This window comes from Nonomuraea sp. NPDC051191, from assembly GCF_044455665.1.
In the GTDB taxonomy this organism is placed as follows: Bacteria; Actinomycetota; Actinomycetes; order Streptosporangiales; family Streptosporangiaceae; genus Nonomuraea.
In genome coordinates, this window is sequence record NZ_JBITEZ010000010.1 from 169,655 (window position 1) to 227,325 (window position 57,671).

Annotated in this window: 49 protein-coding genes (1 of these 49 cut by a window edge); 19 read left to right on the forward strand and 30 right to left on the reverse strand. The window is 73.6% G+C overall.

The genetic code is table 11. The features are described from left to right. A protein-coding gene (locus ACIA8R_RS28435) for a hypothetical protein (RefSeq protein ID WP_397041302.1) crosses the window boundary here: on the reverse strand, positions 1–51 show its 5' end (the start). It extends 540 nt beyond the left edge of the window; only the first 51 of its 591 coding nucleotides appear in the window; the start codon lies at positions 49–51; its stop codon lies beyond the left edge, outside the window. Positions 52–220: 169 nt separating this feature from the next. Between ACIA8R_RS28435 and ACIA8R_RS28440 the strand changes: the two genes are divergently transcribed. Next, on the forward strand, positions 221–2,470 hold the full coding sequence (locus tag ACIA8R_RS28440) for a hypothetical protein (RefSeq protein ID WP_397041304.1): 2,250 nt from the start codon (positions 221–223) through the stop codon (positions 2,468–2,470). Here the strand turns inward: ACIA8R_RS28440 and ACIA8R_RS28445 are convergent. After that, complete coding sequence (locus ACIA8R_RS28445) at positions 2,430–3,623, reverse strand: cytochrome P450 (RefSeq protein WP_364088141.1); 1,194 nt, start codon at positions 3,621–3,623, stop codon at positions 2,430–2,432. The genes ACIA8R_RS28440 and ACIA8R_RS28445 overlap by 41 nt on opposite strands. A 105-nt stretch (positions 3,624–3,728) precedes the next feature. Between ACIA8R_RS28445 and ACIA8R_RS28450 the strand changes: the two genes are divergently transcribed. From ACIA8R_RS28450 to ACIA8R_RS28460, 3 genes are all read left to right on the forward strand, one after another. Further along, positions 3,729–7,136, forward strand: coding sequence for a phosphodiester glycosidase family protein (locus tag ACIA8R_RS28450; protein WP_364088143.1), 3,408 nt, complete (start codon positions 3,729–3,731; stop codon positions 7,134–7,136). A 186-nt stretch (positions 7,137–7,322) separates the two neighbouring features. After that, positions 7,323–9,494, forward strand: a complete 2,172-nt coding sequence (locus ACIA8R_RS28455) for a glycogen debranching N-terminal domain-containing protein (RefSeq protein ID WP_397041306.1) — start codon at positions 7,323–7,325, stop codon at positions 9,492–9,494. Between the two features lie 42 nt (positions 9,495–9,536). Next, a complete protein-coding gene (locus ACIA8R_RS28460; protein ID WP_397041308.1) occupies positions 9,537–10,622 on the forward strand; it encodes a glycosyltransferase family 4 protein in 1,086 nt (361 codons plus the stop codon). 15 nt (positions 10,623–10,637) lie between these two features. On the opposite strand, the gene ACIA8R_RS28465 is transcribed toward ACIA8R_RS28460, so the two are convergent. The 5 genes from ACIA8R_RS28465 to ACIA8R_RS28485 are packed head-to-tail and all read right to left on the reverse strand — an operon-like array spanning position 10,638 to position 15,446. After that, positions 10,638–11,912 carry an ABC transporter substrate-binding protein gene (locus ACIA8R_RS28465; RefSeq protein WP_397041310.1) on the reverse strand — a complete coding sequence of 425 codons (1,275 nt, stop codon included), beginning with the start codon at positions 11,910–11,912 and terminating at the stop codon, positions 10,638–10,640. Next, a complete protein-coding gene (locus ACIA8R_RS28470; protein WP_397041311.1) occupies positions 11,902–12,996 on the reverse strand; it encodes a branched-chain amino acid ABC transporter permease in 1,095 nt (364 codons plus the stop codon). The genes ACIA8R_RS28465 and ACIA8R_RS28470 overlap by 11 nt, the downstream gene beginning before the upstream one ends. Continuing rightward, positions 12,989–13,879 (reverse strand): branched-chain amino acid ABC transporter permease, encoded by an 891-nt coding sequence (locus tag ACIA8R_RS28475; RefSeq protein ID WP_397041312.1) that lies wholly within the window; start codon positions 13,877–13,879, stop codon positions 12,989–12,991. The genes ACIA8R_RS28470 and ACIA8R_RS28475 overlap by 8 nt, the downstream gene beginning before the upstream one ends. Then, complete coding sequence (locus ACIA8R_RS28480; protein WP_397041313.1) at positions 13,876–14,646, reverse strand: ABC transporter ATP-binding protein; 771 nt, start codon at positions 14,644–14,646, stop codon at positions 13,876–13,878. The genes ACIA8R_RS28475 and ACIA8R_RS28480 overlap by 4 nt, the downstream gene beginning before the upstream one ends. Positions 14,647–14,669: 23 nt before the next feature. Beyond that, a complete protein-coding gene (locus ACIA8R_RS28485) occupies positions 14,670–15,446 on the reverse strand; it encodes an ABC transporter ATP-binding protein (RefSeq protein ID WP_364088157.1) in 777 nt (258 codons plus the stop codon). Positions 15,447–15,634: 188 nt separating this feature from the next. Here ACIA8R_RS28485 and ACIA8R_RS28490 point away from each other — a divergent pair, with 188 nt between their 5' ends. After that, entirely contained in the window at positions 15,635–16,846 is a 1,212-nt protein-coding gene (locus ACIA8R_RS28490) for a PucR family transcriptional regulator (protein ID WP_397041314.1), read from the forward strand. A gap of 327 nt (positions 16,847–17,173) precedes the next feature. Continuing rightward, positions 17,174–18,142 (forward strand): TNT domain-containing protein, encoded by a 969-nt coding sequence (locus tag ACIA8R_RS28495; protein ID WP_364088161.1) that lies wholly within the window; start codon positions 17,174–17,176, stop codon positions 18,140–18,142. Positions 18,143–18,148: 6 nt separating this feature from the next. Here ACIA8R_RS28495 and ACIA8R_RS28500 read toward each other — a convergent pair whose 3' ends face one another. From ACIA8R_RS28500 to ACIA8R_RS28520, 5 genes are all read right to left on the reverse strand, one after another. Then, positions 18,149–19,828 (reverse strand): aromatic amino acid ammonia-lyase, encoded by a 1,680-nt coding sequence (locus tag ACIA8R_RS28500; protein WP_364088163.1) that lies wholly within the window; start codon positions 19,826–19,828, stop codon positions 18,149–18,151. A 131-nt stretch (positions 19,829–19,959) separates the two neighbouring features. Continuing rightward, entirely contained in the window at positions 19,960–20,745 is a 786-nt protein-coding gene (locus ACIA8R_RS28505) for an ABC transporter ATP-binding protein (protein WP_357706460.1), read from the reverse strand. Then, positions 20,735–21,847, reverse strand: a complete 1,113-nt coding sequence (locus ACIA8R_RS28510; RefSeq protein WP_357706458.1) for an iron ABC transporter permease — start codon at positions 21,845–21,847, stop codon at positions 20,735–20,737. The genes ACIA8R_RS28505 and ACIA8R_RS28510 overlap by 11 nt, the downstream gene beginning before the upstream one ends. Beyond that, complete coding sequence (locus tag ACIA8R_RS28515) at positions 21,840–22,913, reverse strand: ABC transporter substrate-binding protein (RefSeq protein ID WP_397041315.1); 1,074 nt, start codon at positions 22,911–22,913, stop codon at positions 21,840–21,842. The genes ACIA8R_RS28510 and ACIA8R_RS28515 overlap by 8 nt, the downstream gene beginning before the upstream one ends. A 138-nt stretch (positions 22,914–23,051) precedes the next feature. Continuing rightward, the gene (locus ACIA8R_RS28520) at positions 23,052–23,675 is read right to left on the reverse strand and encodes a hypothetical protein (RefSeq protein WP_397041316.1); all 624 of its coding nucleotides are present in this window, start codon (positions 23,673–23,675) and stop codon (positions 23,052–23,054) included. A 242-nt stretch (positions 23,676–23,917) separates the two neighbouring features. Here ACIA8R_RS28520 and ACIA8R_RS28525 point away from each other — a divergent pair, with 242 nt between their 5' ends. Beyond that, positions 23,918–24,526: a hypothetical protein gene (locus ACIA8R_RS28525; RefSeq protein ID WP_357706455.1), complete on the forward strand. Its 609-nt coding sequence runs from the start codon at positions 23,918–23,920 to the stop codon at positions 24,524–24,526. Between the two features lie 10 nt (positions 24,527–24,536). On the opposite strand, the gene ACIA8R_RS28530 is transcribed toward ACIA8R_RS28525, so the two are convergent. Then, a complete protein-coding gene (locus tag ACIA8R_RS28530) occupies positions 24,537–26,261 on the reverse strand; it encodes a phosphatidylglycerol lysyltransferase domain-containing protein (RefSeq protein ID WP_397041317.1) in 1,725 nt (574 codons plus the stop codon). Between the two features lie 78 nt (positions 26,262–26,339). On the opposite strand from ACIA8R_RS28530, the gene ACIA8R_RS28535 reads away from it, so the two are divergent. The 4 genes from ACIA8R_RS28535 to ACIA8R_RS28550 all read left to right on the forward strand — a co-directional run bounded on the left by ACIA8R_RS28535 (position 26,340) and on the right by ACIA8R_RS28550 (position 32,939). Then, the gene (locus ACIA8R_RS28535) at positions 26,340–27,428 is read left to right on the forward strand and encodes an alpha/beta hydrolase-fold protein (protein WP_364088175.1); all 1,089 of its coding nucleotides are present in this window, start codon (positions 26,340–26,342) and stop codon (positions 27,426–27,428) included. A 62-nt stretch (positions 27,429–27,490) separates the two neighbouring features. Beyond that, positions 27,491–28,672, forward strand: a complete 1,182-nt coding sequence (locus tag ACIA8R_RS28540; RefSeq protein ID WP_397041318.1) for an amidohydrolase family protein — start codon at positions 27,491–27,493, stop codon at positions 28,670–28,672. Continuing rightward, complete coding sequence (locus ACIA8R_RS28545; RefSeq protein WP_397041319.1) at positions 28,669–29,931, forward strand: M20 family metallopeptidase; 1,263 nt, start codon at positions 28,669–28,671, stop codon at positions 29,929–29,931. The genes ACIA8R_RS28540 and ACIA8R_RS28545 overlap by 4 nt, the downstream gene beginning before the upstream one ends. Before the next feature lie 113 nt (positions 29,932–30,044). Further along, positions 30,045–32,939: a glycoside hydrolase family 2 TIM barrel-domain containing protein gene (locus tag ACIA8R_RS28550; protein ID WP_397041320.1), complete on the forward strand. Its 2,895-nt coding sequence runs from the start codon at positions 30,045–30,047 to the stop codon at positions 32,937–32,939. An 83-nt stretch (positions 32,940–33,022) separates the two neighbouring features. Here ACIA8R_RS28550 and tuf read toward each other — a convergent pair whose 3' ends face one another. From tuf to ACIA8R_RS28605, 11 genes are all read right to left on the reverse strand, one after another. Continuing rightward, a complete protein-coding gene (tuf, locus tag ACIA8R_RS28555) occupies positions 33,023–34,192 on the reverse strand; it encodes an elongation factor Tu (protein WP_397041321.1) in 1,170 nt (389 codons plus the stop codon). Positions 34,193–34,417: 225 nt separating this feature from the next. Next, entirely contained in the window at positions 34,418–35,518 is a 1,101-nt protein-coding gene (menC, locus tag ACIA8R_RS28560; protein ID WP_364088189.1) for an o-succinylbenzoate synthase, read from the reverse strand. 157 nt (positions 35,519–35,675) lie between these two features. Further along, positions 35,676–36,230, reverse strand: coding sequence for an acyclic terpene utilization AtuA family protein (locus tag ACIA8R_RS28565; RefSeq protein ID WP_397041322.1), 555 nt, complete (start codon positions 36,228–36,230; stop codon positions 35,676–35,678). Positions 36,231–36,300: 70 nt separating this feature from the next. Then, positions 36,301–37,878 carry a Na+/H+ antiporter gene (locus tag ACIA8R_RS28570; RefSeq protein WP_397041323.1) on the reverse strand — a complete coding sequence of 526 codons (1,578 nt, stop codon included), beginning with the start codon at positions 37,876–37,878 and terminating at the stop codon, positions 36,301–36,303. A gap of 45 nt (positions 37,879–37,923) precedes the next feature. Further along, positions 37,924–38,925, reverse strand: a complete 1,002-nt coding sequence (locus tag ACIA8R_RS28575; protein WP_397041324.1) for a M24 family metallopeptidase — start codon at positions 38,923–38,925, stop codon at positions 37,924–37,926. After that, positions 38,922–39,824 carry an ABC transporter ATP-binding protein gene (locus ACIA8R_RS28580; protein ID WP_397041325.1) on the reverse strand — a complete coding sequence of 301 codons (903 nt, stop codon included), beginning with the start codon at positions 39,822–39,824 and terminating at the stop codon, positions 38,922–38,924. Before ACIA8R_RS28580 ends, ACIA8R_RS28575 begins: the two co-directional genes overlap by 4 nt. After that, on the reverse strand, positions 39,824–40,606 hold the full coding sequence (locus tag ACIA8R_RS28585; protein WP_357704654.1) for an ABC transporter ATP-binding protein: 783 nt from the start codon (positions 40,604–40,606) through the stop codon (positions 39,824–39,826). Before ACIA8R_RS28585 ends, ACIA8R_RS28580 begins: the two co-directional genes overlap by 1 nt. Further along, positions 40,603–41,463, reverse strand: coding sequence for an ABC transporter permease (locus ACIA8R_RS28590; protein WP_352328927.1), 861 nt, complete (start codon positions 41,461–41,463; stop codon positions 40,603–40,605). Before ACIA8R_RS28590 ends, ACIA8R_RS28585 begins: the two co-directional genes overlap by 4 nt. Next, entirely contained in the window at positions 41,460–42,590 is a 1,131-nt protein-coding gene (locus ACIA8R_RS28595; RefSeq protein ID WP_397041326.1) for an ABC transporter permease, read from the reverse strand. The genes ACIA8R_RS28590 and ACIA8R_RS28595 overlap by 4 nt, the downstream gene beginning before the upstream one ends. A 12-nt stretch (positions 42,591–42,602) precedes the next feature. Continuing rightward, the gene (locus tag ACIA8R_RS28600; protein WP_364088209.1) at positions 42,603–44,183 is read right to left on the reverse strand and encodes an ABC transporter substrate-binding protein; all 1,581 of its coding nucleotides are present in this window, start codon (positions 44,181–44,183) and stop codon (positions 42,603–42,605) included. A gap of 63 nt (positions 44,184–44,246) precedes the next feature. After that, complete coding sequence (locus ACIA8R_RS28605; RefSeq protein ID WP_357704660.1) at positions 44,247–44,375, reverse strand: hypothetical protein; 129 nt, start codon at positions 44,373–44,375, stop codon at positions 44,247–44,249. On the opposite strand from ACIA8R_RS28605, the gene ACIA8R_RS28610 reads away from it, so the two are divergent. Then, on the forward strand, positions 44,376–44,927 hold the full coding sequence (locus tag ACIA8R_RS28610) for an Lrp/AsnC family transcriptional regulator (protein ID WP_357704662.1): 552 nt from the start codon (positions 44,376–44,378) through the stop codon (positions 44,925–44,927). A 23-nt stretch (positions 44,928–44,950) separates the two neighbouring features. Here ACIA8R_RS28610 and ACIA8R_RS28615 read toward each other — a convergent pair whose 3' ends face one another. Continuing rightward, positions 44,951–45,292, reverse strand: a complete 342-nt coding sequence (locus ACIA8R_RS28615) for a hypothetical protein (RefSeq protein ID WP_364088211.1) — start codon at positions 45,290–45,292, stop codon at positions 44,951–44,953. A 257-nt stretch (positions 45,293–45,549) separates the two neighbouring features. On the opposite strand from ACIA8R_RS28615, the gene ACIA8R_RS28620 reads away from it, so the two are divergent. The 4 genes from ACIA8R_RS28620 to ACIA8R_RS28635 are packed head-to-tail and all read left to right on the forward strand — an operon-like array spanning position 45,550 to position 49,014. Further along, positions 45,550–46,317: a hypothetical protein gene (locus ACIA8R_RS28620; RefSeq protein ID WP_357704666.1), complete on the forward strand. Its 768-nt coding sequence runs from the start codon at positions 45,550–45,552 to the stop codon at positions 46,315–46,317. A 2-nt stretch (positions 46,318–46,319) separates the two neighbouring features. After that, the gene (locus tag ACIA8R_RS28625) at positions 46,320–47,051 is read left to right on the forward strand and encodes a hypothetical protein (RefSeq protein WP_397041327.1); all 732 of its coding nucleotides are present in this window, start codon (positions 46,320–46,322) and stop codon (positions 47,049–47,051) included. Between the two features lie 44 nt (positions 47,052–47,095). Continuing rightward, entirely contained in the window at positions 47,096–47,890 is a 795-nt protein-coding gene (locus ACIA8R_RS28630) for a phosphotransferase enzyme family protein (protein ID WP_397041328.1), read from the forward strand. Between the two features lie 59 nt (positions 47,891–47,949). Beyond that, positions 47,950–49,014 carry an FAD-dependent oxidoreductase gene (locus tag ACIA8R_RS28635; protein WP_364088220.1) on the forward strand — a complete coding sequence of 355 codons (1,065 nt, stop codon included), beginning with the start codon at positions 47,950–47,952 and terminating at the stop codon, positions 49,012–49,014. Positions 49,015–49,098: 84 nt separating this feature from the next. Here ACIA8R_RS28635 and ACIA8R_RS28640 read toward each other — a convergent pair whose 3' ends face one another. Beyond that, on the reverse strand, positions 49,099–49,737 hold the full coding sequence (locus tag ACIA8R_RS28640) for a GNAT family N-acetyltransferase (RefSeq protein ID WP_364088222.1): 639 nt from the start codon (positions 49,735–49,737) through the stop codon (positions 49,099–49,101). 136 nt (positions 49,738–49,873) lie between these two features. Between ACIA8R_RS28640 and ACIA8R_RS28645 the strand changes: the two genes are divergently transcribed. Together ACIA8R_RS28645 and ACIA8R_RS28650 are read left to right on the forward strand one after the other, a co-directional pair. After that, positions 49,874–51,607 carry a protein kinase gene (locus ACIA8R_RS28645; RefSeq protein ID WP_397041329.1) on the forward strand — a complete coding sequence of 578 codons (1,734 nt, stop codon included), beginning with the start codon at positions 49,874–49,876 and terminating at the stop codon, positions 51,605–51,607. A 110-nt stretch (positions 51,608–51,717) separates the two neighbouring features. Next, on the forward strand, positions 51,718–52,713 hold the full coding sequence (locus ACIA8R_RS28650) for a coiled-coil domain-containing protein (protein ID WP_397041330.1): 996 nt from the start codon (positions 51,718–51,720) through the stop codon (positions 52,711–52,713). A 91-nt stretch (positions 52,714–52,804) separates the two neighbouring features. Here the strand turns inward: ACIA8R_RS28650 and ACIA8R_RS28655 are convergent, their stop codons facing one another. From ACIA8R_RS28655 to ACIA8R_RS28665, 3 genes are all read right to left on the reverse strand, one after another. Further along, entirely contained in the window at positions 52,805–53,749 is a 945-nt protein-coding gene (locus ACIA8R_RS28655; RefSeq protein WP_397041331.1) for a pirin family protein, read from the reverse strand. A gap of 46 nt (positions 53,750–53,795) precedes the next feature. Next, positions 53,796–54,917: an MBL fold metallo-hydrolase gene (locus ACIA8R_RS28660; RefSeq protein WP_357704680.1), complete on the reverse strand. Its 1,122-nt coding sequence runs from the start codon at positions 54,915–54,917 to the stop codon at positions 53,796–53,798. An 87-nt stretch (positions 54,918–55,004) separates the two neighbouring features. Beyond that, positions 55,005–55,793: an SDR family oxidoreductase gene (locus tag ACIA8R_RS28665; protein WP_357704682.1), complete on the reverse strand. Its 789-nt coding sequence runs from the start codon at positions 55,791–55,793 to the stop codon at positions 55,005–55,007. 105 nt (positions 55,794–55,898) lie between these two features. Here ACIA8R_RS28665 and ACIA8R_RS28670 point away from each other — a divergent pair, with 105 nt between their 5' ends. Then, positions 55,899–56,624 (forward strand): TetR/AcrR family transcriptional regulator, encoded by a 726-nt coding sequence (locus ACIA8R_RS28670; RefSeq protein WP_397041332.1) that lies wholly within the window; start codon positions 55,899–55,901, stop codon positions 56,622–56,624. A gap of 169 nt (positions 56,625–56,793) precedes the next feature. Here ACIA8R_RS28670 and ACIA8R_RS28675 read toward each other — a convergent pair whose 3' ends face one another. After that, positions 56,794–57,528 carry a DUF3152 domain-containing protein gene (locus ACIA8R_RS28675; protein WP_364088232.1) on the reverse strand — a complete coding sequence of 245 codons (735 nt, stop codon included), beginning with the start codon at positions 57,526–57,528 and terminating at the stop codon, positions 56,794–56,796. Between the last annotated feature and the right edge of the window lie 143 nt (positions 57,529–57,671).

Sequence of the window (57,671 nt, forward strand, 5' to 3'; positions counted from 1 at the left end):
CCCCGAAGAATTCTGCGGCGGCAGCGTCGTCGTCATCATGCCTCGCTTCACCCGCACAGAGTGCCCTGGCTTCAGATGTACGCCCGGCAAGGTGTTTTCGTGGGGAAATGCGGCTTTCCCCACTGGGCTCTGGCCGGAAAGAGAGGGCCGGAGCGGCATCCCATTCGAGTGACCATTCCATTACTTTGCGTAATCGGTGACTTTGCGTGATCCTGATCTCATGGACGGATTCCTGGACCCCACCTGCGGAGGCATTACCGAACTACGTGTGCACGGCGTCTCCGGCACCCCGCCGGCGAGCATCCTCAACCACCCCCACCCCCGCCAGATCGCCGGCGACGCCACCACCGGCTTCTACCGCCGCTGGTGGCCGGGCGGCCGGCCCGACGGCGACCAGGACGACCTGCCCGGCATCCGCCACCGCGAGGCCTACGCCTGGGGCGGCCTCACCTCGGGCGGCCGGACCATCGCCCTCTGGCTGCTCCTGCTGCCCTTCTCCCTGGCCAACCTGTCCTACTTCATGCTGCCGAGGCCGCCGGCCGGCGCCCGCCTGCGGCACGTGGCCGAGGCTGCGCAGCGGCTGTTCGCGCTGCTGCTCACCGGCACCCTCGTCGGCGCCGTCACCCGGGCGAGCGTCGATCTCATCGGCTGGCAGTGCACCGCGGCCGGCCGGGCCTGCGCCCGCGAGAGCGCGCCGGCCTGGGTCCACTGGATGAGCGAGCTGTGGGGGGCCGAGCCGTCGCGGCGGCTGGCCGTCGCCGCGCTGGCGCCGTTCGCGGTGGTCGTGCTGCTGTGGTGGCTGGTGCGGCGCACCTGGGAGCGCGACGAGCAGACCGGGGTCCCGCCCGGCGGCGGCTCGCGTTCGGGGCCGCTGCTGGCCCGGCCGCGGCTGTGGCACGGCGGCGCGCCCGTGTGGCGGCTGCGGGCCGTGCACGTCGCCTTCGCGCTGGGTTCGGTGAGCCTGGCGGTGTCGGCGCCGTTCGTGGGCGACCCGCGGGGGCTGGCGCTGACGCTGGCCAACGTCACCGTCCAGGTCGCCGCCGCCGTGCTGGCGGCGCTGCCCGGGATCGCCAGGCGGCTGGCCCCGGGGGAGGCGGTCCCGTCCTGGCTCACCGGCGCGTGCCGGGTGCTGCGGGTGGCCGGGCCACTGACCTTCGTGGCCACGATCGCCGCCGCCCTCACCGGGATGTCGCCCGCGCTGCCGGGGCGGCAGCTTCCCGGCATCGGCGTGGGAGCGTTCCAGTTCGGGCTGACGCTCGGGCTCGGGCTGTTCATCCTGGTGGCGTCGATCGTCCTGGCCCGCATGGACCGGCCGGCCGAGACCGGCGACCCGATCGAGCGGCGGGCGCTGTGCGGCGTGGCGGCCTGGTTCACGCTGATGGTGGCGGCCGGCAGCGCGAACGTGCTCGCCCTCGGCCTGCTGTTCTGGACCGCCACCTTCTTCGGCGTGCCGGCCTCCGTCGCCGAGCCCGGTCCGGTCGACCGCAGGCTCTACCTCGACGACCCGGTCTGGTGGACGGCCGCGCTCGTGCCGCTGCTGGTGATCGGGTTCGTCGCCGTGGCGGCCGAGCTGTGGATGGTCCGCGGGTCCGCCGCCGCCGCGCTCACGCCCAAGCTGACCCCCTACTACGGCGCCTATGACCGTGACGTGGCGGGCAAGTGGGCGCTGGCCTCGCTCACCGACCGCGCCGGGCTCGTGCTGGCCGTGCTCACCGGCCTCGGCGTGGCCGGGTCCGCCGCGGTGACCGTGATCTACCGGTTCCACCTGTTCGCCCCGGTGGGCGGGCTGGCCGGACTGCTGGCCTCGGTCGGGAGCTGGGCCATGACGGCGATCGTCGTGGGCCTGGTCCTGCTGGGCCGCCGCACGTACAGCGACACGCGGCTGCGGCGCACGGTCGGCATCCTCTGGGACGTCTCGACCTTCTGGCCCCGGGCCATCCACCCGCTCGCGCCGCCCTGCTACACCGAGCGGGTGATCCCCGAGCTGCTGGCCCGCGTCAAGATCCTGACCAGGACGGCCGACGACGAGGTCGTGCTGTCCGGGCACAGCCAGGGCAGCGTGCTCACCGCCGCGCTCGTGCTCCAGGTGCGGCCCGAGCTGCGGCCCCGGGTCCGGCTGCTCACCCACGGCTCGCCGCTGCGCCGCCTGTACGCCGCCTTCTTCCCCGCCTACTTCGGCACCCCCGGCCTGTCGGCGATGCGCGACGCCGTCCGCTGGCGGAACCTCTACCGGCTGAGCGATCCCATCGGCGGGCCCGTCTTCCGCCGGGTCGACCCGTTCGGCCCCCGTCCGGCGGGCGAGGGTGAGGAGACCGTCGACCGGTTCTGCTGGGACCCGCTCCAGCCGGGGCCGGGTGAGCCGCTGCCCGAGGCGCGCTGGCACTCCGACTACTGGCTCGACCCCGCCTACGAGGAGACCCTTGCCCGGCTCACCAGGTCAGATGGAGTTCCTCGGGCGCGCGGTGGATGAGCGTGGCGGCCATCACCACGTCCTCGCGGGCCAGCCGGAGGCCGGGCAGCTCCGCCACCAGCAGCTCCAGCGTCACCCGGAGCTGCTCGCGGGCCAGGAACGCGCCGGGGCAGCCGTGCACGCCGTGACCGAACGCCAGGTGACGGGCGCGCGGACGGGTGATGTCGAAGACGTCGGGCCGCTCGTACGCCGCCTCGTCGCGGCCCGCCGAGGCGAACGAGACGAACACCGTTGCGCCCTCCTCCAAAGGCGTGCCGGCCAGGGTGAGCGGCCTGGTGACACGGCGGCGGAAGCCCTGGACGGGCGCCTCGTACCGGGCGGCCTCCTCGATCGCGGCCGGGATCAGCTCGGCCGGGGCGGCGCACAGCAGCTCCCACTGGCGGCGGTCGCGCAGCAGGCGGTGCACGACCGAGCCGAGCAGCGCGGTCGTGGTGAGATGTCCGGCGAGCATGACGTTCTCGACGTTGGAGGCGATCTCGTCGCGCTGGGCGGCCGTCGGCTCCCCGGGGCCGGGCGCCAGGCCGCGCACCACCTCGCCGGTCAGGTCGGCGGCCTCGGCTGAGCGGCCGGCGTGGGCGGCCAGCAGGCGCCGCAGCGCGGCCACCTCGCGGGCGGCGGCGATCTGCCGCTCCTCGGGCATCGGGGTGAACAGCAGCTCCTCGGCCCGGAAGCCGCCCCTGATCGCGGTCGGCACATCGGCCGGGTCCAGGCCCAGCAGGTGGCCGATCACGGCGGCGGGCAGCGGCCTGGCGTAGCGGGACATCCACTCGCCTCCACCCGTCTTGACGAGCCCGGCGACCAGTTCGGCGGCCGTGGCGGTGACGAACGGCAGCGCGGCGGCCACCCGGGCGGGCGACAGGCCGCGGGTGAGCGGCCTGCGGTAACGCTGGTGCGCCTCGCCGTCCGTGCTCAGCACCACGGGCGCGCCGCCCGGCACCCCGGCCAGCTCGGCGAACGCCCGCGGGCTCGGGATCACGTCCGGCCGCAGGGCGCCCTTGGAGGAGAAGTCGTCCGGCCTGGACAGCACCTCGCGCACGTCGTCGTGCCGGGCCACCAGCCAGGCGTCCAGCTCCTCGGCGAAGGTCAGCCCGGGGGCGGCGCGGGCACGGGCGTAGAGCGGGTACGGGTCGCGGTAGAGCGCCTGTCGATCCACGCGTCCCATCGTCCGGCGTGGCCGGGGACGCGACAAGATCTGAAATTTTCTTTTAGTTCACTCTCAAGTCTTGAAACTTATATCCACGAGCGATTGAGTTCGGTCGTGCAGACCCTCCGTTTCCTGGCCGCCGCCGCGCTCGTTTTAGGGCCGGTGGCCCTGAGCGCGCCCGCGCAGGCCGACCCGACCACGCCCGCCGAGGACGCGCTGACGGCGTCCTCCTACCCGCCGCCCTCCACGCTGATCAGCCAGGCCGCCGCAGGGCAGCCCCGGCTGGAGACGGCCAAGAGGACCCGGCCGGTCGCGCCGGGCCTCTCGCTGACCTCGTTCGACACCTATGACGCGCTGGGCTGGCTGCGCGCCGACGCGCTGACCGCCGACCTCGGCGGCGGCAAGGGCGGGCCCAAGGCCGACTACGTCTTCTCCGGCGAGGTGACCAGGACCGAGCCGCTGTCCGGCCCCGCCGGGCGCTCCCGCGCGGTGGCGGCGGTCAACGGCGACTTCTTCGACATCAACAACTCCGGCGCCGCCCAGGGCATCGGCGTGCAGGACGGCACGCTGGTCCAGTCGCCGGTCGCCGGGCACGACAACGCGGTCGCCGTCACCGGCGACGGCGTCGGGCGGGTGCTCAAGATGTACTTCGAGGGCACCGCCACGCCCTCCGGCGCCGCGCCGATCGCGCTCACCCAGTTCAACCAGATGGTGCAGAACGGCGGCGTGGGCCTGTTCACGCCGCTGTGGGGCTCCTACAACCGGGCCCGCGCCGTCGAGGGCGCCGCCACGGTCGCCGAGGTCGTGCTGGTGGACGGCGTCGTCACCGAGGTGCGCGCCGCCGCCGGCAGCGGGCCCATCCCCGCCGGGACCACGATCCTGCTCGGCCGGGACGCCGGCGCCGCCGCCCTGTCGGCTCTGAAGGCCGGCGACCGGGTGGACGTGAAGTACCAGCCGAAGGCGTCGGACGGCTCCGCCGTCAAGGCGGCCGTCGGCGGCAACTACGTCCTGGTCAAGGACGGCGTCGTGCAGAACAGCACCGACCCGGCCGCGCACCCGCGCACCGCCGTGGGCTTCTCCGCCGACGGCAGGAAGATGTACCTGCTGACCGTGGACGGCCGCCAGGCCGACAGTCGCGGCGTCACGCTCAACGAGCTGGCCGCCATGATGGTGGACCTGGGGGCGGCCAACGCGCTCAACCTCGACGGCGGCGGCTCCTCCACCCTGCTGGCGCGCGAGCCCGGCTCGGCCGAGGTGCAGGTGGAGAACAGCCCCTCCGACGGCGGCGAGCGCCACGTGCCCAACGGCCTGGCGCTGTACGCGCCCGAGGGCAGCGGCAAGCTCAAGGGCTTCTGGCTGGAGACCGCGAGCGACCCGGCCAAGGCGCCCGGCGTCGGGCCCGTCGCGGGCGGCCGTCCCGACCGCGTCTTCCCCGGCCTCACCAGGCGGCTGACCGCCGCCGGCTACGACGAGACGTACGGGCCCGCGGCCGGCACGCCGTCGTGGCGGGCCAACCCGGCCGTGCACGGCGTGATCAGGAACGGCAGGTTCCACGCTCTGGTGCCCGGCCAGACCACCGTCACCGCCTCGCGCGGCGGCGCGAAGGGCACGATCGGCCTGACCGTGCTCCAGCCGTTGCAGCGGCTCGGCGCGACGGCCGACCGGCTCGGCATCTCCGGCGCGGACGGCAGCGCCGCCTTCGGCGTCGTCGGCTACGACCACAACGGCAACTCCGCGCCCATCGAGCCGGACGACCTCACCCTCGACTACGACCGGAACCTGTTCGAGGTCACCCCGGCCGAGCACGGGTACTTCACCGTCAAGGCCCGGCAGGCGACCGGCTCCGGGCTGATCACCGCCAAGGTCGGGAAGATCACCACGGCCGTCCCGGTGACGGTCGGCTTCGAGTCCAAGCCGGTCGCCGACTTCGAGGACGCGGCCAAGTGGACCTTCGCCGCCGCCCGCGCCACCGGCTCGCTGTCGGCCGCGCCCGGCCAGAGCGGCGGCGGGCTCAAGCTGTCCTACGACTTCACCACCTCGACCGCCACGCGGGCCGCCTACGCCAGCCCGCCGCAGCAGATCGTGGTGGACGGGCAGCCGCAGGCGTTCGGCTTGTGGATCAACTCCACCGGCAAGGGGGAGTGGCCCAGCCTGGAGTTCTACGACGCGCTCGGCCAGTCGCAGATCCTGCGTGGGCCGTACATGACGTGGACCGGCTGGCAGTACGTCGAGTTCCCGGTGCCCGCCGGGGTCAACTACCCGCTCAAGCTCCGGCGCTTCTACGTGGCCGAGACCAGGGCCGACGCCAAGTACGGCAACGACATCCTGATCGACGGCCTGGTGGCCAAGGTGTCGCCGTCGATCACCGCGCCGGCCGTGCCCAAGGTCGCCGACCCCGTCGTCAAGGCGGACGTGGCCAAGGCGCCCTGGCGGTTCGCGGTCATGTCGGACGCCCAGTTCGTGGCCCGGAACCCCGACAGCGACATCGTCAGGAACGCCCGCCGCACGCTCAAGGAGATCAAGGCCGCCAAGCCCGACTTCCTGCTGATCAACGGCGACCTGGTGGACGAGGCGTCGCCGGAGGACTTCGCGCTGGCGAAGAAGATCCTCGACGAGGAGCTGGGAGGAGAGCTGAAATATCGCTACATCCCCGGCAACCATGAGGTCATGGGCGGCAAGATCGACAACTTCAAGGCCGTCTTCGGCGACACGTACGGCACGTTCGACCACAAGGGCACCCGCTTCATCACCCTGGACACCTCCCGCCTGAACCTGCGTGGCGGCGACTACGACCAGGTGGCGATGCTCCGCTCCGAGCTCGACAAGGCGGCCAAGGACGCCTCCGTCGGGTCGGTCACCGTGCTGTTCCACGTGCCGCCGCGCGACCCGACGCCGGGCAAGGGCAGCCAGCTCGGCGACCGGAAGGAGGCCGCGCTGGTCGAGGGCTGGCTGGCCGACTTCCAGCGCGACACCGGCAAGGGCGCGGCCTACATCGGCGGGCACGTGGGCACGTTCAACGCCTCGCGCGTGGACGCGGTGCCGTACTTCGTCAACGGCAACTCCGGCAAGAACCCGGCCACCGCCCCCGACGACGGCGGCTTCACCGGCTGGTCGCTGTGGGGCGTGGACCCCGTGACGCCCGCCGAGGCCGAGCACGTACGGCGCAACTGGTTCATCGACGCGCCCGGCTGGATCGGCACGCAGGTGCGGCCGCACGTGGACGAGCTGACGCTCACCGCGCCCGCGACCCTCGCGGTCGGCGCGCCCGCGCCGGTCACGGCGGCGATCCGGCAGGACGACCGGACCGTGCCGGCCGCCTACCCGGTCTCGGTCTCCTGGTCGGGCTCGCCCAACCTGCACGTCGGCACCCGTCAGACGGCCAAGCCGTGGCACGTGGCGGTGCTCGACCCGGACGCGGGCACGATCACGGCCCTGCGGGCCGGACAGGTGACGGTCGCCGTCACCGTCAGCGGGGTCACCCGCCAGGCGAGCGTGGCGATCACCGCCAAGGCCGCGGCCTGAGCCCCCGGCCAGGGAGGGACCACCCTCCCTGGCCGAAAATCCCCTGAATCCCGAAATATCGGGATGAAGTGTTAAGAATCTAGACAGCCATGGGATTCCCCATTCTTCCCCCGGATAGCACTCCTGACGTGCGGGGACCTGCCCCCGCAGGCCACGGGGCCGGGGGAAGGACTGGGGGGCTCGTCGGTGAACGCATGGACCTTCGAGGGACAACCCGGCGCGCTGGGGGACACGGTCACGCTCGTGGAGGGCGCCTCGTTCTGCGTGTCCCAGCACTGCGGTGACATCGTCCCCGGCGGCGCGCAGGGCGTCTACCACTCCGACACCCGGCTGCTGTCCCGCTGGATGCTGCGGGTGGACGACCATCCCGTCGAACCGCTGCAAGTGATCATGGGCGAGCCGTACCACGCCACATTCCTCGGCAAGGCCAGGCCACGTCCCGGGTGGGCGGAGAGCACGCTGCTCGTGGTGCGCGACCGCTTCGTCGGCGTCGGGCTGCGCGAGGACCTCACGCTGCGCAACATGTCCGAGGAGGCCGCGGGCTGCGTCGTGTGCGTGCAGGCCGGCGCCGACCTGGCCGACCTGTTCGAGGTGAAGTCCGAACGCAGCTGGCCCGCCGACGACGTCGAGGTGAACCCCGGCGAGCACGGCATCGAGATCCACTCGTCGAGCCGGGCCCGCGGCGCCAAGATCGCCGTCGAGCCGGCCGGCACGCCGGTCGTCACCGCGCAGGGGCTGCTCACCTTCGACATCGTGGTCCCCGCCCGCGGCGAATGGCACGCCACCGTGCTCGTGACGCCGATCCACGACGGCGAGGAGACCTCGGCCTGGTTCCCCGTCGCCCGTCCCGCCCACAACGCCGAGCCGGCCCGCCGCCTGGCCGAGTGGACCGCCAGCACCCCCACCCTGGAGAGCACGAACGCCGGCCTCGTCGAGGCGCTCGACCGCTCGCGCCAGGACCTGGGCAGCCTGCGCCTGTTCGACCGCGACCACCCCGACGAGCCGCCCGCCATCGCCGCGGGCGCGCCCTGGTTCATGACGCTGTTCGGCCGCGACTCGCTGCTGACCTCCTGGATGGCGCTGCCGCTGGACCAGACGCTCGCGCTCGGCACCCTGCGCAGGCTGGCCCGGCTCCAGGGCGAGAAGGTAGACCCGCTGTCGGAGGAGGAGCCCGGCAAGATCATGCACGAGCTGCGCTTCGGCGTCCACGACGGCTCCTCGCCGTACGGGGGACGGGCCTACTACGGCTCGGTGGACGCCACCCCGCTGTTCGTCATGCTCCTCGGCGAGCTGCGCCGCTGGGGCGTGCACGGCGAGGCGGTCGACGAACTGCTGCCGCACGCCGACGCCGCGCTCGACTGGATCGAGCAGTACGGCAGCCGCGACGGCTTCGTCTGGTACCAGCGCAAGACCGACCGCGGCCTGGTCAACCAGGGCTGGAAGGACTCCTTCGACGGCGTCAACTTCGCCGACGGCACCATCGCCCGCCCGCCGATCGCCCTGGCCGAGGTGCAGGGCTACGTCTACGCCGCCTACCTGGCCCGCGCCCGCTTCGCCTGCCAGCAGGGCGACGAGGCCGGCGAGCGGCGCTACGCGCAGCGGGCGCAGGCGATCAGGGAGGCGTTCAACGAGCGGTTCTGGCTGCCCGGCCCCGGCTACTACGCCATGGGCCTGGACGGGCGCGGCCGGCCCATCGACGGCCTGGGCTCCAACATGGGCCACTGCCTGTGGGCCGGCATCGCCGACGAGGACAAGGCGCAGCAGGTGGCCCGCCACCTGCTCTCGCCCGAGATGTTCACCGGGTTCGGGGTGCGCACGCTGGCCTCGTCCATGGGGGCCTACAACCCGATGAGCTACCACAACGGCTCGGTGTGGCCGCACGACAGCGCGATCGTCTCCGCCGGGCTGATGCGTTACGGCCACGTCGAGGAGGCCCAGCGTGTCGCCGTCGGGCTGCTGGAGGCCGCGCACTCCTTCGGCGGGCGGCTGCCGGAGCTGTTCTGCGGGTTCGGCAAGGAGGAGTACCGGCGGCCGGTGCCGTACCCGACGTCGTGCTCGCCGCAGGCGTGGGCCGCCGCCGCGCCCATCCAGCTCGTGCGCACGTTGCTGCGGCTGGACCCGGGGGTGCCGAACGGCAAGTTGTGGCTGGTCCCGGCGCTGCCCGAGGGGTTCGGGGACGTGACGATCAAGGGCATGCCGGTGGGGGGCTCCAGGGTCGGCATCCGCGTCAGGGGCGACGGCGGCACGCCGATGGTGTCCGGCCTGCCCGACGGCGTCGAGCTGGTCACCGAACCGCGCCGCCCGATCAGCGGCCCCTGCGGCTCCGGCCGCGGAGCACACGACCTGCCGGCGCGATGACAGGGCGCTGTGACGACCGGATCGACACGGGGAGGTGCCGGGATGACGGATTCCGAGGACGACTGGGCAGGCGCGCTGCGCATCGTGATGGTCGCCCCACCCTGGGAGGAGGTGCCGCCACGGGCCTACGGCGGGATCGAGCAGATGCTCGCCGACCTGATCACGGGCCTGTCCGCACGCGGCCACGAGGTGACGCTGATCGGCTCGGGCAGCACGGCGGTCCCGGCCAAGTTCCTGGCCACCTACCCCGAGGCGCCCTCGCAGCGGATCGGCGAGTCGCTGCCCGAGGTGCTGCACGCCGCCCACGCCTGGCGGGCGCTCGAAGGGCTGCCCGCCGACATCGTGCACGACCACTCGCTGGCCGGGCCGCTCACCGCGCTCGGCCGGGCGACCCCGACCGTGGTCACCTGCCACGGCCCGGCCGGCGGCGAGCTGGGCGAGGTGTACCGGGCGCTCGGCGAGCACGTCAACCTGATCGCGGTCTCCGACGCCCAGCGCGCCGACGCGCCCGACCTCAACTGGGTCGCCACCGTGCACAACGCGCTCGACGCCGCCTCCTTCCCCTTCCGGGAGCACAAGGAGGACTGGGTGTTGTGGCTGGGCCGGTTCAGCCACAGCAAGGGGCCGGACCTGGCCATCGACGCCGCCCGCGCGGCGGGCCGTCCCATCGTGCTGGCGGGCAAGCTCACCGAGCCGTGCGAGCGGGACTACTTCGACGAGCACGTACGGCCCCGGCTGGGCACCGGCGTCTCCTACGTGGGCGAGGCCGACGCCGAGCGCAAGCGCGAGCTGCTGGCCGCCGCCCGCTGCATGGTCTTCCCCATCCAGTGGGAGGAGCCGTTCGGGATGGTGGTGATCGAGGCCATGGCCTGCGGCACGCCCGTCGTCGCCATCGGCCGGGGTGCGGTGCCGGAGATCGTCGTGGACGGCGTGACGGGGTTCGTGCTGCGGGAGGCGGCCGAGCTGCCCGCGGCGATCGAGGCGGCCGGGCGGCTCGACCCGCGGGCCTGCCGCGACCACGTCGAGAGGCACTTCGGCGTGGAGGCGATGGCCGCGGCCTACGAGGCGGTCTACCGCCGCCTGCTGGCCGCCCCCCGCCCGGTGCGGCTCACCGACGAGGGGCGGTGAGCCCGCCGGCCCCGGTCAGCCGGCCGTCGGCACGGTGTACTTCCCGGCCAGTTCCGACACCGCCGCCTCCTTCAGGACGACGGCGCCGCCCACCGCCTTGCTGTCGGGCTTGACGACGTAGGAGGCGCGCGAGGCGGGCCGGTCGAAGACGCTGAAGTCCATCGGCGTGCCGCCCAGCCCGGCCTCCCACGACTTCTGCGACCGGTGGGCCGCCACGATGCCCGCCCGGCTGAGGTCCTTGGCCTGGCACGCCTTGCGCAGCGCGTCGCCGACGATGACCGCCGCGGTCCAGCCGGCCGCGACGCCGCTGTCCAGGGGCTGGCCGGCGTACTTGGCCCGGTAGTCGGCGATGAGCTTGGCGTAGGCCGGCAGCGGCGCGCTGATCGGGGCGCCCGCGGTCACGTAGAAGAAGTCCTTCAGCAGCGCCGGGGCGGCCGGGGTGGCCAGGAGCTGCGGGCTGTAGGCCGAGTTGCTGCCCACGAACGGCACGTCCATCCCGGCGGCCAGGGCCACGCCGACCAGCGAGGCCGTCTGGCGCGGGCCGACCGACACCAGCACGGCTTCGACGCCCGCCTTCCTGAACGCCGCCACCTGCGCGGTCATGTCCTGGTCGGTTGCCTTGATCTTCTGCTCGACCAGCGTGAGCCCCAGCTCGCCGGCGGCGTACTTGGACCCGGCCAGCGCGCTCTCGCCGTAGTCGCCCTCGAAGTACAGGTGGCCGATGCGGTCCCCGGCCTTGACGCCCTTCTCCTTCACCAGGAAGTCGACGGCGTTGATCATGTCCACGTCGTAGGTGGTGCCGGTGACCTGGATGGCCTCGCTGCCGAGCAGGCCGGTGGCCCACGCCATGGGCAGGGTGAGGATCTTGTCGGCGGTGATCCTGTCCTTGAGCGCGGTGACCATCGGCGAGCCGATGAACTGCGGGATGGCGGCCGTCTTCGGCGCGACCTCGGCGTAGGCGGCCATCGCCTTCTGCGCGTCGTAGCCGTGGTCGCGGACGATGGTCTCGATCTTCCTGCCGCAGACGCCGCCGCCCTGGTTGACCTGCTCGAAGTAGAGCTGCTGCGCCTGGGTGAGGCTCTTGCCGAGCGAGGCGTACGGGCCGGTCAGGTCGGTGAGCAGGCTGAGGGTGATGGTGTCGGCGGTGACGCCGGGGCCGGTCCTGACGCCGTCGCCGCCGGCGGCGGTGGACGCCTGGCCGCCGCCGGTGGCCTTGCCGCTGCCACACGCGGTGGCCGCCAGCCCCAGCGCCAGCAGCGCGGCCAGGACGGCCGTTCGGTTACGTGACATGTGAGCTCCTGGTCTCGGGGGACGGTTCCGGGGACGTCGACGGGCGGCCCGGTGATCCGCGGCGCAGGGCGCGCGGCAGGCCGAGCAGGCCGCCGGGGAGGAAGAGGACGACGGCGACGACGGCGGCGCCGTACAGGATGCGGGCGGCCTCGGCGGGGGACAGGCCGCCGCCGGAGCCGGGCGGGGACACCAGGGGGATGGCGTCGCCGTAACGGGTGAGCAGTTGCGGCAGCAGGGAGACGAAGACGGCGCCGAGCACCGCGCCGCCCACCGAGCCCAGGCCGCCGATGACGATCATCGCCAGGTAGTCGAGGGAGAGCAGCATGCCGAAGTGGTCCGGCACGGTCCGCTGGAAGACCAGGGCCAGCAGCACGCCGGCCAGGCCGCCGTACATGGACGACAGCACGAACACGCCGGCCCGGTAGCGGGTGACGGGCACCCCCATCACCCCGGCCGCGATCTCGTGGTCGCGGATCGTGTTCAGCGCCCGGCCCGGCCGTCCGCGCAGCACGCCGCGGGCGAACAGCGCCGCCCCCAGCAGCGCCAGGCCGCCCAGGAACCACAGCCGCTCCAGCGCGCCGAACGGCACGTCCAGGACGACCAGCTCGGGCCCGTCGGCGAAGGCGAACCCGAAGACCTCCATCGTCGGCACGGGCCGCCCGTTGAACCCGCCCGTGACCGGCCCGGCGTTGAACAGCAGGTGCTGCCCGCCGAAGATGAGCGCCAGCGTGGCGATGCCCAGATAGGCGCCCTTGAGCCGCCCGGCGATCGGGCTGAACAGCCCGCCGGCGACCCCCGCCAGCGCCACCGCCAGCACGGCGGACGGCAGCGGCGGCAGGCCCAGGCCGCCCAGCGACGCGGTGGGCTCGGCGGCCAGGTACACGTACGCGTAGGCGCCCACGGCCAGGAAGAACGCGTGGCCCATGGACAGCTGCCCGGTCGCCCCGGTCAGCAGGTTGACGCCGATCGCGCCGATCGCGGCCGCCATGGCGAACAGCCCCGCCTGCAGCCAGAATCCCTCCAGGTAGAAGGGCACGGCGACGAAGGCGGCCAGGGCGGCCAGTGACACGACGGTCCTAGACACGGGCCCGCTCCCTCGTCCCGAACAGCCCGGCGGGCCGCAGCAGCAGCACGACGACCATGACGAGGAACGGCGCCACGTCGCCGATCCCGCGGCCGAGGAAGGCCAGGTCGTTCTGGTAGCCGGTGGTCAGGGCCTCGGTGACGCCGACGATCAGGCCGCCGGCCAGGGCGCCCGTGGTGGAGTCCAGGCCGCCGAGTATCGCGGCGGGGAAGGCCTTCAGCGCGGCCACCGAGGTGCCGCGGTCCAGGCCGGGCGTCGGGAAGACGCACAGGAACAGCGCGGCCACCGCCGCCAGCGCCCCGGCCACGGCCCACGCGCCGACCGAGACCCGGCCGAGCCGCACGCCCATGAGCGCGGCCGTCTCGGGGTCCTCGGCGGTGGCCCGCATCGCCACCCCCCACCCGGTGTACTTGAACGCCAGCAGGAACGCCGTGATCAGCACCCCCGCCACGGCCAGCGCGACAACCCTGGTCTCGGCGACCGTGACCGCCCCGACGCGCAGCACCCGCGACCCCCACGGGTCGCCCATCGCCAGCACCTCGGCGCCGATCCGCCGGGTGAGCTCGGTGGTGAGCACGATGTCCACGCCGATGGTGACGATGGCCAGCACGCTGTGCGAACCCGCCTTCGAGCGGCGGATGACCAGGAACTCCACCAGCGCCCCGAGGACCGCCGCCGCCGCGACCCCGGCCAGCAGCGCGGGCCAGAAGCCGAGGTGGGGGTGCAGCCGGGCCACCACGTACCCGCCGGCCAGCAGCAGCGAGGCGTGCGCGAAGTTCACCACCTCGGTGGCCTTGAAGATGACGACGAAGCCGAGCGCGATCAGCGCGTAGACGGCCCCGAGGGACAGCCCGTTGACCAGCAGCTCCACAAAGGTGATCACCGCGTCTCCTCCACGCCCAGGTACGCGCCGACGACCGCCGGGTCGTCCCGCACCTCGGCGGGCGGCCCGTCGGCGATGCGGCGGCCGAAGTCCAGGACGGTCACCCGGTCGGCCAGCCGCATGACCAGGCCCATGTCGTGCTCGACCAGGAGGACGGAGATGCCCAGGCTCTCCCGTACCGACCCGATCAGCTCGGCCATCTCCAACCGCTCGCCGCCGTTCATCCCGGCGACCGGCTCGTCCAGCAGGAGCAGGCGCGGTTCCATGGCCAGGGCCCTGGCCAGCTCGACCCGCTTCTGCACCCCGTACGGGAGCAGCCCGACCGGCGTTTCCAGCACCGGGGCCAGGCCGGCGAACGCGGCGATCTCGGCGACCCTGGCCGCGTGGGCGCGCTGCTCGCGGCGCGCGCCCGGCAGGCCGAGCCCGGCCGAGACGAACCCGGCCCGGGTGAGCCGGTGGCGGCCCAGCAGCAGGTTGTCCCGCACCGGCCGGCCGGGGGAGAGCGCGAGGTTCTGGAACGTGCGGGCCACGCCGAGCGCGGCGATCCGGTGCGGGCGCAGCGCGGTCAGCTCGCTCCCGCCGAACCTGACGCTGCCGGAGGCCGCCCGGCAGACGCCGGACAGCACGTTGAAGCAGGTGGACTTGCCCGCGCCGTTCGGGCCGATGAGCGCGTGCACGGTGCCGGGCGCGACCGTGAAGCCGACGCCGTCCAGCGCCGTCAGGCCGGCGAAGCGCACGGTCACGTCGCTCACCTCCAGAGCGGGCATACCATCCGGTTGGTATGTGGGGGTCACGCGGACCACCTCGACAGCCCGGCCCTGGTCCGCGCCACCGGGGCCGCGTCGTCCACGCCCAGGTAGCGGCGGCGCACCTCGTCGCCGCGGGCCAGCTCGGCCGCCGGTCCCTCCAGCGCGACCGCGCCGACCTCCAGCACGTACGCGTGGGAGGCCAGCGCCAGGGCCGTGGCGGCGTTCTGCTCGACGAGCAGGATCGAGGTGCCGGCGGCGTTGATCGCCCGGATCGTGGCGGCGATCGTGGCGGCCGCCCGGGGAGCCAGGCCGAGCGTCGGCTCGTCCAGCAGCAGCACCGACGGCGCTGCCATCAGCGCCCGGCCGATGGCCAGCAGCTGCTGCTCGCCGCCGGACAGCAGCCCGGCGCGCTGGTGCGCCCGCTCGGCCAGCACGGGGAACAGCTCGCGCACCCGCTCCCTGGCCCGCGCGGCGGCCGCGCGCGGCGTGCCCAGCCCGCCGGCCCGCAGGTTCTCCTCCACCGTCATGCGGGCGAACACCCGGCGGCCCTCGGGCACGTGCGTGACGCCGCGCCGCACCACGGCCGAGGCCGCCTGCCCGTCCACGCGCGTCCCGGCCACGGTGACGCCGCCCGCGGCGATCCGGCCCCGGTGGAACCGCAGCGTGCCCGAGACCGCCCGCAGCAGCGTCGACTTCCCGGCGCCGTTCGCGCCCAGCACGGCCACCACCGCCCCGGACGGCACGCTCAGTGACACGCCGTCCAGGGCGCGGACGGGACCGTAGTCCACCACGAGACCGTCCACCCTCAGCTCGGCCATTCGTCTTCCTCACAGGACCCCATGGCGGCCCACCCAAACCGGCGTCCGGGGCCGCCGTCCAGAGTCGGCGGCGAAGTCGGGCTCCCTGCCCACCGCGGCCGGGGGCCCGTTGTGCAGCCGCACAACGCGAGGTCACAAAACGCTACAGAGCCTTGTTCTGGTACGGCGGCCGGTGGCAGCCTCGGGGAATGCGTCCCCCTACGGTCGTGGACGAGGACGTCCGCCAGACGTTACGCACCGCAGCCAGGGCACTGCTCGAACGCCTGCCCGAGCTGACCGGCGAGCTGGTCGCCAGGACGCGCGGCGGCGACGACGTCTACAGCGCCTGCGTCCCCTACGACGAGCACTGGAAGAGCACCCTCGAAGGCGTGCGCCTGGGGCTGACCGCGATCCTCCAGGAGCCGTCCGAGCGGCGCGACCTGGTCTTCACCCGGGCGATGGCCCAGCGCCGGGCCGAGCAGGGGCTCCCGCTGGAGTCGCTGCTGCGCATGTACCGCCTGGCCGGCCAGGTCACCTGGTCGGCGATCGTGGACCACATGGAACGCGAGCGGCCCGACCGCCTCGACGTCCTGGTCCGCGCCGCCGGCCACGTCTGGCACGCGATCGACCGGCAGTCGCTGGTGGCCTGCGACGTCTACGGCAGGCGCGAGCAGGAGATCCTCGGCCGCAGCAAGGAACGCGTCAACGCGCTGCTGGACGCCCTGCTCGACGGCGCCGCCGACGCGGGGGTCGTACGCGCCGCCGCCGACTCCCTCGACCTGCCCGAACGCGCCCGCTACGCCGTCGTCACCGTGCGCTTCCCCGGCGGGCGGCACCACGACGACGTCCGGCTGCCGGCGACCCTGGGCGCGCTGCGGCTGCTGTGGCGCATGCGCACCGGGCACGAGGTCGCCGTCGTCGCGCTCGGCCGGGCCACCCTGGACGACCTGTGCCAGGAGCTGAGCCTGATCGTCAGCGGCGTCGCCGGCGTCAGCCCCGTCGTCACCGGCCTGGACGAGCTGGGCACCGCGCACGAGCTGGCCTCCCTCGCCATGCGTACCTGCGCCGACGGCGGCCCCGAGATCGCCCGCCTGGACGAGCGGGTGCCGGCCGTGCTGATGATCGGCCAGCCCGGCGTCGCCCGTCATCTCGTCGAAGGCGCGCTCGGGCGGCTGCTCGCGCTCGACCCGGCCGACCGCGACACGCTGCTGAGCACCCTGGAGACGTGGCTCGCCTGCGACGGCTCGGCCGCCAGGGCCGCCGGGCGGCTGTTCTGCCACCGCAACACGATCATCAACCGGGTCCGCAGGATCGAGCAGCTCACCGGGCGCTCGCTCACCCGGCCGCGCGACATCGTGGACCTCGCCCTGGCCCTGGACGCGATACGCCTGCTGCCCGCCGCGCCTCCGGCGAAGGGCTGATCGGGCCCGGAGCGGCGAAGGGGTGTCGGGGTCGGCCCGGCGCGGCGAAGCTCGCGTAGCGCGTCATTCGGGGATATTTCACCTTTGGTGAGAATAGCCGCTTTCGTGGCTGCACTCTTTGCTCTTCTCTGGCGATGCCGAAGATGCGATATGGGCGACGATGGGGAATGTAGCTGTCGATCAACGCATTCGACACCTGACTTACGCACGCGCGGACATTATTGATGAATATCCGGACATAGTGTCCAGGCCGCCGTCGTGGGTGTCACTGAATCGCTCGTGATCTCTCTTCATTCGCTTCTTCCGCACGAATCAACGGGAAAAGTCATGCGATATCTTCGACGAAGCGCCGTCCTGGCCGCCGCGATCTCCCTGGTGGCCGACGCCCTGGGTGGCGTGCCCGCGCATGCCGACAGCACACCTCGGCAAACCGCCCCGCTCATCCGGCCGGTGGCCGCCCAGCCCGCGCCTCCTCCCGGCACGGGAAGCGCGGAGATCGGCGGGCTGGTCTGCGGGCCTCCGTACGTGACCGGCGACCCGGACCTGGGGCCGACGATCCTGCCCAGGACCGGCTACCTCGGCGCCCTGCTGCGTGACTACGTGCCGCTGGGCGGCCTCAACCCGCAGCACTTCCTCTCGCGCTACTGGGACTACGCCACGGGCAATTACCGATTCCCGCCCGACTCCGGATTCGCCCGTTCCGGTAATTACCCCAACGGAAGACTCCTGCTCAAGACGACGTTTCTGCAGATCGGCATGAGGCTCGACCGTTTCGGCGGGTACACCGGAGCGTTCCTGTCGCCCTTGGGCGACCAGTTCATCAAGCGCGCACTGCCGCCCCGCAACCTGAACACCAATCCGCAGGATCCGCAGCACCTGTGCAATTACCACGCGTTCCGGGTGCTCAAGTCGTTCCGCGTCGAGGTGGGCCCGGCGGCGCCCGCGTTCGAGCAGCAGGGCGGCGGCACGCAGTACCACGTGGTCAGCAGGTACATTCCGGAGGCCCCGCAGACCAGCGACGAGGTTCCGGTGAGCTGGCTGCTGGCGAACGGCTACCTGGAGGAGATCGAGCCGATCCTGGTGACCACCGTCAGGACCGACGACGCCACGACGGCCCAGGAAGCCACGACGGCCCAGGACGCCACCGTGGCCCAGGGCGCGCCCGCGGCCCAGGACGTGTCCGCCCGTGACACGGCCGCCCGCGGCACGGCTCGCGACGCGGTCAACCGCGGCACGTACGTCACGTCCCGCAGGCCCACCCCGGCGGGCCGCCCGTCCGCGTACAGGCGGCCGTAGGCGGCGTCAGCGGGCGGGGTACGGGGTGAGCCGGCCCTCGTGCACCAGCGAGATCGTCCGCTGCAGGTCGGGGGTCAGGTAGCGGTCGTCGCCCAGCGGCGCGACGTACTGCCTGAGCTCGTCGCGCAGGGCGCGGGTCACCGTCCCGAGCGGCAGGCCGGTCATCCGGGCCGCGATCAGGTCGATGCCCTGCGCCGCCATCAGGTACTGCACCGCCAGCACGATCTCCAGGCGGTCGAGGTTCTCGTGCAGGTCGCGGACCGAGGCCATCGCCATCGTGTTGTGGTCCTCCTGGCCGTCCTTGACCGGACGCGACAACGTGCCCGCGGGGTGGGCCCTGACCTGCATCTCGGGGACCACCGCCGCGGCCACCGACTGGGCCTGGACCATCCCGGAGTTCAGGCCCACGCTGCCGCCGGCCAGGTTCGCCGGCAGGCCGTAGCTCCAGCGGGGCGACAGCAGGCGTCCCGAGAGCTCCTGGGACAGGACGCCGAGGTCGGTGATCTCGGCGTTCAGGCTGTCGGCGAGGTGGCCCATGATCGAGCCGTCCCAGTTGCCGCCCATCACGAACTCGTAGCCGGGGCCGCGCTCGCGCCGGAAGACCAGCGGGTTGGAGGTCGAGGAGTTGGCCTCGCGGGCCAGCGTCCGGCGGGTGGCGGCGAGCACCTGCCGCAGCCCGGCCATGATGTGCGGGGCCGCGCGCACGGACACCGCGTCCTGCACGCGCGGGGTGTAACCGGCCGGGTCGAGCCGCCTGCGGCCCTCCTCGGTCATCCACCCCGAGCCCGCCACCATGGCCCGCAGCCGCGTCGCGATCGCGTCCTCCTCCGGGATGTGCCGCTCGCGGTGCGTCCGCGCGTCCAGCGAGCCGCGCTCGGCCCTGGTCGCCTCCATGAACAGCGCGAAGGCCCCTTCGGCCTGGTCGGCGAGCATCGTGGCCCGGTGCACGGCGTGCAGCAGCGTGGCCGCCACCACCGTGCTCCCGCTGACGATCGGCAGCGCCTCCCCGGCCTCGAAGGTGAAGCTCGCGGGCAGCCCGGCCCGTGGCAACATCGCCGAGGCCGGCCCCACCTCGCCCCGGTAGCGCACCGGCGCGTCCTCGCCCAGCGCGGCCAGCCCGGCCGCCGCCTGCGGCTGCAGGTCGCCGGTGCCGAGCGAGCCGATCTGCGGCATCACCGGCACGACCCCGGCGTTCACCAGGGACAACAACCGCTGCGGAACCTCCGGCCGGACGCCCGTCTTCCCCCTGGCCAGCTGGTTGGCCTTGAGGACCAGGGCCAGCCTGACCACGTCGTCCGGGAACGCCGGGCCGACGCCCGCCGCGTGCGAGCGCAGCACGTTGCGCTGGAACTGCTCGGCCTCATCCGGCGAGAGCGGCCGGTCCTTCAACGGGCCGAGCGCCTGGTTCCAGCCGTACACCCGCTGGCCGCTCAGGGCCGCCAGCGCCCCCGTCCGCGACTGGGCCATCCGGGCCCGCGCGGCGTCCGACACCCGCGCGAGCACCGGACGGCCCGCCAGGATCGCGAAGGCGTCGCGGAGCGCGAACCGGCCGCCGTCCAGCACCAGGTTCAGCACCGGCGCCGCAGCCGGAACCCCGACCGGGGCCGGGAGCGGGGGCCGCGCCGGGACGGCGACGGCCCGCTCCGGCACGCACACCGCCGCGAGCAGGCCGACACCGGCTGCCATTCGTCCTACTTTGCTGATCGACACGGTCTCCCGGCCCCTTCACGACGAAGATCCACTCCGCTCCGTTTATAGCCGGGCGGACGGACGGCGCCGGGTACGGCTCCGCACCGGGGGACGACTGCTGACCGGCCCTAGGGCAGGCGCTTACCTCCCGCCCTGGACGCCACCGCGACGTGCGGCCGCCCGGTGATCGGATGCGGCCCGACGTGCGCCAGCACGCCGAAGACCTCCTCGATGAACGCCGGGGTCAGCACCTCCAGAGGCGGCCCCTGCCCGGCGACCCGGCCGTCGCGCAGGACGACGATCCGGTCGGCGTAGGCGGCGGCCTGGTCCAGGTCGTGCAGCGCGGCCAGCAGCGTCAGGCCCAGCGAGCGGATCAGGTCCAGCAGGAGGAGCTGGGAGCCCACGTCCAGATGGTTGCCCGGTTCGTCCAGGATCAGCAGCGGCGCCTCCTGGGCCAGCGCGCGGGCCAGCAGCACCCGCTGCCGCTCGCCGCCGGACAGCGTGGTCATCAGCCGGTCGGCCGCCCAGTCCATGCCGACCCGTTCCAGGGCCGTGGCGACCACCGCCCGGTCGCCGGCGCTCTCCCGGTCCAGCGCCCCCTTGTGGCTGTGCCGCCCGGCCGCGACGACCTCGGCCACGGAGAACCCGTCCCCGGCCGGGTTGTGCTGCGGCAGGACCGCCCGCCGCCGCGCGGCGTGCCGGGGCCGCATCCGCCACAGGTCGTCGCCGTCCAGCCGGACGACGCCGCCCGACGGGCGCAGCGACCGGTAGACGGTGCGCAGCAGCGTGGACTTGCCGCTGCCGTTGGGCCCCACCAGCGCCACGAACTCGCCGGGCCCGGCGCTCAACGTGACGTCGGTGACGATGGGCCGCGCGTCGATGCTCGCGCTGACGCCCGCGAGGTCAAGCCGCATCGCCGCCTCCGCCCGTCCGTCGCCGGCGCAGCAGCCACAGGAAGAACGGCACGCCGAGCCCCGTGGTGAAGATCCCCACCGGCAGCTCGTTCGGCCGGTCGGCCACCCGCGCCGCCAGGTCGACCAGCACCAGGAACACCGCGCCCGCCAGCAGCGAGACCGGCAGCACCCGGCGGTGGTCGGCCCCGACCACGAACCGGACCATGTGCGGGACCATCAGCCCGATGAACCCGATGCCGCCGACCACGCTGACCACCGTCGCCGTCAGCAGCGACCCGGCCGCCAGCAGCCCGATCCGCAGCGCCGCGACCGGCACGCCGATCGCGACGGCGGCCTCCTCACCGGCCAGCAGCGCGTTGAGCGCCCGCGCCTGCGAGGACAGCCAGGCCACGCAGCACACGACGAGCAGCGCGGGCACGCCCAGATCGGCCCAGGACGCCCCGGCGACGCTGCCCATCAGCCAGAACATCATGCCCTGCAGCTCGGTCGGGTTGAGCTGGAGCTGCACGAACGTGGTGGCCGCCGAGCACAGGTAACCGACGGCCACGCCGGTCAGCACCAGCCACGAGTCCAGCAGCCGCCCCGAACGCTGGGACAGGACGTACACCACCAGCGCCGACAGCAGCGCGGCGGCGAAGGCGGCCCCGGTGACGCCGAGCGCCCCCGTCAGCCCGGCCAGAGCGCCGCCGCCGAGCGCGGGCACCAGCACGGCCCCCAGCGAGGCCGCCGACGACACGCCCAGCACGTACGGGTCCGCCAGCGGGTTGCGGACCAGCGCCTGCAACGCCACCCCGGCCACCGACAACGCGGCCCCGGCCAGCGCGGCCAGCAGCGCCCGGGGCGTGCGGATCTCCCACACGACCTGCGCGAGCAGCGGATCGGCCTGCCCGCCCCGCCCGGTCAGGTACGCCCACACCACCCCCCACACCTGGTCCGGCGGCAGGTTCACCGACCCGGCGGAGATCCCGATCACCAGGGCCCCGACCAGCGCGGCCCCGAGACCGGCCAGCAGGAACCCGGTTCCCCGCCCGGACACCGCGTGCGGCCGCCGCGGCGGGACGGGCGCCGTCCGGCGCGGCGGGGCGGTCAGCGCGTCAGCCACCGGGATGCACCACCTTGGAGATCTTCTCCACGGCCCAGGCGTTGAGCGGCCCGAGGTAGACGCCGTCGGAGACGACCGTGAAGGTCCTGGACTTGGCCGCGGCCCAGTGGGGGTAGGCGGCGAACAGCTTCGCCGCCGCCTCCTCGCCCTTCTCCTCGGGCGTGAACAGCCCGACGACCAGCACGTCCACCTGGGCGGTGGCCAGCTGCTCGCGGTTGAGGGTGCGGGTCATGTCGGCGGTCTGCCCGGCGAAGGCGTTGACCCCGCCGGCCGCCCTGATGACGTCGTCGTAGATGCCCCCGGTCATCACGGCGGGCAGGCCGTTGGCGTTCATCATGGCCATGCCGGGATAGGCGACCAGCACCTTCCTGGGCGGCAGCGCCGCGACGCGGGCCCGTACGGACTCCACCCGCGCCCGCAGCTCGCCGATCAGGTCGAACGCCTTGCGCTGCACGTCGAACACCCGCCCGAGCAGGCTGAGGAACTCCAGCGAGGAGTTGATCGACTGGTTGCGGTAGGCGCGCTTCTCCTGCTCGGTCGCCTCCGGCTTGCCCATCGCGCAGTTGACCGGGTTGACCAGCGAGGTGATGCCGGCCGCGGCGAGCTGCTCGCGGGTGGCGAAGCCCCTGGCCGGGTCGAAGCCGCCCGACCAGGTGGACACCACCAGGTCCGGCTTGAGCCTGAGCACCTGCTCGGCGGGCACGTCGAAGTTCTTGTTCATCGTCAGCCCGCCGGTCGGCAGCGCCTTGATGCGGGCGGTCATGGACGGGTCGTCGGACACGCCGTAGCTCTGGGCGTTGGCCAGGATGCTGCGGTCCAGCCCGAGCAGCAGGAAGCTCTCCACCTCGCCCACGCTGGTGCCGTTCAGGATCAGGACGCGCTGCGGCGGGCGGCGGAAGGTGACCCGCGTGCCGCAGTTGTCGAAGGTGAGAGGGTAGACGGTCCGGCCGGCGGACGCCGGCGCGACGGTGGTCGTCTCGCCGCCGGTCGCCGCGGGCGCGCCGCAGGCCGCGGCCAGCAGCACCAGCGCGATCGCCGAGGCCCGGCGGGTACGGGAAGGTCTCATGGGTGATGTCCTCAGAGTCGGGTCCGGAGGCGCGCACGCCGCATCGGCCCCCGGCCAGGGGGCGGGCACGGCGGCGAGCCGGGAATGTCGTCGGAGGAACCGCGGAGGACGGGCGCGCGAAGGACCGCGGGCGCGCTCTCAGGCGGGCAGGCCCACGACCGTCGGACGGACCGGGCACCACGGCTCCGGTCCGGCGGCGGGCGGCCCCCGCAGCACCAGCACGTGCCGCAGGAACAGCCGGACGCGCGCGGTGACGTCGTCGCGCCCGGTCACCGGCGTGCGCGCCGGCGCGACCCACCCGGTCACGGCGAGGAACAGCACCAGCAGCGGGCGCAGCACCCGTCCGGCCAGCTCGCGGACCAGGGCGCACAGCCCCGACTCCACCCAGCGCAGCCAGACCGACGTCAGCAGCACGCTCGCCGCGTGCACGAGCAGCATCCCGAATCCCGGGACGCCCGTGTCGTGCAGGTGACCCAGACTCGCGGCGTCCGGGGCGGGCGCGGGGGCGGGATGGTCACAGCTCAAGGAGAGCAGCACGTGCAGGACGATCTGCGAGGCGCCCGTCGCGGGCACGATGGCGGCCAGCGTGCGCTCCCGCCCGGTCAGCGCCAGGGCCGGGGCCAGGACCAGCAGGAACCCCGCCAGCAGCGCCCCGGGGTCGAAGCAGCCGCCGCCCGCCAGGTGGGCGAGCGCGGCCAGGGCGGCACACGTGCCGGCGAAGCTCGCCGCACGCAGCCACCGCACCACCGACCATGGACCCATCGAGGCCAGATCCTCCCACACGCCTGGGCCGCCCGCTTCTCATGGGGTGCCGCGTGCACGGGGCCCGTGCACCTCCCGCGAGGGCGTGCCTTCCGCCGGGGTGTGCGGTGCGGCCGGGGACGCGTCTCCCGCTGGGGTGTGCGGCGTCGGCGGGGCGGCGTACGCTCCGATGGTGACCCTCCGGTTGACTGCTCCGCCGCCTGACGACCGCTCGACGACGAGGGCTCCGTGAGGAGCCCCACATGACCGGCCTCGGCCCGCGCGCGGTCCTCGTCCCCGACCTGGGCGAGGAGCTGGCCCGCGCGGTGGGCGAGCTGGAGCGGCTGCTGCTGGTGCTGCGCGCCGCCGAGTCCGTGGGCTCGCCGCTGCCCGGCCCGCTCGCCGGCGGCATCGCCCTGAGCGCGCTGCGCCGGCTCTGGCGCGTGATCGGCCCCACGCAGGGCAGGCGCGCCGCCGCCTCCCGCCTCGCCGGCCGCCTGTACGCCCCCGGCGGCCGGGTCGAGCACGTGCCGCTGCGCCTGGTCGACGTCGACCCGCTCGACGTGGCCACCCTGTCGGCGGCCGCCGTGGCGCTCGGCCTCGGCGCGGTCGGCAAGGGCGTCGTCCGCCAGGCCCTCGACGCGGTCGGCACCGACCTGCCCGCCACCGAGCTGGTCTCGGCGGCCGCCCGCTTCACCGGCCTGCTCGACCTGGCCGACACCGCCGACTCCATCGTCCTGCGCGAACGCCTGGCCGCCGCCGGCCCTGGCGCCGACATCGTCCTCACCCCGGAGGCCGAACGCGCCTACCAGGCCACCGCCGGCCGCCTCAACACCATGTGGCCCGCCCCGGGCACCGCCACCTCGCTCTGAACCGGGCGGCTCACGGGGTCTGGGGGGCGGCGGTGGCGGGGTCGTGGTGGAAGGGGCGGGGGAGGCGGAGGCGGGCGCGCAGCGGGAGGCCCGAGGGGATGAACGCCTCGGCCTGCAGCGCCGCGACGCCGATCCTGGGCAGGTCGCGGGCGTTCGGGTAGACGACGAAGCGCGGCTCCCAGATCGGGCGGAACTTGGCGTTGAACCGGTACAGCGACTCGATCTGGAACCAGTGCGACAGGAACACCAGCACCGACCGCCAGGCCCGCAGCACGGGCCCCGCGCCGAGCCGGTCGCCGCGGGCCAGCGCCGCGCGGAACATCGCGAAGTTGAGCGACACCTGCGTGATCCCCAGCGACGGCGCGGCGCGCAGGGTCTCGGCGATCAGCAGCTCGTTGAGCCCCGGGTCGGCGTCGCGGTCGCGGCGCATCAGGTCCAGCGAGACGCCCCGCGTCCCCCACGGCACGAAGTGCAGCACGGCCTTGAGGTCGCCGTCCTTGCAGGCGGTGGCCACCAGGCACTCGACGTCGGCGGGGTCGCCGAAGCGGCCGAGCGCCATCGAGTAGCCGCGTTCGGTCTGCGTGCCGCGCCACAGGCCGGCGGCGTGGCGGATCTGCTCCTTCTCCTCCTCGGGCACGTCGCGGGCGCGGCGCACCCGGCAGACGTACCCGGCGCGGAGGGTGCGGTTGACCATCTGCCGGACGTTGCGCATCGCGCGGCCCTCCAGCGTGAAGTCGGCGACCTCGACGATCGCCTCGTCGCCGATCTCCAGCGCGGACAACCCCGCCACCCGCGTCCAGACCTCGCCGCCCGTCTCGCCGCACCCGATGACGGCGGGCACCCAGGCGTGCCGCCGCGCCTCGGCCATGAACGCGCCGATCGCCGCCGGCCACGCCTCGCGGTCGCCGATCGGGTCGCCGCTGGCCAGCATCACGCCGGAGACGACGCGGTAGGCCACGGCCGCCTTGCCCGACGGCGAGAAGATCACGCTCTTGTCCCTGCGCAGCGCGAAGTAGCCGAGCGAGTCGCGCTCGCCGTGGACGGCCAGCAGGGCGCGCAGGCGGCGTTCGTCGTCGGCGGTCAGCTCGGCGACCGGCCGCTCGGGACGCAGCGCCAGGTAGAGCGTCGTCACGGCGGTGAGCGCGCCCAGCGCGACGAGGGAGAAGTAGACCAGGTCGGAGACGCGTTCCACTTTGAACGTGACCGGCCCCTCGATGCCCGCCAGCCCCAGCGCCACGTGCTCCAGCCGGTCGGCCACCCCGGGATGGTCCACGAGCGCGCCCGGCCGGGCGCTCACGATCACGTACCCGAGCCCCAGGTCGATCGCGCCGAGCACGAGCAGGTTCCACAGCGCCCGCCAGCGCGAGCGCGGGTCGGGCAGCGCCGTGAACTCCCGCCTGCCCGCCACCAGCACGGCCAGCAGCACGACGCTGATCGCCGCGGTCACCGGGCGCAGGTGCAGCACGCCCATGACGGCGCTCAGCGGCAGCAGCACCACCACCGCCCGCCAGGCCCGCACCTTCCCGCGCCGCAGCGCGTGCGCGATCATCACCAGCATGATGCCGACCACCAGCGACGTCGCCCGCGCCACGGTCGTCACCGTCCCGGGCAGCAGGTCCGACCACTGCCCCATCCGCGTGTGCTCCAGCCGCGGCGCCACGGCCTTGAGGATGTCCAGCAGGCCGATGACCAGCGACGCGTAACCCGCCAGCGCGGGGATCCAAGGACGCTTCACAAATACTGATTGAAACTCCTGCCGGTTAATCTCGCCGTTAACCACGCGCTTACGCCGTCCGGGATATTCCTGCTGTTCATGGGACTGACCTCGATCGCGCTGCTGGCGGCGGCCGCGGTGCTCGCGGTGGCCGCGCTCGCGGGCACCGTCTGGGTGTGGCCGCGGCTGGCCGGGCGGGGGCTGCCGCCGGTGCTGGGCCGGGCGGGCCTGCTGGCCGCCTGCCAGACGTTCACCGTGGCGGCGCTCGCGCTGCTGGTCAACTACTACTTCGGCTTCTACGGCTCCTGGGCCGACCTGCTCGGCTCCGACACCGGCACCGCCCAGATCACCGCCGCCGGGGCCGCGGCCGGGCTGCGGGTGCTGGACAGCCGGGCGGTCCCCGGCGGGCGCGTCGAGGAGGTCGTCCTGCCGGGCGCGACCACGCACCTGAGCGAGGAGGCGTACGTGTTCCTGCCGTCGGCCTACTTCAAGGACCCGCGGCGCAGGTTCCCGGCGATCCTCGCCCTCACCGGCTACCCCGGCGACCCGCGCAACCTGATGACCCGGATGGACCTGCCCGGGCGGCTGGCGCACGCCATCGCCCTGCACCAGGTCAACCCGGCCGTCCTGGTCATGATGCGGCCGAGCGTGGTGCTGCCGCGCGACACCGAGTGCGTGGACGTGCCGGGCGGCCCGCAGGTGCTGACGTACTTCGCCACCGACGTCCGGCAGGCCGTGACCGCGCACTACCGGGCGGCGCCCGGCGGCGACTCCTGGGGCGTCCTCGGCGGCTCGACCGGCGGCTACTGCGCGCTGAAGCTGGCGATGAGCCGTCCTGACGCGTTCTCCGCCGCGGTCTCCCTGTCGGGCTACTACAAGACGATCGTGGACGGCACCACCGGCGACCTGTTCCACGGCGACAAGGGGCTCGCCGACCGCAACGACCTGATGTGGCGCCTGGCCCACCTGCCCGCCCCGCCCGTGGACGTGCTCGTCACCAGCAGCAGGAAGGGCGAGGCCGACTACCTGCCGACCGAGCGGTTCCTGAACGCGGTCAAACCGCCCATGCGGGCCTCGTCGCTGATCCTGCCCAGCGGCGGCCACAACTTCAACACCTGGAACCGGGAGCTGCCGCAGGCGCTGCCGTGGCTGGTCCAGCAGCTGGCCGAGCCCGCCACGGCCCGCTAGACGAGGGGCCGGACCGGGACGGGGTGGTTCATCCTCGCGCCCACGGGGGAGGAGCTCTCTCCGTGACCGACGTGTACGCCACCGCCGAGCTCGACCTCGCCCCGGCCGGGTTCGTCCGGGCCATCGAGGAGCTGCCGCTGGTCGACCACCACACCCACGGCGTGGTGGCCCGCGACCTGTCGCGCAGCGCGTTCGAGGAGCTGATCACCGAGTCCGACCGGCCGGTGCCAGAGTGGATGACGCAGTTCGACTCCCAGACCGGGTACGCCATCCTGCGCCACTGCGCGCCCGTCCTCGGCCTCGAACCGCACTGCACGCCGGAGGAGTACCTGGCCAGGAGGGCCCGGCTGGGGGCCGGTGAGGTGAACCGGCTGCTGCTGGGCGCCACGGGCGTGGCCCACTATCTGGTCGAGACCGGCTACCGGAGCGAGGAGCTGGTGGGCCCGTCCGGCATGGCGGAGCTCACCGGCGTGCCCGCCGACGAGGTGGTGCGGCTGGAGACGGTGGCCGAGCAGGTCGCGGCCGGCGACTGCGAGGCGTCCTCGTTCGCCGACGCGTTCGCGCGCGAGCTGTGGGCGCGCACCGGCGGCGCGCGCGGGCTCAAGAGCGTCGCCGCCTACCGTCACGGCCTCGACCTGGACCCCGAGCCGCCGAGCCGGGCCGAGGTCACCGAGGCGGCCGGGCGCTGGCTGGGCTCAGGCGGCGGTAAGCTGACGGACCCGGTGCTGTTGCGACACGTGATCTGGACCGGGATCGAGCGAGGGTTGCCGATCCAGTTCCACACCGGCCTCGGCGACCCCGACCTCGACCTTCGCCGGGCCGACCCGCTGCTGCTGCGCGGCCTCGTCGAACGCGCCGAGCCGTCCGGAGTGCCGCTGGTGCTGCTGCACTGCTACCCGTTCCAGCGGCACGCGGGGTTCCTCGCGCAGGCCTATCCCAACGTCTTCTTCGACGTGGGGCTCGGGGTGACCTACACCGGGGCCCGCAGCGTGGCGCTGGTGGCCGAGAGCCTGGAGGTGGCGCCGTTCGCCAAGGTCCTGTTCTCGTCCGACGGGTGGGGGCCGGCCGAGCTGCACCATCTGGGCGCGGTGTTGTGGCGGCGGGCGATGGCGCGGGTGCTCGGCCGGCTCGTGCTCGACGGCGAGTGGTCGGCCGCGCAGGCGATGCGGGTGGCGGCGATGGTCGGCGCGGACAACGCGCGACGCGTCTACGGACTGGGAACACGGGAGGAGAGCACGGGGTGAACGACCTCGGGGGCCGTACGATCAACGGGCCCGTCGACGGAGCCGTCATCGGGAACGGCACGACGGAGGACACCGCCTACGCGGTGCTGCGGGAAGGACTGTGGCGGGAGCTGCCCGCCGCGCAGGCGCTGCGCCGCGAGCTGCACGCCGCGCCCCGCCTGTCGGGCCAGGAGGGCCCGACGCGGGCGCGGCTGCTGGACGCGCTGCCCGCCGGGACGGTCGAGCACGTGGCCGGCACCGGCGCGGTGCTGCGCGTCGGCGGTCCGGGCCCGGCCGTGGGCGTGCGCGGCGAGCTGGACGCCCTGCCGCTGGTCGAGCGCACCGGCGTCGAGTGGGCCGCCGGCGGCGGCGCGATGCACGCCTGCGGGCACGACGTGCACATGGCGGCCGTGGTCGCCCTGGCCAGGACCCTCGACCGGCTCGGCGCCGACCCGCCTCTGCTGGTCGTGCTGCAACCGCGCGAGGAGGGCTTCCCCTCCGGCGCCTCCGACGTCGTGGCGTCGGGCGCGCTGCACCGCCACCGGGTCGGCGCCATGATCGGCGCGCACGTGCAGCCCCTCCTGGCGGAGGGCGTGGTCGCCTCCGTGCCGGGGGCGGTCAACGCCTCCTCCGACGAGTTCAGGGTGGTCGTCAGGGGAGCGGAGGGCCACGCCGCCTACCCCCACCTCACCAGGGACCCGGTGGTGGCCATGGCGCAGGTCATCGTGACCGCCCAGCAGGTCGTCAGCCGGTCCGCCGACCCGATGATGCCCACCGTGGTCACCTTCGGCACGGTCAACGCCGGCACCGCGCCCAACGCCGTGCCGGGCGAGGCCGTGGCCAGGGGGACGCTCCGGGCCATGTCCGAGTCCTGGCGCCAGGAGCTGCACGAACGGTTCACCCAGGTGGTCGAGGACGTCGCCAGGGCGTGCGGCTGCGTGGCCGAGGTGACGATCCTGCCGGGGGAGCCGGTGCTGGTCAACGACGCCGGGCTGGCCGTACGCGCCGGCGGGCTGCTGCGCGAGCAGGGCTGGACGGTCGACGGCGGCCTGCGCTCGTGCGGGGCCGACGACTTCTCCCACTACGCCTCGGTGGCGCCGTCGCTCATGATGTTCGTCGGCGTGGACACCGCCGCCGGCCTGCACAGCCCCGAGTTCCTGCCCGGCGACGCCGCCGTGGGCGCGGTGGCCGAGAGCCTGCTGGCCGGTTATCTGGCGGCGGCCTCCGCGCTGCCCGGCCCCGCCGGAGTGAACGGGATGTTGTTCTCCAGGAACGCCTGAACCCCTGCCACCCTGTCGCGTCCATTCCTCCAACAACCGCGTCAGGGAAGTCCAAGCACCCCCAGAAGGGGCATCGCTGACGAAACCGCCGACGGCCTCTAGTGTCGAAAGGGATGGATCTCGAAACCTTCGCCCCCGGTTCGGGCCGTCTCGAACCCCGCGCGGCACTCCGCTCCGACGCCCCCGCCCTCGACCTCAACGGCCTGTGGCGCTTTCGCCTCTCGCCCGTGGCCGACGTCCCCGACGACTTCGCCCGGCCCGGCTTCGACGACGCCGCCTGGGACGAGCTGCCGGTGCCCGCCCACTGGCCCCTGCACGGCCACGGCGCCCCCGCCTACACCAACGTCTCCTACCCCTTCCCCGTGGACCCGCCGCACGTCCCCGGCGAGAACCCGACCGGCGACTACCGGCGCGCCTTCGACCTGCCGGACGGCTGGAGCGGCGGCCGGCTGCGGTTCGAGGGCGTCGACTCCTTCGCCAGGGTCTGGCTGAACGGCCACGAGCTGGGCTTCTCCACCGGCAGCAGGCTGCCCGTCGAGTTCGACGCGGGGCCGTGGCTGCGTCCGGGACGCAACGTGCTGGCCGTGCGCGTGCACCAGTGGTCGGCCGCCAGCTACCTGGAGGACCAGGACATGTGGTGGCTGCCCGGCATCTTCCGGGACGTCACCCTCACCCGCTCGGCCGCCGACGTGTTCGTGCGGGCCTCCCACGACGGCAGGCTGAGCTTCGAGGCCGCCGAGGGCCGCCTGAGCGTGCCCGAACTCGGCGTACGGGACCTGGAACCCGGCGTCGAGATCACCGTCGAGGCCGAACCGTGGACCGCCGAGACACCCCGCCTGTACGAGGCCGTCCTCACCACCCCGCACGAGACCGTACGGCTGCGCGTCGGCTTCCGCACCGTCTCCGTCGCGGACGGCGTGCTCCTGGCCAACGGCCGCCCGCTGCTGCTCAAGGGCGTCAACCGGCACGAGTTCCACCCCCGCCACGGCCGCGCGGTCCCGTACGAGACCATGCGCGAGGACGTGCTGCTCATGAAGCGGCACAACGTCAACGCCGTCAGGACCAGCCACTACCCGCCGCACCCCGACTTCCTGGACCTGTGCGACGAACTGGGCCTGTGGGTCATCGACGAATGCGACCTGGAGACGCACGGCTTCGGCCAGGTCGGCTGGCGCCGCAACCCCACCGACGACCCGCGCTGGGCCGACGCCCTGCTCGACCGCATGCGCCGCATGGTCGAACGGGACAAGAACCACCCCAGCGTCATCATGTGGTCGCTGGGCAACGAGGCGGGCGTCGGCCGCAACCTCGCCGTCATGGCGGACTGGACACGCGAGCGCGACCCGTCCAGGCCCCTGCACTACGAGGGCGACTGGTCGTGCGCCCACACCGACGTCTACTCCCGCATGTACGCCACCCACGCCGAGGTCGAGGCCATCGGGCGCGGCGAGGAGGACCCGCTCGACGACCCCGCCTTGGACGCGCGGCGGCGCGCGATGCCGTTCCTGCAGTGCGAGTACGCCCACGCCATGGGCAACGGGCCCGGCGGCCTGGCCGAGTACCAGGAGCTGTACGAACGTTTCCCGAGGCTGGCCGGCGGGTTCGTGTGGGAGTGGATCGACCACGGCCTGACCCATCCCCGCCACGAGTACGCCTACGGCGGCGACTACGGCGAGCCCGTGCACGACGGGAACTTCGTCATCGACGGGCTCGTGTTCCCCGACCGCACGCCCTCCCCGGGCCTGCTGGACCTGAAGAAGGTGTTCGAGCCGGTACGGTTCGCGTTCGGCGACGGCGTGGTCCGGGTGGACAACCGGTACGACTTCCGCGATCTCGCCCATCTCGGCTTCCTGGCCGTCGTCGAGGAGGACGGGGTCCCGGTGGCGGAGTTCCCGCTGGAGGTGCCGGCGTCCGGCGGTGAGGTGAAGCTGCCCGCCCTGCCGCCCGGGGAAGGCGCCGGGGAACGCTGGCTCACGATCCGCGCCATCCTGACCGCCGACCAGCCCTGGGCCCCCGCAGGCCACGAACTCGCCTGGTCCCAAACCCCCCTGCCCACCCCGGCCTCCGGCCCGACCCCCGGCCCGGCTCCTGACGCGGCTTCCGGCCCGGTTTCCGGCCCGACCTCTGACCTGGCTCCCGGCCCGGCCGACCGGGCGGGACCGTTGCTCGCCCCCGTTCCCGCCGCCCAGCGGCAGGCGGCGGACGGCGGGCGGCTGGTGCTGGGCGGCGGCGAGTTCGACGCGCGTACCGGCCGACTGGCCCGCCTGTTCGGCCTGGACGTCGAAGGCCCGCGCCTCGACCTCTACCGCGCCCCCACCGACAACGACCGCTACGGCGGCCTGGGCCGCACATGGCGGCAGCTCGGCCTGCACCGTCTCACCCACCGCGTGGACGGCGTCGAGACCGGCGACGGCCTCACCGTCCGCACCAGGGTCGCCCCCGCGGCCACCGACCTCGGCATGCGCGCCACCTGGACCTGGACCGCGACCTCCGGCGACACCCTGGACCTGACCGTGGACGTCGAGCCCGAGGGCGAGTGGCCCGACCCGATCCCGCGCCTGGGCGTGCACCTGACGCTGCCCGGCGAGATCGCGCACGTCACCTGGTTCGGCCGGGGGCCGGGGGAGGCGTACCCCGACACCGGCATGGCCGCCCGCGTGGGCCGCTGGAGCGCCACCGTCGACGACCTCCAGACGCCCTACGTCTATCCGCAGGAGAACGGGCGCCGCGGCGACGTGCGGTGGGCCGAGTTCGGCGGCCCGGACGGGACGCCCGGGTTCCGGGTGGAGGGTGACCCGGTGTTCGGGCTGACCGCGCGCCGGTGGAGCACCGCCGAGCTGGAGGCCGCCCGTCACCGCCCCGACCTGGTGGCCGGGGACCGGGTGCACCTCCACCTGGACCTCGCCCAGCAGGGCATCGGCACCGCCACCTGCGGCCCCGGCACCCTGCCCCGGTACGACCTGCACGCCGCCCCGGCCACCCTCCACCTCCGCTTCACCCCGTCCTGACCACGCACACCAGAGGCCGGTGTCCCTCAGGACCCCGGCCTCCCGGCGGTCAGGCGGGTGGCACCGTCAGGCGGGTGGCACCGTCAGGCGGGTGGCACCGTGAGGACGGTGCCCGCGCCGACGGTCAGCCCGCCCTCGCGGACGGCGAACCCGAGACCGGGCTCGACCGCGACCGCCCGGCCCAGCTCGACCGTCACCTCCACCGTCCGGCCCGGCTCGGCGGGCGCGGGCAGCGCCAGCTCGCCGGGCACGTCGGTGGTCCGCAGGTAGAACTGCGGCCGGTACCCCGAGGCGATCGGACGCCGCCGCCCGCCCTCCTCCGGGGTCAGCAGGTACACCCGGGCGGTGAACGACGTACGGGCGCTCTGGCTGCCGGGCGCGGCCAGGACCATGCCCCGGCGCACCTGCTCGCGGCGCACCCCGCGCAGCAGGACGGCCGCGTTGTCCCCGGCCTCGCCCCGCTCCATCGTCTTGCCGAACGTCTCCACGCCGGTCACCACCGCCGTGAACCCGTCGCCGAACCCGACCGCCTCCACCGTGTCGCCCACGCGCACGGTGCCGCGCTCGATGGCCCCGGTGACGACCGTGCCCCGGCCGGTGACCGTGAGCACGTTCTCCACGGGCATCAGGAACGGCGCGTCCAGGTACCGGACCGGGACGGGGATGTGCTCGTCCACGGCCCGCAGCAGCGCCTCGACCGACGCCGTCCAGACCGGGTCGCCCTCCAGCGCCCGCAGCCCGGACACCCGGACCATCGGGACGTCGCGGTAGCCCTGCTCGGCCAGCAGGTCGGCCAGCTCCAGCTCCACCAGGTCCGTCAGCTCCGGGTCGGCGCCGTCGGCCTTGTTGACGGCGACCACCAGGTGCCCGACCCCGACCCGCCGGGCCAGCAGCACGTGCTCCCTGGTCTGCGGCATGATGCCGTCGTGCGCGGACACGACGAGGATCGCGCCGTCGAGCTGCGCCGCCCCCGTGATCATGTTCTTCACGTAGTCGGCGTGGCCCGGCATGTCGACGTGGGCGTAATGGCGGGTGTCGGTCTCGTACTCGACGTGCGAGATGTTGATCGTGATCCCCCTGGACGCCTCCTCCGGCGTCCGGTCGATCCGCTCGAACGGCGTGTACGTCGCCTGCCCGCGCTCGGCGAGCACCTTCGTGATCGCCGCCGTCAGCGTGGTCTTGCCGTGGTCGACGTGCCCCATCGTGCCGATGTTGAGATGCGGCTTGTTCCGCACATAGGCCTGCTTGGCCATGATTCCTTCCCTGAAGACCTGGGACCGTGTGTGACCCGTGTCGGGTCGGCAACCTCCCCCCGCCGGGTCACATCAGGACTTACGAGGAGAGGTCAGCGCTCCAGGCCGTCGCAGGCACGCTCGAACACACCCGGCGCGGCGGGTGCGAGACGGCGAGCGTGCAGGAACATGAAGAACATGGTGCGGTGCTCAGCACGCCCGCGCAACGCATTATTCCGCTCGGGCCTACAGCGGGATCCACTCGGTGGACGTCGTGACCTCCTCCAGCACGGACGGGATCGGCTCGACGCCGAGCCCCGGCCCTGACGGCACCTCAAGATGACCGTCCACCAGCTCGAACGGCTCGGTCACGTCGGTCGCGAAGTACCGGCGCGACCCCGAGGTGTCGCCGGGCAGCGTGAACCCCGGCAGCGCCGCCAGCGCCACGTTCGCCGCCCGGCCGAGACCGGTCTCCAGCATGCCGCCGCACCACACCGCCACGCCGTTGGCCCGGCACAGGTCGTGGATGCGCCGCGCCTCCAGGTAGCCGCCGATCCGGCCGGGCTTGATGTTGATGATCGAGCACGAGCCGAGCGCGATGGCGGCCGCCGCGTGCTCGGCCGACTCGATGGACTCGTCCAGGCAGATCGGCGTCCGCAACTGGCGGGCCAGGCGGGCGTGCTGGACGAGGTCGTCGTTGGCCAGCGGCTGTTCGATCAGCAGCAGGTCGAACGCGTCGAGCCGGGCCAGCCGGCGGGCGTCGCTCAGCGAGTACGCCGCGTTGGCGTCCACCTGGAGCAGCAGGTCGTCGCCGAAGCGTTCGCGCACCGCGCGCACCGGCTCGACGTCCCAGCCGGGCTCGATCTTCAGCTTGATGCGGACGTACCCCTCCTCGACGTAGCCGGCCACGGCGTCGAGAAGCTGCGGGATCGAGTCCATGATGCCCACCGACACCCCGCACGGCACCCGGTCGCGGACCGCGCCCAGGAAGTGGCCGAACGACTCGCCGGACGCCCTGAGCTGCGCGTCCAGCACGGCGGTCTCCAGCGCCGCCTTGGCCATGCGGTGGCCCTTGACCGGTTCGAGGGCGTGGCCGACCCCGTACGCGTCCACGTTCTTCGGCAGGGCCGGCAGCAGGAACCGGCGGATCACCTCGGCGGCGCCGTCGACGTACTCGGAGGAGTAGTGCGGCTCGGACATGGCCACGCACTCGCCCCACCCCTCGGCGTCGGGGGTCACCACCCTGACCAGCAGGACGTCCCGGGCGGTCTCGGTGCCGAACGACGTGCGGAACGGCGACACCAGCGGCATCGCGATCCGGCGCAGCTCTACTCCGGTGATCTTCACACTCTCTCCAACTCGGTCGACGCACAGATGCTCCCTGGTGACCGTACGACATGCGGCGACGCCGGGATTCGTGCCGGGCCACCACAAGGGCGGGCGGTTCTTCGTCCCGGAGTCCTAGAAGCCGGTCCGGGACCGTCCTGGAGCGGTCACCACGGCCTCAGACGACGATCCCCGGCGTACGGGCGATCCGGATCCGGCACGGCGTGTCCTCACTGAGCCGCACCGCCTCCAGCGGCACCGTGACCTCCGGCGTGCGGTACCGGCCGCCGGAGAACGCCGCCGCCAGGCGGGCCCGGACGAACGCGGCCGGGATCTGGCCGTCGATCGCGCTGGTGCCGTCACGCCCGATCTCCGCCACGCACGCGCCCGGCTGCGTGGCCAGCGCCAGACCGGCGACCGTCGCCCCGGCCAGGGCCGACACGTCGCGTCTGGTCCAGCCGTAGTGCCACATGCCGGCCGCCACCACGGGCGCGGCCGGGCAGGCGGGCTCGATGATCACCACGTCGAGCCCCTGGAGCAGGGCGGTGGCGATCTGCTCGGCGCCCCGCAGGGCCACGGGCGTGATCCGCAGCCCGGGAAGCTCCGGCAGCGGGCCGCCGAGGGTGTAGATCAGCTTGATGCCGGTGGTGAAAGGACCTGGATCGCTGTCGTGCCATCCACAGGCGACGACGCCGACCGACGGGGCGGAGCCCAGCGTGCCGATCCGCAGCATATCGACATGACTACCCTCCGCGCCCCCCGATCACACACCGTCAACGCCGTCCGGGACGGATCCGCGCTGGTCAGCGCAGGCTCCTGGCGTCGAGGGCGCGCAGCACCCGGGAGACCACCTGGGGGTCGGCCCGCGGGTCGCGGCGGGCGTCCAGCACGGCCTGCCGGGCGGCCGACATCATCTCCTCCTGCACCCGCCGGACCAGCCGCGCCCGCTGCGCCCGCTGCTCGAACGCCTCGCGCCGCTCGTCGTCGGCGGCCTCGGGGCTGATCCGCAGCCCGAGGTCCACCATGCGCCTGCCCAGCAGCTCGACGACGTCCTCGGGCAGGTCCTCGGCCTCGTCGATCTCCCGCAGCCGCCGCTTGGCCGCGTGGGCGGCCCGGACGGCCAGGCGCTTCTCCAGGTCGCGTTCGGCCGCCGTGTCGGCCTTGACGCCGAGCCGCGTCACCAGCCACGGCAGCGACAGCCCCTGCACCACCAGCGTCACCAGGATGACCGCGAACGCGATGAACACGATCACCGGCCGCTGCGGGAACGGCTGACCGTCGTGGGTCCGCAGCGGGATGGCCAGCGCCAGCGCCACCGACGCCACGCCGCGCATGCCGGCCCACCACATCACGACGGTCTCGCGCCAGCTCATCGGCACCTCGGTGTCCTCGCGCCGCCCCTTCTTGGCCACCCACGCCGCCGGCAGCAGCCACAGCAGCCGCACGCCCACGACGACGACCACCACGGCGGCGCTCCACCACAGCACCTCCCCGAACCGCCCGTGGACCGTGCCGAACACGGTGTGCAGCTCCAGCCCGATCAGCCCGAACGCGATCCCCGTCACCAGCGTGTCCACCACCTGCCAGAACGTCGCCGAGGCGAAGCGGCCGAACACGTCGTCGGCGTCCGACATGCGGTCGCTGAGGTAGAAGGCGGTGGTCAGCACGGCCAGCACGCCCGACCCGCCCAGCTCGTCGGCCACCGCGTAGCTCACGAACGGCACCACCAGCGACAACCCCACCTGCAACGTCGCGTCGCCCAGCAGCGCCATCAGCCGCCCGGCCGCCCAGCCCAGCGCGAACCCCGCCGCCACGGCCACCACCGCCGACAGCACGAACTCGCCCAGCGCGCCCGGCCAGGAGAACACGCCGGTGACGACCGCCGCGACCGCCACGTGGTAGAGCACGATCGCGGTCACGTCGTTGAACAGGCCCTCGCCCTCCAGCAGCGACACCATGCGCCGCGGCAGGCCCAGCCGCCCGGCCACCGCCGTGGCCGCCACCGGATCGGGCGGCGCCACCAGCGCGCCCAGCGCCGCCGCCGCCGCCAGCGGCAGGCCGGGGACGAGCGCGTGCGCCGTGGCCGCCACGGCCGCCGTCGTCACGAACACGAGTGCCACCGCGAGCAGGAAGATCGGCTGCCAGTTCGCCGCGAACTGCCGCCACGACGTACGCCGCACCGCCGCGTACAACAACGGCGGCAGCAGCAACGGCAGCACGATGCCCGGCGGGATGTCCACGTTCGGCACGAACGGCAGCACCGCCATGACGATGCCCAGCAGCGTCATCAGCACCGGCGCGGGCAGCCCCAGCCGCTCACCCAGCGGAACCGTGATCAGCGCGCCCAGCAGCACCAGCATGAGCAGCACGAACTGGTCCACGACGCCCCCCGGTGATCGTCGTCACCCAGCGTATGCGGGGCCGCCTCAGCGGTCGAGGACGTGCAGGGTGTGCGGGCTCGCGCCCAGCGGCACCGGCTCGGCGGCCGTGCAGGCCACCACGTCGGCCACCCGGGCGCCGAACAGGTCGGGCACGTAGATGGCCGGTTCCAGGCAGAACGTCATCCCCGGGGCGAACACCGCCTCCTCGCCCGCCCGCGGCCCCTCGTCGTGCCCCAGGCCCACCCCGCGGCCCACGTGCAGGGAGGCGAAGCGGCCGTACCCGCTGGCGTCGATGACCTCGTTCACCGTCCTGGCCAGCTCCGCGAACGGGACCGACGGCCGCAGCGCCGACAGGGCCGCGCGGTGGGCGGCCAGCACCACCGAGTACATCGCCTCGTAGTCCTCCGGCGGCTCGGCCACCGCGAACACCCGGCCGACCTCGGCGCAGTAGCCGTCCCAGCGCCCGCACAGCGACACCAGCAGCGCGTCACCCGGATTGATCACCCGCCCGCCCGGGACGTGCGCGGGCCGCGCGGTGTGCTCGCCCGCCGACACGCGCAGCGAGATCACCTCCTCGCAGCCCGACTCCAGCGCCAGCAGCCGCAGCCGGCGCGCCATCGCCCGCTCGGTCGCGCCGAACCAGGCCAGCTCGCCCGCCTGTGCGAGCACCGACTCCGCCGCCGCGACCGCCCGGCCGAGCGCCGCCAGTTCGGCGGGGTCCTTGCGCAGCCGCAGCGGCGCCAGCACCGCGGAGGCGGGCACCAGCTCGGCGGCGATCGCCAGCCGGAACAGCTCGCCCGCCCGCATCTCCGGGTCCACCCCCACCCGGCGCGCGGAGGCGGGCACCAGCCCCGCCGGATCGCGGGTCTCGACGACCGCGTCGGCCGTCACCACGAGGAACACGCCCTCCCCGGCGCCGTCCGGCCAGGCGCGGGAGGCGCTGAGGAACCGGAAGTCCGGCGACGGCCGCAGCACCAGCACGTCGATGCCCTCCGCGGCCATCGCCCGCCGCACGGCCGCCACCCGCGCGGCGTGGCCCCGGCTCACGCCGGCTCGTGCAGCCAGCAGGCGACCGGACCGAAGTCCGGCTCCTTCTCGCGGCACACCTCCATCACCAGCGGGCAACGCGGGTTGAACCGGCAGCCGCCCGGCGGGTTCGCCGGGTCCGGCACGTCCCCGGCCAGCTCGGCGGGCAGCACGCCCATCCCGTCCGGCTTGGGGATGGCCCCCAGCAACGCCCTGGTGTACGGGTGCTTCGGGTCGTCCCACACCTCGGCCGTCCCGCCCACCTCGACGATCTTGCCGAGGTACATGACGGCGATCCGGTCGGCGATCAGCCGCACCACCGACAGGTCGTGGCTGATGAACAGCAGCCCGGCCCCCGAGTCCACCGCGAGGTCGCGCATCAGCCGGGCCACCTGCGCCTGCGCGGAGGCGTCCAGCGCCGAGATCGGCTCGTCGCCGATGAGCAGCCGCGGCCGGGCCGCCAGCGCCCTGGCGATCGCGATGCGCTGCCGCTGGCCGCCGGAGAACTCGTGCGGATGCCGCCCCGCGAAGGCGCGCGGCAGGCCCACCCGTTCCAGCAGGTCGGCCGGGTCGGTGGCGGTGTCGTTCGCGGTGCGCAGGCCGTCGGCGATCTGGTCGCCCACCCGGCGCCGCGGGTTCAGCGACGCGTACGGGTCCTGGAACACCATCTGGATGCCGGTCAGCTTCCTGCGCCGCAGGCCGAGCGGCGTGACCTGTTGCCCCTCGAACGCGATCGACCCATGCGTGACCGGGTTCAGCCCGCAGACCGCCCGCGCCAGGGTGGACTTGCCGCACCCCGACTCGCCGACCAGGCCCACGACCTCGCCCGCCCGTACGGACAGGCTCGCCCCGGCCACCGCCCGCACCACCGGACGCCCGGGGGAGCGGTGCTCGACGACCAGGTCCTCGATGTCCAGCATCAGCCCTCCACGTCCGAAGCAGAATCAGGAAGCGAGTCCAGCAGCGCGCGCGTGTAGGGGTGCTCGGGGTCGCGCAGCACCCGCCCGCGCGGCCCGGTCTCCACGACCAGGCCGTCCTTCATCACGCTCACCTCGTCCGCGACCGCCGACATCACGCCCAGGTCGTGCGTGACCAGCAGCACGGCCAGGCCCAGCTCGTCGCAGAGCCCGCGCAGCAGCCGCAGCACGCCCGCCTGCACGGTCACGTCCAGCGCCGTCGTCGGCTCGTCGGCGATCAGCACCTTCGGCGAGCAGGCCAGCGCGACGGCGATCGCGATGCGCTGCCGCATGCCGCCGGAGAACTGGTGCGGGAAACGCCCGTACGCCTCCTCGGCGCCCGGGATGCGCACCTTGCCCAGCAGCTCGACCGCCCGCGCCTTCGCCTCGGCCTTGCCCAGGCCGAGGTGGTGCCGCATGTGCTCGGTGAGCTGCCGGCCGATCGTGAGCATCGGGTGCAGGCTGGTCGCCGGGTCCTGGAACACCATGGCGACCTCGCCGCCGCGCACCTGGTTGAGCTCCTTGGGCGGCAGCGTGAGCAGGTCCCGCTCGCCGAGCCCGATCCGGCCCGAGACCCGCGCGCCGTGCGGCAGCAGCCCCAGGACGGCCAGGCCCGTCATCGTCTTGCCCGACCCGCTCTCGCCGGCCAGGCCGTGCACGCGCCCGGCGGCCAGCTTCAGGTCGACGCCGCGCAGGATCTCCTTGCCGCCGATCGACACCTTCAGGTCGGTGATGTCCAGCGTCACAACGCACGCTCCTTGATCGCGCGGGCCGTCCGCGGGTCGAGCGCGTCCCGCAGCGTGTCGCCGAGGAAGTTGAACGCCAGCACCACGGTCAGGATCGCCAGGCCCGGGAACGTCGCCACCCACCAGCTGTCGAACACCTCGACGCCGGAGGCCACCATCGCGCCCCACTCGGGCGAGGGCGGCTTGGCCCCCAGGCCCAGGAACGACAGGCCGGACAGCAGCAGCAGCGCCGTGCCGATGTCGAGCGTGGCCAGCACCAGGATCGGGCCGGTCACGTTCGGCAGCACGTCCACCCGCAGCGAACGCCACACCGAGAAGCCCAGCAGCCGACCGCTCAGCACGAACTCCCGCTCGCGCACGCCCAGCACCAGCCCGCGGGTGACGCGGGCGTAGGCGGGCCAGGCCACCACCAGCACGGCCAGCACCGCGTTGCCCAGGCTCGCGCCCAGCGCCGCGGCCACCACCATGGCCAGGATCACGGTCGGGAACGCGAACACCAGATCCGCGATCCGCATGATCGTCTCGCCGACCCACTTGCCGAAGTACCCGGCGCACGCCCCCAGCAGGCCGCCGACCAGCACCGACAGCACGACCAGCAGCAACGTCAGCGGGATCGACACCCGCGCGCCGTACATGACGCGGCTCAGGATGTCGCGCCCGAGCTGGTCGGTGCCGAACCAGTGGCCGGGGCCCGGAGGCGCCAGCCGCGGCAGGTCCTGGGCCAGCGGGTCGTGCGGCGCCAGCCACGGCGCGGCCAGCGCGATCACCAGCCAGGCCACGGCCAGGACGGCGCCCGCGACGGCCAGCGGCTGCCGCCACGCCTCGGGCAGCCTGCCCAGCAGCCCCTTGCCTCTCATTGCAGCCTCACTCGGGGATCGATGACGCCGTACAGCACGTCCACGATCAGGTTGATGACCAGGTAGACCACGCCCACGACCAGGCCGACGCCCATCACGGCGGGCAGGTCGAGGCTGGTGGCGCTCTTGTAGGCGTACTGGCCGACACCGGGCCAGGCGAAGATCGCCTCGACCAGGACGGTGCCCGACAGCAGGCTGCCGAAGGCCAGACCGGCCACGGTGATGATCGGCACCAGCGCCGAACGCAGCACGTACCGGAACAGGATCACCCGGCCCGGCAGCCCCTTGGCGCGGGCCGCGCGGACGTAGTCCTGACCCAGCACCTCCAGCACCGCCGAACGGGTGAAGCGGGTCAGCAGGCCGATCGTGTACAGCGCCAGCACCAACGCCGGCGTGATCAGATGGCCGACGGCCGAGGTGAAGATGTCCCACCGGCCCGCCAGCAGCGCGTCGATCGTCTGCAGCCCGGTCACCGCCGGCGCCGAGCCGAGCGCCGCGTCCACGCGCCCGCTGCCCGGCGTGATCTGCAGCCGGAAGAAGAACACGTAGAACGCCACCAGCGCCAGCCAGAACGTCGGCACCGAGATGCCGATCAGGCTGACCAGCCGCAGCACGTGGTCGGACAGCCGGTCCCGGCGCAGCGCGGCGATCACGCCGAAGGCCACGCCCAGCACCAGCGAGATCAGGATCGCCGCGCCCGCCAGCTCCAGCGTCGCCGGGACGAACTCGGCCAAGTCCTGGCTGACCGGACGGTGGCTCTGCTGGCTGGTGCCCAGATCGCCCTGGACCAGGCCCTGCAGATAGATCGCGTACTGCTGCCACAGCGGCTTGTCCAGGCCGTGCTCGGACCGCCACTGCGCCACGATGGCCGGGTCGCCCAGCGCCCGCTGGCCCAGGTTGGCGGCCACGGGGTCGCCGGGCACCAGGTTGGTCAGCAGGAACGTGACGAGCGTGATGCCCCAGGCCAGCAGCACGGCGATGAGGATGCGCCGGACGAGGAAGCGCGCCAGCGGAGGCACTCCCCGCCGCCGCGGCGCCGCCGTGGCGGCCGTCCCTGCCGGAGAGCCGCCCGGGGAGCCGGCGCCGGGGCGCGGCGGCGAGCCCGCCGCGCCCTGGTTGTCGGACACCTGCCGGTCTCCTTACTTCGCGCCGAGGTCGGCGACGTCCACGGTCCAGACCGGGTGGTACTCCAGGCCCGTCACGGACGCGGCCGACACGATGTTCTGGCTCGGCTGGATCAGCGGCACGAACGGACCGGAGGCGTTGAGCTTGGTCTGCAGGTCGGCGTAGGCCGTCTTGCGCGGCTCGTCGCCGATCGCGGTCGCGGCCTTGTCAGCGGCGGCCTCGATCTCCTTGGCCGCGCCTTCCTTCCAGCCGGCCCGCAGGCCCACGGTCTTGCCCGGCGCGAACGCCAGGTAGTCGCTCGGGTCCGGGTAGTCGGGGCCCCAGTACCACAGGCCCATCTCCTCCTTGCCGTTGCGGTAGTTGTCCAGCGCGGTCGTCACCGGCGCGGGCTGGAGGTCCACCGTGATGCCGACCTCCTTGAGGTTGGCCTGGATGCGCTCGGCCAGCGGCTGGAACGACAGGCCGTTGACGGTCAGCTCGCTCGGGAACTCCAGCTTGACGGTCGGGTTCGACACGCCGCTGGCCGCCAGGGCCGCCTTGGCGCCCTCGACGTCCCGCTTGGGGGCCTGCTCCGGCGGCAGCGCGCCGAGCAGCTGCGACGGGATGATGCCCGGCGCCTGCGTCGAGCCCTCGCCGGCCAGCTCCAGCAGGCCCGCGTAGTCGACGCCCTTGCGGACGGCCTCGACGAACTTGGCGTTCGGCGTGGTCTTGCTGACGCCCGAGTCCTGGTTGGCCAGCAGGAAGATGACGTTCGCCGAGGCGGTCTTCTTGACCTGCAGGGTGGAGGGCATGTTGGTGACCTGGTCACCGGACAGGTTCAGCGCCACCTGGCTGTCGCCGCGCTGCACGTTCAGCTTCTGCGTGGCGGCCTCGACGTTGCGGATGACGACCTTGTCGTAGGCCGGCTTGGTGCCGTAGTACTTCGGGTTCGCCTTGAGCGTGACCTGGCTGCTCACGTTGAACGCCTCGATCGTGTACGGCCCGGAGCCCGCCGAGGACGAGTTCAGGTACTGCTCGGCCTTGTCCTGGGCGTCGGCCGTCGCGCCGTGCTCCTTGGCGACCTTGCTGTTGAGGATGCCCAGCGCCGGGTTCGGCAGGATGTAGGGCAGCGCCGGGTTCGGCGCCTTCGACGTCAGCGTGATCGTCGAGTCGTCGGTCTTGGCCACCTCGACGCCGTCCAGCAGGAACGACGGGGTGCCCTTCATGTCGCGCACGCGGTTGAGCGAGAACACCACGTCGTCGGCGGTGATCGGCGAGCCGTCGGCGAAGGTGGGGCCCTTCTTGAGCTTGAGCGTCAGCGTCTTGCCGTCCTCGCTCAGCTCGTAGGACTCGGCCAGCGCCGGGACCGGCTTGGTCACGTCGGCGCCGTCGAAGGTCAGCAGCGTCTCGTAGACGGCCTTGCCGACGATGAGCCCGGTCGGCTCGTAGGTGCGGCCGGGGTCGGCCGTCTTGAGGTCGAACGACGTGTCGATGACGAGCGTCTTCCCACCGCCACCGGAGGCCGCCGGGGTCTGCGAGGTGCCGCCGCTTCCGCAGGCGGCAAGGGCGAGCGCACCGGCGAGCAGCACTGCCGCCGTCTGCGAGCGGGTCGCCATGGGGTCCTCCAAATTGGACGTTCGGGAGAAGGTTGTCGAGGATTGTCCGGCAGAACGTCCAGGTCATGTGCGGTCCGTGAGACGGATATAAATGGTCGAGGTGTAATGATGAGTGATATTTCCAGAAATGGTGCCAGCGGCAGCGGTCAGCCTGGACGGATCGGCATCGGTCTCGAACTGGACGACGTCCACATGAAGATCCTTGAGGTCCTGCGCGAGAACGGCAGGATCTCGGTCGCCGCGCTGGCCGAACGGGTGGGCATCTCCCGCGCGAACGCCTACACGCGTTTCGAGGCGCTGCGCGCCGACGGCGCGATCAAGCGCTTCACCGCGGAGATCGACCACGTGCGGGCCGGGCTCGGCATCACCGCGCTGATCTTCGTGACCGTGCGCCAGCAGATGTGGAAGCAGTTCAGGGCCGAACTGGCCCGGATGCCCGAGGTCGAGTACTGCGCGATCACCACCGGCCAGCACGACGCCATGATCCAGGTACGGGTCTCCGACGTGGCCGCCGTGCACAGCATGGTGACCGACCGCCTGGCCAACATCCCGGCGGTCAAGGCCACCGAGACCGTGTTCATCCTGGACGAAGTGCTCAGACGGCCGTACGTGCTGCCGTCCGACCGGGACGCCTCCCGTCCCGTCCGGCGGACGCCGCAGGAGACGCAGGGCGACGTTCCGCTCGGCAAGATGCGGTTCGTCGGAGCCGCCGAGGGACGCGCCGCCCTGCGCAAGGACGGCTGAGCCCCGCCCGCCCCCAGGAGGCGTCAGGAGGACGCGACCTCGGCGCACACGCTGACGTGCAGCGTGTCGTCGCCGTCGAACCGGAACTCCTCCACCAGACGCAGCAGCCCGTCCTCGCCCTGCTCGACGCGGCTGCTGCTCTGGCCGCCGGCCTTGCCGCCGGCCTTGAGCGCGTGCGCGTAGGAGATGGAGACGTCGGCGCCGTCGCGCGTCCCGACGAAGCGGCCGTGGGTCACGGTGTCGCCCGTGTAGCTGCCCCACACCACGCCGTCGGCCTCCCAGTACAGGAACTCCGTCGGGCTGTCGGGGTCCACCGCGCTCGCCGTCGAGCTCACCATCACGAATTTACGGCCGTTGAGATTCACGCCGTCCATAGTCACCGTTTTCCCGGATCATCACCGACCGGCTGGACGTTTGGTCAGAACGGCCGGTCATGATCAACGATCCGTCCAGCGCCGGCCCTGCCCGGGACCGCCGTGCGAGCAGGTTCTCGACCTCCGGCGGCGTACGGCGGCGGCCCCGCGCGCCCGCCCGCGACTTTACCTGCCGGTAGCTGACGCCAGCGTTGCATAGTGTGATAGTCATGTAACACTGTGTATTCGAGAAGGTTTGGGAGATCTTCATGCTGGCGTACACGCTCTCGATCGTGGCGGCCGTGGGCGTGGTGGCGCTCACCGCGCTGGTGTTCCGGCTCACGAAGAAGGGCAGCGATGACGCCGAGCCCGACGGGGTCTCGGCCGGTCATGCGGGGTCCATGTTGTCGGCGCTGTTCCTGCTGGTGTTCGCGATCGCGATCATCGTGCCCTGGACCACCGCCGACGCCGCCCGCCAGAACGCCCAGGCCGAGGGCCAGGCCGCGATCGACGCCTACTGGGCCGCGGCCGACCTGCCCGGCACGGCCCCCCAGACGGTCCGCACCGCGCTGCGCGACTACGTCACCTTCGTGGTCAGGGACGAGTGGCCGCTGATGGCCGAGGGCCGGATGGACCCGGTCGGCGCCGCCAGACTCGACGCCATGCGCAGCCGGGTCAGCGCAGTCGTCACCAAGACCGACGACGACAAGGACGCCCGCGACGCCGTGCTCGAACGCGTCGCCGCGATCGCCGCCGCCCGGTCCCAGCGCTCCATGGACGCCGCCGCCACCCCACCCCAAGGGCTGCTGTTCCTGACCGTGCTCACCGGCCTGCTGGTCATCGTCTTCCCCTACCTGGCCGGCGCCCGGCCGCGTGGCCTGGCGGTGCTGCCGCTGCTGGCGATGGCCGCGATGCTCGGCTTCGGCACCTACCTGACCTGGGACATCGCCCACGCCTTCGCCGGGCCGCTGGCGGTCGGGCCGCAGGCGTTCCAGGGCGCGCTGCAGGAGTTCTCCCGCATCGCCGGGGGAATGTGACCGTGGGCGCCAGGCGCGCGCCGCTGCTGCTGGCCGCCGCTCTGCTCGCCGCCGGCGCGGCCGGCCCGGCGGCGGCCGACCTGCAACCCCCGGCCCCCGGCACCGTGCACGCACGTCCGCCGCACGTCCCGGAGCCGGGGATCACGATCCACGGGTCGCCGGTGAGCGATGAGCGTCCCGAGCCGGTGGTGTCGGTGCCGGGCGTGGCGATCTGGGACGATCCGCAACCGGTGGTGTCGGTGCCGGGCGTGCGCATCGGCGACGGCCCGAGGCCACGGGGGGCGGCGTCGACGCGGTCCGGCGGGCCTGCGCCGACGACCGGCGTCTCCGTGCCGCACGTGTCGATCGGCCCCGACTCGGTGTGCGTGTACGGGCCGGGCGGCGGTGTGGAGGTGGGCGACTGCCATGTGCGCCCGTCCCCGCCGCCGCCGCCGTCCCCGAAGCCGCCCCCGCCGCCGTCCCCTTCGCCGCCGCCTCGGTCGTCGCGGCCGGTGCCGCCTTCCACGCCGCGTCCGGTGCCTCGGCACACCCCTCGGCCGGTACGCATGGTGCCGGTGCCCTCCCCGAAGGTGACGCCGACGCCCACGCCGACCCCGAGGGTCGCGGCGCGCAGGCGGATCGCGCAGATCCGGGCTGTGCCGCGGCGCAAGAACCCGCTCGGCACGGTCCTGATCATGGTGGTCCTCGTCACGGCGATCGCCTCCACGACCGCGGTCGCGTTCAGGGTGCGCTGACCGGTCGCGCCGGGCGTCGTCGCCGGGGTGCGAGACTGGCGGGCGTGAGCGAGCGCGACGAGGAGTTGCTGACCGGCGGCGGCGTCAACCTGGTGGTGCGGGTGGGCGCCACCGTGCGCCGCCCGACCGGTCCCTGGACACCGGCCGTGCACGCGCTGCTCGGCCACCTGGCCGCCCGCGGCTTCAGGGGCGCGCCGGCCGGGCACGGGATCGACGCCCAGGGGCGGGAGGTGGTCGACTTCGTCCCCGGCGAGGTGCCCAATGATCCGTTGCCCGGCTACGTCCGGTCCGACGCGGCACTCGGCGCCGTCGCCCGGCTGCTGCGCGGCTACCACGACGCCACCGAGGACTTCCCGCTCGACGGCGCGGCCACCTGGTACTTCCCGCCGCGCGAACCCGCCGAGGTGATCTGCCACGGTGACGTCGCGCCGTACAACTGCGTGTTCCGCGACGGGCGGCCGGTGGCCCTGATCGACTTCGACACCGCCCATCCGGGGCCGCGCCTGTGGGACGTGGCCTACGCCGCCTACCGCTTCGTCCCGCTGGGCGATCCGCGGCACGAAGGGGCCGGTCCGGTGGCTGAGCAGGCGCGCCGGCTGCGGCTGTTCGCCGACGCCTACGGCCTGGCCGAGGGCGACCGTCCGACGCTGCCCGCCGTCGCCGCCGAACGGCTGGACCACCTCGTCCGGCACATGCGCGAACGGGCGGCGGCGGGCGACCGGGCCTTCGCCGCGCACCTCGCCCGAGGCGACGACGTCCTGTACGGCGTGGACCGCGAGCACGTCCTGCGCCACCGCGCCCTGTTCGCCGAAGCGCTCACGGAGCCGCGTCCCCGGTAGGCACCGGCTCCCGGGCCGGGGCGGGAAGAGGGGGGCGTCGCGCGGGGTTGCAGTCGATCGTGGAGACGACCGAGGTTGTGGTGATCGGCGCCGGGCAGGCGGGTCTGTCCAGCGCGTACTTCCTGCGGCGGTTCGGGATCGAGACGCTGGTGCTCGACGCGGCGCAGGGGCCCGGGGGAGCGTGGCGGCACCGGTCGCCGTCGCTGACCATGGGCAAGGTGCACGGCGTCTTCGACCTGCCCGGCGCGCCGGGCGGCCTGGAGGCGGCCGGTGACCGGCCCGCGGCGGAGGTCGTCCCGGAGTACTACGGCGACTACGAGCGGCGGGTGGGGCTGGAGGTCCTGCGGCCGGTCAAGGTGACGGCCGTACGCGAGGGTGAGGGCGGGCGGCTGGTCGTGGCGGCGGACGCGGGGGAGTGGGCGGCCGGGGCCGTGGTCAACGCGACCGGCACCTGGACCCGGCCGTACTGGCCGTACTACCCGGGGGCCGCGGGCTTCCTGGGTGAGCAGCTGCACTACGCGGGCTATCGCGGGCCGGAGGCGTTCGCGGGCCGGCGGGTGGTCGTGGTCGGGGGCGGGGCCTCGGCGATGCACGTGCTGTCGGAGGTGGCCGACGTCGCGGCGCAGACCGTCTGGGTCACCCGCCGCCCGCCGGTCTTCAGGGACGGCGACTTCGGCGAGGACGCCCGCCGGGAGGCCGTCGCCCTGGTGGAGGCGCGGGTACGGGCCGGGTTGCCGCCGCAGAGCGTGGTCGGCGTCACCGGGCTCGGCTACAGCGTCGTCGTGCGGCAGGCGCTGGCCAAGGGGGCGCTGGAGCGGCTGCCGATGTTCGGCCGCCTCACCCCGTACGGCGTGGAGTGGGCGGACGGGCGGCGACAGGCGGCGGACGTCGTCGTGTGGGCCACCGGCTTCCGGTCGGCGCTCGACCACCTCGCGCCGCTGCGCCTGCGGGAGCCGGGCGGCGGCGTCAAGGTGGACGGGACGCGGGTCGTCAGGGAGCCGCGGCTGCAACTCGTCGGCTACGGGCCGTCGGCCAGCACGGTCGGCGCCAACCGCGCCGGCCGCACCGCCGCCCGCAACATTCGCGCGCTGCTGGCCTCCCGCCCCGCCCTCCCGGCGGCCTGAACCTCGCTCCCTCAGGCGCGGGGATCGGTTGGGGGCTGGTCATCGGAGGCGTCGGCCCCACCCTCGCTCCCTCTGGCGCGGGGATCAGTTCTCGGCGACGCCGAAGGCGGTCCAGCCGAGGTCGGGGAAGCCCGCCGCCTTGGCGACGGAGGCCGAGGCGGTGTTGCCGACCCCGTGCATGTACGTCGGCACTGCACCCTCGTCCAGCACCCGCCGCGCCGCCTGCGCCACCAGCCGTCTGGCCAGGCCGCGCCCCCGGGCCTCGGGAGCGGTGACCACCGACAGTTCCCGTCCGAAGCGGTCGTGCCGCTTGATGCCCACCCCGGCCAGGTGCTCACCGGTCTCGGCGTCCACGGCCACCAGCACCTCGCCGCCGAACACGCGCAGCCATCCGGGGACGGTGTCGTCCGTCGCGGGGATCCACTGCCCGGCGTCGGGCAGGGGAGCGGGCTCGGTGGTCCACCGGAAGACGGCGTCGAACCAGCCGCGATCCCCATATCCGATCAGCGCGGGGATCTCCCGGAGCGTGCGTACGGCGCTCACCCGGGCGACGTGCTCGGGCGGCACCGACAACACCGCCCCCTCCGGGGTGCCGACGCCGAGGGCGGGGTGCACGCGGCCGTCCCAGGCGGGCAGCGTACGCAGCGGCGAGCCTGTGACGTCGAGGTTTCCCGTGGGGGGCCAGGCCCCGAGCCATTCGCGCAGATGATCGGTAAGAGCCACGGATCTACTATAGGAAGTAGGAAAAATACCGATTGAGATAGGGGTCTGGTTACTCCCGCGAAGGGGCTCGACACGGCGTGTTACATTCGGCTAGCGTCCTGACATAAGGATCTATATCCGGTCAGGAGGGCCCGACATGGCTGTTCCCGGTTACACGGAGATCCGGGAACTCGGTCACGGAGGGACCGGCCGCGTCATGCTCGCCGTCCGCGACTCCGACGGCTTACCGGTCGCGATCAAGCACCTGTCCGAGAACCTGCGCGAGGACGGCGAGTTCGCCGCCCGCTGCCGCGCCGAGGCCCGGGTCATCGGCGAGATCGACAGCCCCCACACCGCCCGCCTGCTGGACTATGTCGAGGCCGGGGGCGCGTCCGCCATCGTGATGGAGCTGGTCGACGGCGTCACGCTGCGCCGCCTGATCGCCGGGGAGGGCGGCACCGGCGTGGAGGCCGCGCTCACCGTGCTGAAGGGGGCGCTGCTCGGCCTGGCCGAGGCGCACCGGCGCGGGGTGGTGCACCGCGACTTCAAGCCCGAGAACGTCATCGTCACCACGAACGGCGACAGCAAGCTGGTCGACTTCGGCGTGGCGGCCCGCTTCGGCGAGACCGGCGCCCTGGCCGGCACCCCCGCCTACATGGCCCCCGAGCAGTGGGACGACGCCCCGGCCGGCCCGGCCACCGACGTGTACGCCGCCACCGTGGTCTGCTACGAATGCCTCACCGGCCGCCGCCCGTTCACCGCCGCGAACCTGGCCGCCCTGGCCTTCCAGCACCAGCACATGCCGCCCCCGCTGGAGAAGGTGGACGGACGGCTGCGCGGGCTGATCGAGCACGGCCTGGCCAAGGACCCCGCCGACCGGCCGGCCTCGGCCGAGGCGTTCCTGGCCGAGCTGGAGGAGGTGGCGCACGGGACGTACGGTGCGGGGTGGGAGCTGCGCGGGCGGTCGGGGCTGGCCGTGCTGGCGATGCCGTTCGCCGCGCTGCTCCCGTCGGCCGGGACCGGCGCGGGCGGCATCTTGGAAGGCGGCGTGGACAGCGGTGCGGCGAGTGGGGCCTCTACGGCCACCGGCGTGGTGCGCAGCTCGCTGGGGGCGCCGGCCAAGTCGGCGGTGACCGGCGGGCTGGTGCTGGCGACGGCGGCGGCGGTGGCGTCGACGTTCGTGATCTGGAGCGGGTCGCCCTCGCCCTCGACCGACAGCGGCACCGCGCTGCCACCCGTGTCCACGGGGACCGCCTCGATGACGGCGCCCGTCTCGCCGGAGCCGGTGACCCCGGTGACGCCCGTGCCCAGCGGGTCCGGGACGGTCTCGCCGCCGGTGATCGTCACCGTCGGGCCCAGCGGGCAGCCGACCGGGCCGCCCGTCACGGCGGGGCCCGCGTCGTCCGCGCCGGCTTCGTCCGCGCCTGCTACGCCTCCCGCCTCGGCGACCGCCGGCGACCGGCCGCCGGGTCCGACCGGCAGGCCGACCGGCAGGCGGACGGAGACCGGGTCGCCGCCCACGCGCTCGGCGCCGCCGTCCACCCGTCCGCCCGCCACTCGTCCGCCCGCCGGTGACCCGCCCTCGACCCGTCCGCCGTCCACCGGCGGCCCCGCCACGAGCGCCCCCGCGCCCAGGCCGCCCGCCACGAGCGCGCCCGCTCCCGAGCCGCCTCCCGCCAAGACCCACAAGCCGCTCCTGTCGGTCTCGATCGGGTTGTCGCTCGGCGGCTCCCTGCTCGGCGGTGGCGGAGGCGGGCTGCTGGACGCCGACCTCGACGTCGGGCTCGGTTCCAGCCTGCTCGGCATGCTCGTGGTGCCCGGATCGGCGCTGGTCGGAGGGCGTATGGCGGTCAGACGCATACGAAAAGCCCGTAGTCAGGAAAAGTCATAAGTTGCGGGGAAGGATGCTTGATCCCCTACTATCAGCGTCGGATAGAGGGCGTCCCGGAGTCTGATTAGCTCCTGACCGGAACTGCCCTGCGGCTCAGGCTAAGGAGGACAGTGGCGGTCGCCTCCCCCGCCGTGGGTCACGTCGCGCGGGCCATGGTCGCCGTCCTGACCGGGCTGGTCCTGATGGCGGGCAACGCCTCAGCGGGGCTCGCGGCCCCCAAGCCCTCCGTGAAGCAGCTCAAGAAGGAGCTGGCCGCGCTGAGCAAGGAGTCGGACCGGCTGATCGAGGAGTACTACAACGGCCGCCGCGCCCAGCAGCAGGCCGAGAGGACGGAGAAGGCCGCGCGCGAGCGGCTGGCCGCCGCCCAGGAGGTCTACGACCGGGAGTCGCTCCAGCTCAGGACGCTGGCCGTGGCCCAGTACATCGGCGGCGAACCCAACCAGGTCGCCCTGTTCACCGCCAGCGAGGACCCGGACGGGTTGTTGCGCCGCCTGGCGCTCAGCCGTCACCTCATCGACGTCCAGGACGCCCGTCTGCGCGGCTACGCCCAGGTCAGGGACGAGCGCCGCAAGGCCGAGGAGGAGGCCGCGGCCCGCTCCGAGGAGCTCGGGACGGCGGTGGCCGACCTGGAACGGCGCAAGGAGAAGGCCGAGAAGCTGATCGAGCGGATCAGGGACCGGATCGACGAGCTGTACACGGCGCCGGGGGTGCGGCGTCCGGACGGTACGTGGGTGCCGCAGCTCCCGGACGGCTCCGAGAACATCACGCCGCGCATGCGCCTGGTCAAGACGTTGATCAAGGAACGGTTCGCGGTGCCGATGGGGATCGGCTGCTACCGGACGATCCAGGACGGCGGCGAGCACCCCCTCGGCCGGGCCTGCGACTTCATGCTCAGCCACGGCGGCGCGATGCCCTCGCCGGCCGAGGTCAAGCGCGGCTACGAGATCGCGAACTGGGCGATCAAGAACTCCCGGCGCCTGGGCATCATGTACATCATCTACCGGCAGCGCATCTGGCACTCCAGGACCGGCACCTGGCGCACGATGTCCAATCGCGGCGGCACGACAGCCAACCACTTCGACCACCCGCACATCTCGGTCTACTGATCCGCGGGGGCCGGGAGCGCGGCCCACTGATTCTCCGAGGGTGGCTGGGCGCTCGGCCTACTGATCTTCGGGGGTGGTTGGGCGCTCGGGTCTACTGATTCTGGGGGCCGGCTGGGTGCTCGGCGCGGACGCGGCCGCGGGGCTTGAGCCGGATGGAGGGGAGTGCCGGGGCGGGGAGCGGGTCGCCGTCGAAGCCCTCGACCGAGCCGAAGCCCTCGCCCTCCATCCACTCCTCGCGGAAGGCGGCGATCTCCTCGTGGGAGCGTCCCACGAAGTTCCACCACATGACGATCTCCTCGCCGAACGGCTCGCCGCCGATCAGCAGCACCCGTCCGCGCCCGGACAGCCGCAGCGTGCCGGGGCCCGGCGGCAGGTAGCGCAGCGCGCCCGGCACGGCCTGCTCGACCTCGCCGTCGAGCAGCAGCAGCCCGTGCTCGAAGCCGGGGTCGAGGGGCACCTCGCCCGTGCCGTCCACCGTGATCTCGGCGCCCACCAGGGGGCTGTGGGCGGTGGCGGGCGAGGTCACGCCGCCGAGCTCGCCCATGATCACAGTGGCCTCGAAGCCGGGGCCGGACAGCACGGGCAGGGTAGCGTGGTGCTCGAAGGCGGGGGCCGTTCGACGGTGGGCGTCGGGCAGGGCCACCCAGAGCTGCACGCCGTGCAGGGTCGTGCCCGGCGACTCCTCCGAGTGCGAGATGCCGCGCCCGGCTGTCATCAGGTTGAGCTGGCCGGGGCGCACCCGGCGCAGGCTGCCCACGCTGTCGCGGTGGAGCACCTCGCCCGCGACCAGCCAGGTCACCGTCTGCAGGCCGGTGTGCGGGTGGGGCGGCACGCGCATCAGCGCCGGTTCGGGGCCGTAGGCGTCGACGAAGCACCAGGCGCCGATCATCCGGCGGTGCACGCCGGGCAGCGTCCTGCTGACCCGCATCGCGCGGGGGCCGCCCAGGGGCACCTCGCGCCCGGTCAGCACCTCGCCGCGGCCGTCGGCTTCGGCGGCGCAGCGGAGTTCCTGGGGGTCGCGTTCCATGTTGCTCACCCCATGACTGTAGGGGGCCGTACGACCCCCTACGCGTCCCGGACCGTTACCCCAGGGTCTCCCACCAGCCGTCAACGGCCTGGACAGCGGTCACGTCGACGCCCTCGCCCGGCCGGGGCACCACGATCTCGACGTCTCGTGCCTTCGCCTCCCGCCACAGCCGGTCGACCGGCTCGGCCCACGGGTGCAGCGCCAGCGTGAACGTCGCCCAGTGGACCGGCAGCAGCAGCGAGCCGCCCAGGTCGAGGTGGGCGTTGACCGCCTCCTCCGGGTTCATGTGGATGTCGGGCCAGGCCGGGCTGTAGGCGCCGATCGGCATCAGCGTCAGGTCGAACGGCCCGTGAGCGGCGCCGATGCCCCGGTAGCCCTGGAAGTATCCGGAGTCGCCGGCGTAGAACACCCGCTTGTTCGCCCCGGCCACCACCCACGAGCCCCACAGGGTGTCGTTCCTGGTGAAGGTGCGTCCGGAGAAGTGCCGGGCGGCGGTGGCGACGAAGCGCAGGCCCGCCACCTCGGCCTCCTCGTCCCAGTCGAGCTCGATGATCCGGTACAGCGGCACGCCCCACCGCTCAAGGTGCGCCCCGATGCCCAGCGGGACCAGGAACGGCGCCTTCTGGGTGCGCGTGAGCGAGCGTACGGTGGCCATGTCCAGGTGGTCGTAGTGGTCGTGCGAGATCGCGATCGCATCTACCTGCGGCAGCTCGCCGAGGTCGACCGGCAGCGGGTGGTGCCGCTTGGGGCCGACGAGCTGGGAGGGGGAGACCCGGTTGCTCCACACCGGGTCGAACAGCACCCGCTTGCCCTCGATCTCCACCAGCGTGGAGGCGTGGCCGTACCAGACCGCGCGCAGGCCGTCGGCGGGCGGCGGGCCGGACGGGGGCAGGCGCAGCGGGATGGGCCCGGCCGGATGCCGCTGCTCCTTGTTCCTGCCCAGCTCGGCGAGCAGCCCCACGGGCGGCGTGGTCATCAAGGTGGTCGGCTCGGGCATGGGGTTGACGAAGGTGTCGCCCCTGAACTGCGGCGAGCGCCGCATCCTGCCCGCCCGGTCCGGCCCTGACGTCAAAGGCCGCACACCCAGCTCGGCCGGTATCCCGCGCAACGCCCATCCGGCCGCGGCGGCCACCGCGCCGCCCGCGAGGATCCGCCGTGCGGTCCGCATTCCTGCCATTGCCCACGCTCCCCTGGAGATGATGTCCATCCCGCCCAACCGGACGGGATTCCCCGGTGTTCCCGTTCTACGATATATCGCGATAGTTCAAACCGTCTTGATCGCTCCGCCGTCGATGACGTAGTCGGCGCCGTTCACGCTTCCGGCGTGCGGCGAGGCCAGGTACGTCACCAAGGTGGCGACTTCTTCCGGTTCGACGAACCTACCGGTCGTCATTCCGGTGACCGACGGCAGCCCCGCGAGCAACTGCTCGTGCTCCATGCCGAGCGAGGCGGCCAGGGCGGCGCCGTACCCGTCGGGGGCCTCCCACAGGGCGGTGCGCGCGGCGCCGGGGGAGACGGTGGCGACGCGCACCCCCTGCGGGCCGAACTCCTCGGCCAGGGCCTTGCCGAACGCCGTCAGCGCGGATTTGGCGACGGTGTAGACCATCGGCCCCATGTGCGGCGCGCGGGCGCCGTTGGAGGAGATGTTGATCACAGTGCCGCGCCGGCGCAGCAGGCTGGGCATCGCGGCCCTGGTGGCCCGCACGGCGCTGAGGAAGTTCAGGTCGTAGGCCTGGCGCCAGGCGTCGTCGTCGAAGCCGAGGAAGCCGCCGAGCTGCCCCTGGCCGCTGTCGCCGCCGCCCACGTTGTTGACCAGGAGGTCGATCTCGTCGAGCTCGGCCAGCGCCCGTTCGACCAGCTCGGCCGGGCCCGCCGCGGTGGACAGGTCGGCGGTCACTACGGTCGCGCCGGTGCGCTCCAGCTCGGGGGAGATCGTGCGGGCCGCGGCCACGACCCGCATGCCCTCGGCGCTCAGCGCCTCGACGATCGCCAGCCCCAGCCCCCTGCTCGCCCCGGTGACGACGGCGGTCTTGCCGGTGAGTCGCATGTCCATGAGAAACGCCTTTCTTGCATCAGTGGTGATGCGATGACTCTAGAACTTGCAACACGGATGACGCAACTTCGGCTGGAAGGGGAACTGTCCTGTACCCTCTGAGCTGTGAGTGGGACGACGCGGGCCCTGCGGTCCGACGCGGAGCGGACGGTCAGGACGATCCTGGAGGCCGCCGAACGGGTGCTCAGCAGGAACCCGGCGGCCAGCATGGAGCAGATCGCCGAGGCGGCCGGGGTGGCGCGCACGACCGTCCACCGGCGCTTCGCCTCCAGGGACGCGCTGGTGGAGGCGATGGCGGAGTGGGCGACCCGGCAGTTCGCCGCCGCCGTGGACGCCGCCCGTCCCGAGCAGGCGCCGCCGCTGGTGGCGCTCTACCAGGTGACGGCGAACGTGCTGCGGGTGAAGATCGACTGGGGGTTCGCGATGAGCCGCGCGTCGGTGGCCGGAGTGGCGGGGGCGGAGGTGGCCCGGGTGCACTCCGAGGTCGAGGCGAGGTGCGACCAGCTGTTCCGGCAGGCGCGGACCACCGGGGTGCTGCGGGAGGACGTGGAGCCGGAGTGGGCCCGGCGGGTCTACTACGCGCTGATCCACGAGGCGGCGCAGAGCCGGGACGGAGAGCCGGAGGCGCTGGCCGCGCGGCTGGTGGACACCATGCTCCGGGGCCTGGGCCCAGGCCCCGGCCTCCCACCCGCCCCCACCGCGCCCTCTGTTCCCGCGCCCACCCCGACTGCGCCCCCTGCGCCCGCCCCCACCGCGCCCGCCCCTGACTTCGCCCCGACCGCGCCACCTTCCTCCGCGGTGAGCCCGCCCGGCGGGCCGGGCGGCTCCTAGCCCTTCCGCTGGCGGGAGCTTCGAGCCCGTCTGAGGGGTAGCCCGCCGCCCCGGCTGCTCGCGCCGCCTGCCAGGCTGGGCGCCTACCGATCCCTTCGCCGTCGGGAGCTTTGAGCCCGTCCGAGAGTGGCCCGTCGACCCGGTGCTCGTGTCGCCCGCCGTGCTTCGCTCAGGGTTTGCGGGTCAGGGCGTCGCGGCGTTCCTCCGGCCGGCGTTCGGGGTGGGGCCATGGGTTCGGACGGCAGCGGCCCAGCGACTTGGACTGCTGGACCATCACCGGAGCCGGCCGGCCCGGGCCGGGGCAGGCGCGGTGGCCGTGTCCCAGGCTGTGGCCGACCTCGTGGCTGATGACGTAGTCGCGGTAGGCGGCCAGGTCGCCGTCGTACTGGGGGACGCCGTCCGCCCAGCGGACCGCGTTGATGACCGAGCGGGTCCCGTTCCAGCACGACAACGTGCCGCCGGTGCGCAGCGGCAGGCACTGGCGGACGGTCAGCTCCGGGCTGGACAACGCCACCCGGACCCGTACCGGACCGTGGTCGACGCGCTGGAAGCGGGCCCATCCGCGCGGGTCGTTGAGTGTCCGGTGCACGGCCGCCGCGAACACGGCCCCGTCGATCGGCAGGCCGCGTTCGACCTCCACCAGGTAGCGCACCACCTCACCCTCTCCGGGCCGGGCGGCCGCGCCGCCGGGCACCACGGCGTACGAGCCCGAAGCGGCGTACGGCACCTTGACGTGCTCCGCGGGAAGCGGAGTCGGCGCGGGGACGGAGGGACGGGGCGGAGGCGTGACGGACGGCGCGGGAGTGGTCCGCTTTCCAGAGCCCTCGGGCCCGTCCGCTCGTTCCGGGGCGGAGGCGCATCCGGCCGCCAGCAGCACAATGATCAGCAGCGCGAGCAGCGGCAACGCGGCCTCCCCACGAGATCACGATGGGGAGGAATCCACCATATCCGCGCAGTGCCGCATGGATCATGCCGGGGTCCGGCCAACGCCGGCCTACCCGCCTACACCCCCTTCCGGACGCGGCCCAGCCACGGATGGCCTCCCGG

Coding starts and splice junctions, on each gene's coding strand:
- ACIA8R_RS28515 (WP_397041315.1), bottom strand. CDS start 22,913: ATGAGACCTTCCCGTACCCGCCGGGCCTCGGCGATCGCGCTGGTGCTG.
- ACIA8R_RS28525 (WP_357706455.1), top strand. CDS start 23,918: ATGACCGGCCTCGGCCCGCGCGCGGTCCTCGTCCCCGACCTGGGCGAG.
- ACIA8R_RS28550 (WP_397041320.1), top strand. CDS start 30,045: ATGGATCTCGAAACCTTCGCCCCCGGTTCGGGCCGTCTCGAACCCCGC.
- ACIA8R_RS28500 (WP_364088163.1), bottom strand. CDS start 19,828: ATGGCAGCCGGTGTCGGCCTGCTCGCGGCGGTGTGCGTGCCGGAGCGG.
- ACIA8R_RS28480 (WP_397041313.1), bottom strand. CDS start 14,646: ATGCCCGCTCTGGAGGTGAGCGACGTGACCGTGCGCTTCGCCGGCCTG.
- ACIA8R_RS28600 (WP_364088209.1), bottom strand. CDS start 44,183: ATGGCGACCCGCTCGCAGACGGCGGCAGTGCTGCTCGCCGGTGCGCTC.
- ACIA8R_RS28580 (WP_397041325.1), bottom strand. CDS start 39,824: ATGCTGGACATCGAGGACCTGGTCGTCGAGCACCGCTCCCCCGGGCGT.
- ACIA8R_RS28460 (WP_397041308.1), top strand. CDS start 9,537: ATGACGGATTCCGAGGACGACTGGGCAGGCGCGCTGCGCATCGTGATG.
- ACIA8R_RS28620 (WP_357704666.1), top strand. CDS start 45,550: ATGCTGGCGTACACGCTCTCGATCGTGGCGGCCGTGGGCGTGGTGGCG.
- ACIA8R_RS28440 (WP_397041304.1), top strand. CDS start 221: ATGGACGGATTCCTGGACCCCACCTGCGGAGGCATTACCGAACTACGT.
- tuf (WP_397041321.1), bottom strand. CDS start 34,192: ATGGCCAAGCAGGCCTATGTGCGGAACAAGCCGCATCTCAACATCGGC.
- ACIA8R_RS28590 (WP_352328927.1), bottom strand. CDS start 41,463: ATGAGAGGCAAGGGGCTGCTGGGCAGGCTGCCCGAGGCGTGGCGGCAG.
- ACIA8R_RS28535 (WP_364088175.1), top strand. CDS start 26,340: ATGGGACTGACCTCGATCGCGCTGCTGGCGGCGGCCGCGGTGCTCGCG.
- ACIA8R_RS28465 (WP_397041310.1), bottom strand. CDS start 11,912: ATGTCACGTAACCGAACGGCCGTCCTGGCCGCGCTGCTGGCGCTGGGG.
- ACIA8R_RS28490 (WP_397041314.1), top strand. CDS start 15,635: ATGCGTCCCCCTACGGTCGTGGACGAGGACGTCCGCCAGACGTTACGC.
- ACIA8R_RS28645 (WP_397041329.1), top strand. CDS start 49,874: ATGGCTGTTCCCGGTTACACGGAGATCCGGGAACTCGGTCACGGAGGG.
- ACIA8R_RS28485 (WP_364088157.1), bottom strand. CDS start 15,446: ATGGCCGAGCTGAGGGTGGACGGTCTCGTGGTGGACTACGGTCCCGTC.
- ACIA8R_RS28665 (WP_357704682.1), bottom strand. CDS start 55,793: ATGGACATGCGACTCACCGGCAAGACCGCCGTCGTCACCGGGGCGAGC.
- ACIA8R_RS28565 (WP_397041322.1), bottom strand. CDS start 36,230: ATGCTGCGGATCGGCACGCTGGGCTCCGCCCCGTCGGTCGGCGTCGTC.
- ACIA8R_RS28660 (WP_357704680.1), bottom strand. CDS start 54,917: ATGGCAGGAATGCGGACCGCACGGCGGATCCTCGCGGGCGGCGCGGTG.
- ACIA8R_RS28495 (WP_364088161.1), top strand. CDS start 17,174: ATGCGATATCTTCGACGAAGCGCCGTCCTGGCCGCCGCGATCTCCCTG.
- ACIA8R_RS28505 (WP_357706460.1), bottom strand. CDS start 20,745: ATGCGGCTTGACCTCGCGGGCGTCAGCGCGAGCATCGACGCGCGGCCC.
- ACIA8R_RS28520 (WP_397041316.1), bottom strand. CDS start 23,675: ATGGGTCCATGGTCGGTGGTGCGGTGGCTGCGTGCGGCGAGCTTCGCC.
- ACIA8R_RS28610 (WP_357704662.1), top strand. CDS start 44,376: ATGAAGATCCTTGAGGTCCTGCGCGAGAACGGCAGGATCTCGGTCGCC.